The sequence below is a fragment of the Pseudomonas sp. GW460-12-10-14-TSB1 genome, from assembly GCF_017349775.1.
Classification (GTDB): Bacteria; Pseudomonadota; Gammaproteobacteria; order Pseudomonadales; family Pseudomonadaceae; genus Aquipseudomonas; species Aquipseudomonas piscium.
The window spans coordinates 1-56,731 of sequence record NZ_JACNAC010000017.1; the positions used below are offsets into that span (position 1 = coordinate 1).

The 56,731-nt window shown below is 62.4% G+C and carries 49 protein-coding genes and 5 tRNA genes (1 of these 54 cut by a window edge); 23 read left to right on the forward strand and 31 right to left on the reverse strand.

Going from position 1 to position 56,731, the window contains the following annotated elements; genetic code table 11:
• Window positions 1-1,602: molecular chaperone HscC (locus tag J4D52_RS12750; RefSeq protein WP_207272129.1), on the forward strand; the 1,602-nt coding region annotated here is incomplete at its 5' end.
• Here J4D52_RS12750 and J4D52_RS12755 read toward each other — a convergent pair.
• The 13 genes from J4D52_RS12755 to uvrB form a co-directional block, all read right to left on the reverse strand.
• Window positions 1,599-4,283: a DUF805 domain-containing protein gene (locus J4D52_RS12755; RefSeq protein WP_102676856.1), complete on the reverse strand. Its 2,685-nt coding sequence runs from the start codon at window positions 4,281-4,283 to the stop codon at window positions 1,599-1,601. The genes J4D52_RS12750 and J4D52_RS12755 overlap by 4 nt on opposite strands.
• Window positions 4,280-4,978, reverse strand: a complete 699-nt coding sequence (locus tag J4D52_RS12760) for a DUF1266 domain-containing protein (RefSeq protein WP_102676857.1) — start codon at window positions 4,976-4,978, stop codon at window positions 4,280-4,282. The genes J4D52_RS12755 and J4D52_RS12760 overlap by 4 nt, the downstream gene beginning before the upstream one ends.
• Window positions 4,979-5,164: 186 nt before the next feature.
• Window positions 5,165-5,611, reverse strand: a complete 447-nt coding sequence (locus J4D52_RS12765; RefSeq protein WP_025804182.1) for an Hsp20 family protein — start codon at window positions 5,609-5,611, stop codon at window positions 5,165-5,167.
• 119 nt (window positions 5,612-5,730) lie between these two features.
• Window positions 5,731-6,690, reverse strand: a complete 960-nt coding sequence (locus J4D52_RS12770; RefSeq protein WP_025804183.1) for a tRNA-dihydrouridine synthase — start codon at window positions 6,688-6,690, stop codon at window positions 5,731-5,733.
• A 120-nt stretch (window positions 6,691-6,810) separates the two neighbouring features.
• Window positions 6,811-7,248, reverse strand: a complete 438-nt coding sequence (locus tag J4D52_RS12775; protein WP_007922008.1) for a thioesterase family protein — start codon at window positions 7,246-7,248, stop codon at window positions 6,811-6,813.
• Between the two features lie 48 nt (window positions 7,249-7,296).
• On the reverse strand, window positions 7,297-8,130 hold the full coding sequence (locus J4D52_RS12780) for an alpha/beta fold hydrolase (protein ID WP_025804184.1): 834 nt from the start codon (window positions 8,128-8,130) through the stop codon (window positions 7,297-7,299).
• A gap of 29 nt (window positions 8,131-8,159) precedes the next feature.
• Complete coding sequence (locus tag J4D52_RS12785; RefSeq protein WP_025804185.1) at window positions 8,160-8,699, reverse strand: TetR/AcrR family transcriptional regulator; 540 nt, start codon at window positions 8,697-8,699, stop codon at window positions 8,160-8,162.
• A 182-nt stretch (window positions 8,700-8,881) separates the two neighbouring features.
• Window positions 8,882-8,957, reverse strand: a tRNA-Glu gene (locus J4D52_RS12790).
• Between the two features lie 80 nt (window positions 8,958-9,037).
• A tRNA-Ala gene (locus J4D52_RS12795) sits at window positions 9,038-9,113 on the reverse strand.
• 53 nt (window positions 9,114-9,166) lie between these two features.
• A tRNA-Glu gene (locus J4D52_RS12800) sits at window positions 9,167-9,242 on the reverse strand.
• 79 nt (window positions 9,243-9,321) lie between these two features.
• Window positions 9,322-9,397, reverse strand: a tRNA-Ala gene (locus J4D52_RS12805).
• 237 nt (window positions 9,398-9,634) lie between these two features.
• Window positions 9,635-11,116: a glutamate--tRNA ligase gene (gene gltX / locus J4D52_RS12810; RefSeq protein WP_025804186.1), complete on the reverse strand. Its 1,482-nt coding sequence runs from the start codon at window positions 11,114-11,116 to the stop codon at window positions 9,635-9,637.
• Window positions 11,117-11,417: 301 nt separating this feature from the next.
• Entirely contained in the window at window positions 11,418-13,433 is a 2,016-nt protein-coding gene (gene uvrB / locus J4D52_RS12815) for an excinuclease ABC subunit UvrB (RefSeq protein WP_102676858.1), read from the reverse strand.
• Window positions 13,434-13,769: 336 nt separating this feature from the next.
• Here uvrB and J4D52_RS12820 point away from each other — a divergent pair, with 336 nt between their 5' ends.
• The 4 genes from J4D52_RS12820 to J4D52_RS12835 all read left to right on the forward strand — a co-directional run bounded on the left by J4D52_RS12820 (window position 13,770) and on the right by J4D52_RS12835 (window position 17,326).
• Window positions 13,770-14,966: an amino acid aminotransferase gene (locus J4D52_RS12820; RefSeq protein ID WP_053278183.1), complete on the forward strand. Its 1,197-nt coding sequence runs from the start codon at window positions 13,770-13,772 to the stop codon at window positions 14,964-14,966.
• A 150-nt stretch (window positions 14,967-15,116) separates the two neighbouring features.
• Entirely contained in the window at window positions 15,117-15,311 is a 195-nt protein-coding gene (locus tag J4D52_RS12825; protein ID WP_023968605.1) for a hypothetical protein, read from the forward strand.
• Between the two features lie 219 nt (window positions 15,312-15,530).
• Window positions 15,531-15,606, forward strand: a tRNA-Asn gene (locus J4D52_RS12830).
• 562 nt (window positions 15,607-16,168) lie between these two features.
• The gene (locus tag J4D52_RS12835) at window positions 16,169-17,326 is read left to right on the forward strand and encodes an MFS transporter (RefSeq protein ID WP_102676860.1); all 1,158 of its coding nucleotides are present in this window, start codon (window positions 16,169-16,171) and stop codon (window positions 17,324-17,326) included.
• A gap of 44 nt (window positions 17,327-17,370) precedes the next feature.
• Here J4D52_RS12835 and J4D52_RS12840 read toward each other — a convergent pair whose 3' ends face one another.
• On the reverse strand, window positions 17,371-18,909 hold the full coding sequence (locus J4D52_RS12840; RefSeq protein ID WP_102676861.1) for a nucleobase:cation symporter-2 family protein: 1,539 nt from the start codon (window positions 18,907-18,909) through the stop codon (window positions 17,371-17,373).
• A gap of 237 nt (window positions 18,910-19,146) precedes the next feature.
• On the opposite strand from J4D52_RS12840, the gene J4D52_RS12845 reads away from it, so the two are divergent.
• Both J4D52_RS12845 and J4D52_RS12850 read left to right on the forward strand, forming a co-directional pair.
• Entirely contained in the window at window positions 19,147-19,566 is a 420-nt protein-coding gene (locus J4D52_RS12845) for a hypothetical protein (protein WP_102676862.1), read from the forward strand.
• Window positions 19,567-19,681: 115 nt separating this feature from the next.
• The gene (locus J4D52_RS12850; RefSeq protein ID WP_102676863.1) at window positions 19,682-20,104 is read left to right on the forward strand and encodes a DUF4952 domain-containing protein; all 423 of its coding nucleotides are present in this window, start codon (window positions 19,682-19,684) and stop codon (window positions 20,102-20,104) included.
• Window positions 20,105-20,116: 12 nt separating this feature from the next.
• Here J4D52_RS12850 and J4D52_RS12855 read toward each other — a convergent pair whose 3' ends face one another.
• A complete protein-coding gene (locus tag J4D52_RS12855) occupies window positions 20,117-20,953 on the reverse strand; it encodes an arylamine N-acetyltransferase (protein ID WP_102676864.1) in 837 nt (278 codons plus the stop codon).
• Window positions 20,954-21,258: 305 nt separating this feature from the next.
• Complete coding sequence (locus J4D52_RS12860) at window positions 21,259-22,821, reverse strand: sensor domain-containing diguanylate cyclase (RefSeq protein WP_102676865.1); 1,563 nt, start codon at window positions 22,819-22,821, stop codon at window positions 21,259-21,261.
• A gap of 266 nt (window positions 22,822-23,087) precedes the next feature.
• On the opposite strand from J4D52_RS12860, the gene J4D52_RS12865 reads away from it, so the two are divergent.
• Window positions 23,088-23,576 carry a hypothetical protein gene (locus J4D52_RS12865; protein WP_025804195.1) on the forward strand — a complete coding sequence of 163 codons (489 nt, stop codon included), beginning with the start codon at window positions 23,088-23,090 and terminating at the stop codon, window positions 23,574-23,576.
• 51 nt (window positions 23,577-23,627) lie between these two features.
• On the opposite strand, the gene J4D52_RS12870 is transcribed toward J4D52_RS12865, so the two are convergent.
• The gene (locus J4D52_RS12870; RefSeq protein WP_102676866.1) at window positions 23,628-24,482 is read right to left on the reverse strand and encodes a LysR substrate-binding domain-containing protein; all 855 of its coding nucleotides are present in this window, start codon (window positions 24,480-24,482) and stop codon (window positions 23,628-23,630) included.
• 94 nt (window positions 24,483-24,576) lie between these two features.
• Between J4D52_RS12870 and J4D52_RS12875 the strand changes: the two genes are divergently transcribed.
• From J4D52_RS12875 to tal, 3 genes are all read left to right on the forward strand, one after another.
• Window positions 24,577-25,215 carry an FMN-dependent NADH-azoreductase gene (locus J4D52_RS12875; RefSeq protein WP_102676867.1) on the forward strand — a complete coding sequence of 213 codons (639 nt, stop codon included), beginning with the start codon at window positions 24,577-24,579 and terminating at the stop codon, window positions 25,213-25,215.
• Between the two features lie 225 nt (window positions 25,216-25,440).
• On the forward strand, window positions 25,441-26,442 hold the full coding sequence (dusA, locus tag J4D52_RS12880; RefSeq protein WP_025804198.1) for a tRNA dihydrouridine(20/20a) synthase DusA: 1,002 nt from the start codon (window positions 25,441-25,443) through the stop codon (window positions 26,440-26,442).
• A 189-nt stretch (window positions 26,443-26,631) separates the two neighbouring features.
• Window positions 26,632-27,558: a transaldolase gene (gene tal / locus J4D52_RS12885; protein ID WP_025804199.1), complete on the forward strand. Its 927-nt coding sequence runs from the start codon at window positions 26,632-26,634 to the stop codon at window positions 27,556-27,558.
• Window positions 27,559-27,633: 75 nt separating this feature from the next.
• Here tal and rssC read toward each other — a convergent pair whose 3' ends face one another.
• Window positions 27,634-28,116, reverse strand: coding sequence for an anti-sigma factor antagonist RssC (rssC, locus tag J4D52_RS12890; RefSeq protein ID WP_025804200.1), 483 nt, complete (start codon window positions 28,114-28,116; stop codon window positions 27,634-27,636).
• On the reverse strand, window positions 28,116-29,297 hold the full coding sequence (rssB, locus tag J4D52_RS12895; protein WP_025804201.1) for a two-component system response regulator RssB: 1,182 nt from the start codon (window positions 29,295-29,297) through the stop codon (window positions 28,116-28,118). The genes rssC and rssB overlap by 1 nt, the downstream gene beginning before the upstream one ends.
• 278 nt (window positions 29,298-29,575) lie before the next feature.
• On the opposite strand from rssB, the gene J4D52_RS12900 reads away from it, so the two are divergent.
• The gene (locus J4D52_RS12900) at window positions 29,576-29,875 is read left to right on the forward strand and encodes a PilZ domain-containing protein (RefSeq protein WP_102676868.1); all 300 of its coding nucleotides are present in this window, start codon (window positions 29,576-29,578) and stop codon (window positions 29,873-29,875) included.
• Between the two features lie 59 nt (window positions 29,876-29,934).
• Here the strand turns inward: J4D52_RS12900 and J4D52_RS12905 are convergent, their stop codons facing one another.
• Window positions 29,935-30,618: a VacJ family lipoprotein gene (locus J4D52_RS12905; RefSeq protein ID WP_025804203.1), complete on the reverse strand. Its 684-nt coding sequence runs from the start codon at window positions 30,616-30,618 to the stop codon at window positions 29,935-29,937.
• 202 nt (window positions 30,619-30,820) lie between these two features.
• On the opposite strand from J4D52_RS12905, the gene J4D52_RS12910 reads away from it, so the two are divergent.
• Both J4D52_RS12910 and J4D52_RS12915 read left to right on the forward strand, forming a co-directional pair.
• Window positions 30,821-31,441, forward strand: coding sequence for a phosphatase (locus J4D52_RS12910; RefSeq protein ID WP_102676869.1), 621 nt, complete (start codon window positions 30,821-30,823; stop codon window positions 31,439-31,441).
• A gap of 113 nt (window positions 31,442-31,554) precedes the next feature.
• Window positions 31,555-31,818, forward strand: a complete 264-nt coding sequence (locus tag J4D52_RS12915; protein ID WP_007926964.1) for a DUF4404 family protein — start codon at window positions 31,555-31,557, stop codon at window positions 31,816-31,818.
• Window positions 31,819-31,865: 47 nt separating this feature from the next.
• Here J4D52_RS12915 and queF read toward each other — a convergent pair whose 3' ends face one another.
• Both queF and J4D52_RS12925 read right to left on the reverse strand, forming a co-directional pair.
• On the reverse strand, window positions 31,866-32,696 hold the full coding sequence (gene queF / locus J4D52_RS12920) for an NADPH-dependent 7-cyano-7-deazaguanine reductase QueF (protein WP_102676870.1): 831 nt from the start codon (window positions 32,694-32,696) through the stop codon (window positions 31,866-31,868).
• 68 nt (window positions 32,697-32,764) lie between these two features.
• Window positions 32,765-33,319: a plastocyanin/azurin family copper-binding protein gene (locus J4D52_RS12925; protein WP_025804206.1), complete on the reverse strand. Its 555-nt coding sequence runs from the start codon at window positions 33,317-33,319 to the stop codon at window positions 32,765-32,767.
• A gap of 155 nt (window positions 33,320-33,474) precedes the next feature.
• Here J4D52_RS12925 and J4D52_RS12930 point away from each other — a divergent pair, with 155 nt between their 5' ends.
• Complete coding sequence (locus J4D52_RS12930; RefSeq protein WP_025804207.1) at window positions 33,475-34,155, forward strand: heavy metal response regulator transcription factor; 681 nt, start codon at window positions 33,475-33,477, stop codon at window positions 34,153-34,155.
• Entirely contained in the window at window positions 34,155-35,516 is a 1,362-nt protein-coding gene (locus tag J4D52_RS12935) for a heavy metal sensor histidine kinase (protein WP_102676871.1), read from the forward strand. Before J4D52_RS12930 ends, J4D52_RS12935 begins: the two co-directional genes overlap by 1 nt.
• Before the next feature lie 62 nt (window positions 35,517-35,578).
• On the opposite strand, the gene J4D52_RS12940 is transcribed toward J4D52_RS12935, so the two are convergent.
• The 3 genes from J4D52_RS12940 to J4D52_RS12950 form a co-directional block, all read right to left on the reverse strand.
• The gene (locus J4D52_RS12940; RefSeq protein WP_025804209.1) at window positions 35,579-36,823 is read right to left on the reverse strand and encodes a lipoprotein-releasing ABC transporter permease subunit; all 1,245 of its coding nucleotides are present in this window, start codon (window positions 36,821-36,823) and stop codon (window positions 35,579-35,581) included.
• A gap of 64 nt (window positions 36,824-36,887) precedes the next feature.
• On the reverse strand, window positions 36,888-37,571 hold the full coding sequence (lolD, locus tag J4D52_RS12945; protein WP_164485326.1) for a lipoprotein-releasing ABC transporter ATP-binding protein LolD: 684 nt from the start codon (window positions 37,569-37,571) through the stop codon (window positions 36,888-36,890).
• A 7-nt stretch (window positions 37,572-37,578) separates the two neighbouring features.
• Window positions 37,579-38,829 carry a lipoprotein-releasing ABC transporter permease subunit gene (locus tag J4D52_RS12950; RefSeq protein ID WP_025804210.1) on the reverse strand — a complete coding sequence of 417 codons (1,251 nt, stop codon included), beginning with the start codon at window positions 38,827-38,829 and terminating at the stop codon, window positions 37,579-37,581.
• 94 nt (window positions 38,830-38,923) lie between these two features.
• Here J4D52_RS12950 and J4D52_RS12955 point away from each other — a divergent pair, with 94 nt between their 5' ends.
• Both J4D52_RS12955 and J4D52_RS12960 read left to right on the forward strand, forming a co-directional pair.
• Window positions 38,924-39,511, forward strand: a complete 588-nt coding sequence (locus J4D52_RS12955) for a PilZ domain-containing protein (RefSeq protein ID WP_053278162.1) — start codon at window positions 38,924-38,926, stop codon at window positions 39,509-39,511.
• Window positions 39,512-39,572: 61 nt separating this feature from the next.
• On the forward strand, window positions 39,573-40,295 hold the full coding sequence (locus J4D52_RS12960; RefSeq protein ID WP_025804212.1) for a glycerophosphodiester phosphodiesterase family protein: 723 nt from the start codon (window positions 39,573-39,575) through the stop codon (window positions 40,293-40,295).
• Window positions 40,296-40,337: 42 nt separating this feature from the next.
• Here J4D52_RS12960 and sthA read toward each other — a convergent pair whose 3' ends face one another.
• The gene (gene sthA / locus J4D52_RS12965; RefSeq protein ID WP_025804213.1) at window positions 40,338-41,732 is read right to left on the reverse strand and encodes a Si-specific NAD(P)(+) transhydrogenase; all 1,395 of its coding nucleotides are present in this window, start codon (window positions 41,730-41,732) and stop codon (window positions 40,338-40,340) included.
• A gap of 201 nt (window positions 41,733-41,933) precedes the next feature.
• On the reverse strand, window positions 41,934-42,911 hold the full coding sequence (locus J4D52_RS12970; RefSeq protein ID WP_102676886.1) for an FAD:protein FMN transferase: 978 nt from the start codon (window positions 42,909-42,911) through the stop codon (window positions 41,934-41,936).
• Between the two features lie 373 nt (window positions 42,912-43,284).
• Here J4D52_RS12970 and J4D52_RS12975 point away from each other — a divergent pair, with 373 nt between their 5' ends.
• The gene (locus J4D52_RS12975) at window positions 43,285-44,583 is read left to right on the forward strand and encodes an MFS transporter (protein ID WP_063429281.1); all 1,299 of its coding nucleotides are present in this window, start codon (window positions 43,285-43,287) and stop codon (window positions 44,581-44,583) included.
• Between the two features lie 145 nt (window positions 44,584-44,728).
• Here J4D52_RS12975 and J4D52_RS12980 read toward each other — a convergent pair whose 3' ends face one another.
• Window positions 44,729-46,192 (reverse strand): glyceraldehyde-3-phosphate dehydrogenase, encoded by a 1,464-nt coding sequence (locus J4D52_RS12980; protein WP_007921292.1) that lies wholly within the window; start codon window positions 46,190-46,192, stop codon window positions 44,729-44,731.
• 350 nt (window positions 46,193-46,542) lie between these two features.
• On the opposite strand from J4D52_RS12980, the gene mfd reads away from it, so the two are divergent.
• Genes mfd through J4D52_RS12995 form a run of 3 tightly spaced genes read left to right on the forward strand, consistent with a single transcriptional unit; the run spans window position 46,543 to window position 53,271 of the window.
• The gene (mfd, locus tag J4D52_RS12985) at window positions 46,543-49,992 is read left to right on the forward strand and encodes a transcription-repair coupling factor (RefSeq protein ID WP_025804216.1); all 3,450 of its coding nucleotides are present in this window, start codon (window positions 46,543-46,545) and stop codon (window positions 49,990-49,992) included.
• Between the two features lie 10 nt (window positions 49,993-50,002).
• Window positions 50,003-50,566 (forward strand): CsiV family protein, encoded by a 564-nt coding sequence (locus tag J4D52_RS12990; protein ID WP_081362213.1) that lies wholly within the window; start codon window positions 50,003-50,005, stop codon window positions 50,564-50,566.
• An 11-nt stretch (window positions 50,567-50,577) separates the two neighbouring features.
• Window positions 50,578-53,271 (forward strand): DEAD/DEAH box helicase, encoded by a 2,694-nt coding sequence (locus tag J4D52_RS12995; protein ID WP_102676872.1) that lies wholly within the window; start codon window positions 50,578-50,580, stop codon window positions 53,269-53,271.
• A gap of 105 nt (window positions 53,272-53,376) precedes the next feature.
• On the opposite strand, the gene J4D52_RS13000 is transcribed toward J4D52_RS12995, so the two are convergent.
• The 3 genes from J4D52_RS13000 to J4D52_RS13010 form a co-directional block, all read right to left on the reverse strand.
• Window positions 53,377-54,120 carry an S-methyl-5'-thioinosine phosphorylase gene (locus tag J4D52_RS13000; protein ID WP_102676873.1) on the reverse strand — a complete coding sequence of 248 codons (744 nt, stop codon included), beginning with the start codon at window positions 54,118-54,120 and terminating at the stop codon, window positions 53,377-53,379.
• 11 nt (window positions 54,121-54,131) lie between these two features.
• Entirely contained in the window at window positions 54,132-55,130 is a 999-nt protein-coding gene (gene nagZ, locus J4D52_RS13005) for a beta-N-acetylhexosaminidase (RefSeq protein WP_173678541.1), read from the reverse strand.
• A 204-nt stretch (window positions 55,131-55,334) separates the two neighbouring features.
• Window positions 55,335-56,042: a TetR/AcrR family transcriptional regulator gene (locus J4D52_RS13010; protein ID WP_007921300.1), complete on the reverse strand. Its 708-nt coding sequence runs from the start codon at window positions 56,040-56,042 to the stop codon at window positions 55,335-55,337.
• 252 nt (window positions 56,043-56,294) lie between these two features.
• Between J4D52_RS13010 and lexA the strand changes: the two genes are divergently transcribed.
• Window positions 56,295-56,731 carry the 5' portion of a transcriptional repressor LexA gene (lexA, locus tag J4D52_RS13015; protein ID WP_102676875.1) on the forward strand. The gene runs 172 nt beyond the window's last position, so the window shows 437 of its 609 coding nt (coding positions 1-437); its start codon is at window positions 56,295-56,297; its stop codon lies beyond the right edge, outside the window.

The following is a 56,731-nucleotide window of genomic DNA, read 5'->3' on the forward strand; positions in this document are numbered from 1 at the left end:
GCCCAGTTGATCCCCAACGCCCTCGGCGATGTCCTCACCCCGTCGGTGGTCAGCCTCGATGAAGACGACAGCATCCTGGTGGGCAAAGCCGCGCGGGCCCGCCTGACAACCCACCCGGAACGCACGGTCGCCGCCTTCAAGCGCTTCATGGGCAGCGACAAGCGCCTCGAACTGGGCGGCCGGTCGTTCAGCCCAGAAGAACTCTCGGCGCTGGTGATCGGCTCGCTCAAACAGGATGCCGAAGCCTTTCTCGGCCATCCGGTGCAGGAAGCGGTGATTTCGGTGCCCGCCTACTTCAGCGACGAACAACGCAAGCGCACGCTATTCGCCGCCGAACTGGCAGGCCTGACAGTGTCGCGGCTGATCAACGAGCCCACCGCGGCCGCCATGGCCTACGGGCTGCATGAACAGAAGTTCGAACGCACGCTGATCTTCGACCTGGGCGGCGGCACCTTCGACGTCACGGTGCTGGAATACGCGCTGCCGCTGATTGAAGTGCACGCCTCCACCGGCGACAACTTCCTGGGCGGCGAGGACTTTACCGAGGCCTTGCTGCAGGCCTGCCTCAAGGACTGGCAACTCACCCCGGCGCAGATCGACGCCCAGGGCATGGCCAGCCTGGGTGACGCCCTGGAACAGCTCAAGTGCAAACTCGCCGACGGCACTCAGTCACTGAGCTGGCGTCATGAAGACCGGTCATATGCATGGACGCTGGACGAAGCGCTGGCGCTGAAGATCTGGGAGCCGCTGCTGGCCCGCTTGCGGGCGCCCATCGAACAGGCCCTGCGCGATGCCCGCCTCAAGCCCCGCGACCTCGACAGCCTGGTGCTGGTGGGCGGCGCCACCCGGATGCCGGCGGTGCAGCAAATGGTCGCCACACTCTTCGGACGCCTGCCTTACCGCCACCTCGATCCGGATACCATTGTCGCGCTGGGTGCGGCCACCCAGGCCGCCTGCAAGGCCCGGGACGGGGCCATCGAAGAATTGATCCTGACTGACGTCTGCCCCTACACCCTGGGGATTTCGACCAGTCGCGGCGAACAGGTCAGCGGGGCCTTTTCGCCGATCATCGAGCGCAACACGGTGATTCCGACGTCACGGGTGCAGCAGTTCTACACCACGCATCCGCACCAGGCGTTTATCCGCATTGCGGTATACCAGGGCGAGCGGCCCTGGGTGCGGGACAATATTTTCATCGATTCCTTCGACGTGCCCCTGACGCCCAGCGAACAGATCCAATCCCTGGACGTACGCTTCAGCTATGACATCAACGGCCTGCTCGAAGTCGACGTCACACTGCTGGCCAGCGGCGAACGCCATAGCCACAGCATCGACCGCAGCCCCACCGGGCTCGATGCGCAATCCCGGCAGGCCAGCCATGAGCGGCTGACCGCGCTGAAAATCCACCCCCGCGACGCCCTGCCCAACCGCACCCTGCTGGCCCGTCTGGAACGGGCGTGGATGCAAAGCCTGGGCGACGAGCGCGAGCGCATCGCCGACTGGCTGGACACCTTCACCGCCGTGCTCGGCGGCCAGCAACCGGCGGAGATTGCCAGCCATCGAACCCAGCTGAACAAGGCGCTGGATCAACTGCGTCTCTAGCCGTTGAGCCGCCGTAAGCTGGCCTGCAAACCACCGGGCAGCGCGTCCTCACCGGCGCTGTCCGGCGGTACACCATAGCGGTTTGGCAGCTGGTCGCCGGGAAAGGCGAACAGCACCAGCGGCAGAAACGGAAAGAACGCCGACAGACAGCCCAGCACCAGCAAGGTCGGGATGCCGCGGCCGATGTCATGCAGCCGGCGCAGAGTGGCGCCGAGCAAAAGCACAATGCCCAGCAACAGCACGGCGATCCCGGATGTCGACTCACCACTGAGTAACGCAACCACCGGGGCGGCCAGCACAGTGCCCAGCACCTGCCAGATGAACGCCCCGCGCCCCAGCCGCGTGCCCAGCCGCCAGAAAGCCGTAGCCGGCGTCGGACGGCTATCGCCCTTGGCCAGCAGCAGACGTTCGCTCCAGGACAGCAGCGCACTGAAGGCAAAGCGCAGGCCACGTCCGTGTTCCGGGTTGTCCTTGGCCCGCTGCATGCGCAGCAGCACTTTCTGCCGAGGCACACCGGCACTGCCGTAACGCACCAGCCCCTTGAGCACATCGAGGGCCAGGTAAAACGCCTCGCTGTCGATCCCTTCGTCTTCGGCCAGCGTCTGCTGCGGCGGCCGTGGCGGCTCGCCCTTGATCAAGCCGTGGCGGAAGCCGTCGAACCAGTCCTGGGGATTGGTGATCTCGGTAATCCGGTCGAGCAGATATCGACGCTGCTGCGCATCGATCACCGGGTCGTGATAGAGCACGCCACTCAAGAGCATGCGCCCGAGCAAATCGTCGGCGAACGCATGCAGGTCACTGCGCAGGCATGCGAACAGGCGCTCATTGCTCAACAACCGCGCACTGTCGAGCGCTTCCTGGACACCAAGCAACTGCCGGTCGAGCAAGGCATGCAGCGGGTCGTCCAAGTGCAGCCAGCCGAGCAAAGCGCTCAGGTCGCCCCGCTGGCGCTGTAACTGGGCAAGCTGCGGCTGCAGTCGGCTGAGCGGATGGGACGAATTGAGCACCAGACGCTCCAGGCACTGCGGGTCGATCAATTGCCACCAGCGTTCCGGCTGCCCCAGCAATGCCATCAGGAACAGCGTATGGGCGTACCAGTGCCAGACCGCCTCTCCCGTCCCTGGTGGCGGCAGCACTACGCCGCGCTGGCTCAGTTCAAGCAGCAGGTTCAGTTCCGACACATCGCTAGCGGAATCTGTATCGCCCAATTCGAAAGACTCGGCGATACGCTCCAGGGCGACGTGAGCGTAGGGGCGCAATCGGCGCAGCCACAAACGGCAGATCTGGTGCGGCTCACCGGTCGTCAGCGCATCGGCCAGTTGCGCTGAAGCCGCCCCCTCATCGATGAAGGCTTTCATCGCCAACGGAATCGGCGCCTGGCTCAACCAGCGCAGGTGCTGCCCGGCCTGGTCCTTGAACCCGCTCAGCACCAGAGCTTCGAGGGCATCCAGCGGCTGCGGCTCGTCCAGCACCTGTTGCAACAGGTCTGCTGCGCCACGGTGCAAGGCCCAGGCATGCCGGTACAGGCGCAACAACCGGGTGTCGGTGTTCTGGCCAAGCAACTGCGCCAGCAAGGGCAACTCGTCGCCGGTCATCCGCCAATCGATAAAGGCCCGCGCCAACCCCTGCAGCTCGAGCCGGCCAACGCCGAGCCAGCGGATCAGCGTCTCGGGACGTTGTGAAGGGCTGCCATATTCCTGGGTGACGTGGGCGAGATCGGTGGACCAGTCGCTGAAGTTCTCCAGACGATCAAAGGCCTGAATCAGCAACGGTAAAAAGTCCGGCTGACGTTTGGCGCACAACGCCAGCAATTGGCTCTCGGCCTTGGGATGACGATGCTCCTGCCAAAGCCGGACCCAGCAAGGCAAAGCCTGATCGTCCAGCCCCAGCAGGCTGTTCTGGCACGCCAACAGGTACAGCCAGTCCACATCATCCGGCGCTTCGCGCTGCTGCTCGACGCACAACTGCAGCAGCCCCGGACCACCGATACCGGCCTGGGTGAATTGCACCAGCAGGCGCTTGATGAAGACTGCATCGTTCGGTAACGGCAGGCAGGTGTGTTGGCTGGCGAAGCCTTCGTACTCATGGAGCGGTCGCCGGTCGAAGATGAAATCGAGACTGCGCGCATACCACAGGCTTTCGGTCTGCGCCGGTTCCGACCAGCTCCCCATCAGCGCGGTATCGAATGGGTCCGGGGTCTTGATCCGGTCCAGGTAGTCCTCGACATGACGGGCCTGATCGAAACCCAGCTCCAGCAACTGATGCTCCCAGCCCATGCGCTGGGCCAGCAGGCCAGCGCAACGGTAGGAAAGCGGCCCGGCGTTGGCCGTCCGCTGGAACAACTCCCAGCGCAGGTCATCGAGCATGCCGAGCGGCAGTTGATCCAGTGTCTTGATAAAGGCCTGCCAGGCATCCGGATTGAAGCGGCGTGCCGGATCACTCAGCAGCGCATCAAAGTCGAGGACGGCTTGCGCGGGCTCCGGCTCGCTCTCCTGAGCCCCTTCAAGCTCCTGCTCGTTGTCGCGCATCTGCCGCAGAGCACTTTCGTAGGCCTGGCGCAGTGCCTGGAACCCTTCGGGATCGGTCTCCGGGTGATGCTCCGGCAGACGGGCACGATAGGCATTGCGAATCAGCGTTTCATCGGTGGTAGGGTCGATGCCCAGCTTTATCCAGCAACTCATGACCAGTCGAACTCCTCTAACGACGCCGGACGCTGCGGCAAGTCGAGATCCAGGTGCCAAGGCAAGTCAGCCAGACAATCCGGCATGTTTTGAGCGAGCCCCCGGGCGATCATCTGGCTGTTGGGGTTCTCCCCTTGTCGATCCAGCTCGTAAGCCAGCTCATCATCGCTATTGCCCAGGCAGCCCCAGAACGAGCGGCCAATCAGGAATCCATTGAAATAGGCGAACCAGCTGCCGTAGTGGTATTGCGCCCTGACCGCCAGCCGGCTGTGCAGCCACAGGCTCTCGGCCAGATCGATCCACTGGTTGCGCACACCGCAACGCAAGAGAAACCCCATGCGCCCGTAATCCCAGGCCAGAATCCCGCCTGGGCCACAGGCACCAAAGGTACGGCTGGCAAACTCATGCAGGATGCGTTCACGGGGTTCGAGCGTCTCGAGCAGGGCCTGCCATTCGCTCGGCAGATAACGCTGCCAGGCGCGATACGCGTCGTCGAGGTGGGTGGCATGACCGTTGTCAGTCATCTTTTCCAGCATGCCCAGCAACTGCCGTCGGTCACTGATGCCCCAACTGCCTTGCAGGTCGATGGATTCCGGGCTGGGGTAGAACGCGGGGTTGTCGTATCCGGCGCGAGGGTTGAGCGCAACCATCGGCGCAGAGAGGCTCCACAGCCAGCGCTGTTGTATCTCGTCCATGAAAAAGGCTCCAGGCCGACCAGTGAGGAATGGGAGGTCGGCAAAACTGCGGCGGATTGTAGAGAAAGCGCCACAACGCGGCAAAGGCGAACGATGATTTTTCCGGGCATAAAAAAGGCCCCGACTTGTCGGGGCCTTTTTCAGCGACTCAGTGCTCGATCAAACGCCTGTGTGGCGGCGCATGGATCAATGCTGCAGCGCTGGCTTCTGCGTCCCATTGATAGGGATGCGTTTGGCTTTCGCCTCTTCCGGGATCACTCGCAACAGGTCGATGCTCAACAGACCGTTGCTCAGGCCGGCGGCCTTGATCTCGATGTGATCGGCCAGGCGGAAGGACAGCTTGAAGGCACGCTGGGCGATGCCCTGGTGCAGGAAGGTGACGCCTTCGTTCGGGTCACGCTTGCCGCCACTGATGGTCAGCACGCCCTTCTCGACTTGCAGCTCCAGGTCTTCTTCCTGGAAACCGGCGGCGGCCACGACGATGCGGTATTGGTCGTCACCGTGCTTTTCGACGTTGTAGGGCGGATAGGTGCTGCCTGGCTCATTGCGCAGGGCGGTTTCGAACAGGTCGTTGAAACGGTCGAAACCCACCGAGGAACGGAACAGTGGCGCGAGGGAAAATGCAGTACTCATGATTCAAATCTCCTGAAAACAATCAGCAAGTTTTTTGTCTCCGCGACCCGAATTCGGCATCGCGTAACCCTTAGATAGGGACCGCCGATTGCATTTCAAGAGACTTTTCGCAGATTTTTTCAGGCCGCCTCTGCCACCGGCAAACCCAGCAAACGCGAGACTTGATCCGGCTCGGTTTCGCGGCGCAGGACGGTGAACAGCTCCACCGCCTCGGGATAATTGCGGGTCAGCATCGCCAGCCACTGCTTCAGGCGGCCCGGCGATTGGCGAGCGGTCATCTGCGCCTTGGCTTGCAGCCAGAAGTCCTGGATCAGCGGCATCAGCTCGGCCCAGGTCATCTCGACCACCTCTTCCCCGGCCCGCGCGGCGGCGATTTGCCGGGCCAGGTCCGGACGCGACACCAGGCCACGACCGAGCATGATGTCTTCCACGCCGCTGATTTCGCGACAGCGGCGCCAGTCGTCGACGCTCCAGATATCGCCGTTGGCGAACACCGGCACCTTGACCACGTCCTGCACCCGCGGAATCCACTCCCAGTGCGCCGGCGGCTTGTAGCCGTCGACCTTGGTCCGCGCATGCACCACGATATGTTCCGCGCCACCTTCGGCCAACGCCGTGGCGCACACCAGCGAGCCATCCGGACTGTCGAAGCCGAGGCGCATCTTGGCGGTCACCGGAATGTGCGCAGGCACGGCACGCCGCACATGCTCGACGATCTGGTTGAGCAGCTCCGGCTCCTTGAGCAGTACCGCGCCGCCACGGGACTTGTTGACGGTCTTGGCCGGGCAGCCGAAGTTCAGGTCGATGACTTCGGAACCGAGCTCACAGGCCAGCGCAGCGTTTTCCGCCAGGCATACCGGATCGGAACCCAGCAGTTGCACCCGCAGCGGCACGCCGGAGGCAGTCCGGGCGCCATTCAACAACTCGGGGCCGAACTTGTGGAAATAGGCCGGCGTGAGCAACTGGTCGTTGACCCGGATGAACTCGGTCACGCACCAGTCGATACCACCGACCCGGGTCAGCACATCCCGCAGGATGTCATCGACCAACCCTTCCATGGGCGCCAAAGCAATTTGCATGAATCACACTCAACGTAAAACACGGTAAAAAAACGTGCAGCAGTTTACTGGGTTTCGCTGGGGAGCAGGTATTTCAACGGGTGGATGGTCACCGGCGGCGATGAAACCATCGCCGAAGGTTCAGCTCGCGCCTTGCAACGCCGGTCCATAACCTTCGAGAAACTCCGCCGGCATGCGCTTGGGCTTGCCGCTGGACAGCTCGATGCAGACAAAGGTGGTCTGGGCCCGCAGCAAGGTCGCGCCATCGCTCGGACGCACCAGCTGGAAACGCCGCGACATCTTCAGGCGCTGGTCCCAATCGACGATCCAGGTCGCCAGTTGCAGTTCGTCGCCTTCATAGGCCGCCGCCAGGTAGTCGATTTCATGGCGCACCACCGCCATGGCCCGATCCAGGCGGCGGTACTCGCTCAGGTCCAGGCCCAGGCGCTGGGAATGACGCCAGGCGCAACGTTCGAGCCAGGTGACATACACCGCGTTGTTGGCATGCCCCAAGCCGTCGATGTCTTCAGCACCCACCTGCAGATCGATGATAAATGGCGTTGCCAGATCCCAGCCCATGCCCCACTCCCGGTCAGATTATTCGACCGGGGCAGTGTAACGGATTGCTCAGGCGGATTGGCGCGCTTGCAGGCTGCGGCCGGCCAACAGCGTCAGCACGCCCTCGATCACACGTGGGTCGGCCAATACGCGCTGATGACCGCCCTCCTTCAGGCGCAACAAGCGGCTGTCGAACCAGGCGTCGTGGATCAGCTCGGACTCCTTGACCGGGACAAAGTTGTCGTCTTCGGCATGCACGATCAACCCGGGCATATCCAGTTGGTAGTGCGCGACATCCATAGCGGCGGCGCGCATGCCAACATCCTGCTCCACCTGGCGGATAAAGACCGAGCGCGCCTTGGGCGGCAGGCGCACATAACGGGCGAAGCCGCGCAATACGCCAAGTATCCGCGCCGGGGCGGCGATACTGACCAGGGTCTCGGTACGCAAGCCCAGTTGCACCGCCAGCATGGCGCTGGCGCCGCCCATGGAATGGCCGATGACCGCGCGCAGCGGCGGCAACTCCGCGGCGGCTTCGAGCATGGCCCGGGCAAACAGCATCACATTGGCCTCGTGGCCGGGAGAACGTCCGTGAGCGGGACCATCCAGCGCCACAACGCTGTAACCGGCTCCCACCAGCGCATCGATCAGGCTGGCGAACTGCGTGGGACGCCCTTCCCAGCCGTGCATCAGCAGCACCGCCGGCCCCTGGCCCCAACGCAATGCCGAGAGCCCGAAACGCAAAGTGATGCGCTCCGAACGCGCCAGCAGCGGCAGCTCCCAGTCACGCGGCAGATGCTCGCGCGGCGTCATGAATGCCAGTCGCATCTTGCTGGCGACCAGCTTAGGTGCGACCCAGCCCAAGGTGCCGTTAACGCCACGAACCCAACTTAACGTGCTCATCGCCTCTCTCCTCAGGCCAGGGCCTCAGGTCATAGCACCGCCGACTTGGCAGCGCGCAGTAAACGGTCCGACAGCTCACCGGCTCCCAGGGCCCGGGCCAGGGACAAGCCACCCACCATCAGGGCCAGGTCGGCCAGGGCCTTGTCGATGTCTTCAGGGGTGGTCGCCAACTGAGCCAGCATCAGCTCGATGTGTTCATTCAGGACTTTGCGGAAATCGTCCGGCAGGCGCCCCATCTCACCCACCGATGCGGGAATCGGGCAGGCCTGCTCGGTGGAATCGCGGTGCTTGCGCGACAGGTAGAACGCCGCCACCAGCGCTCGCCGCTCTTCGCCGGTCAGCGACGCATCCATATCGGCAATCAGGCCCCGGCGATGGGCCAGCAATTGACTGAACGCCTCCAGCATCAGAGCGTCCTTGCTTTCGAAATGCGCGTAGAAGCCACCGACCGTCAGGCCCGCGGCACCCATCACTTCACCCACGCTCGGCTCGGCCGGGCCACGCTGCACCAGCGCGGAGCTGGCGGCCTGGAGAATGCGTTCGCGGGTTTGAGCTTTTTTATCGTTCATCGTTGCCTCCGAATATTACGATCAAAATATTATTCTCATAATAATTTTTCGCAAGTCGTTAGTGTGACCGTCGGTCAGAAGAACAGTTTGGGGAAAAAGGAAGACTTGGCCAAACGCCAGACAAACAAAAGGGCCATTCAATAATTGAATGACCCTTATAAATCCCGCAGAGCGGGTAATCGTGGCGTCCCCTAGGGGACTCGAACCCCTGTTACCGCCGTGAAAGGGCGGTGTCCTAGGCCACTAGACGAAGGGGACACAAACCCTTCTATACAACTGATCAGTGCTGAGAGCTGATCGATTCAAGGCCGGTGTGGCCAGACCTTGAACTGTAAAATTGGTGGAGCTAGACGGGATCGAACCGTCGACCTCTTGCATGCCATGCAAGCGCTCTCCCAGCTGAGCTATAGCCCCAGATTTTTCGCCTCGCGGCGGAGCGACATCTTGTAACATCGCTTCTGTAAAACTGGCGTCCCCTAGGGGACTCGAACCCCTGTTACCGCCGTGAAAGGGCGGTGTCCTAGGCCACTAGACGAAGGGGACGCAAACCCTTCTATACAACTGATCAGCGCTGAGAACTGATCGATTCAAGGCCGCTGTGGCCAGACCTTGAACTGTAAATTGGTGGAGCTAGACGGGATCGAACCGTCGACCTCTTGCATGCCATGCAAGCGCTCTCCCAGCTGAGCTATAGCCCCTCATCGTTGATGTCATCGCTGAGGACGGGGCGAATCTTAAGGGCGTATCGGAAGGCTGTCAAATTTTTTTTCAGCTTTTTTTAAAAAAATTTGCCGGCATAACAATCACTTACCGCCCTCCCCCGTAAATCCGGGGCTTTTGCAGACCGTTGTGCCCTCCGCCAACGACCGCAATTTCACTTCTTGCGCAGGTCCGCGGGAGCCAGCATGCCGGCTCCCGCGAATCAGAGTGCTGAATCAGGCGATGGCGCCCAGCAGCTTTTCCCACTCTTTGTTTTCTTTCTTCGACACGCCACCCAGCAGGTCGATGGCCTGGCGCAGACGGAAACGGGTCAGGTCCGGCCCCAGGATTTCCATGGCATCGAGCACCGAGACCGAGCTGGCCTGACCGGTGATCGCGGCGAACATCAGCGGCATGGCATCACGCAGCTTCAGCTCCAAGGACTCGACCACGGCCTGGATGGTCGCGGTGATGCTGTCCTTTTCCCACTGACGCAGGCTTTCCAGCTTCCACAGGATCAGTTGCATCAATTGCCGTACCTGGTCGCCCGAAAGCTTCTTCGACTCGAACAGCTTGGCATCCGGGGTCACGCCACCGGCGAAGAAGAACCCAGCCAGCGGTGCGATCTGGCTGAAGGTTTCCACCCGGCCCTGCACGTGCGGCGCGATCTTCATCATGTACTCGGGGTTCAGCGCCCAAGTCTGCACGCGGCTGGCGAACTCTTCCACCGGCAGGTCGCGCAGCCACTGGCCATTGAGCCACGACAGCTTCTCGATATCGAAGATCGGCCCGCCCAGGGAAACACGCGACAGGTCGAAGTTGTCGACCATTTCCTGTAGCGAGAACTTCTCGCGCTCGTCCGGCATCGACCAGCCCATGCGGCCCAGGTAGTTGAGCATGGCTTCCGGCATGAAGCCCATGCGCTCGTAGAAGGTCACCGAGGTCGGGTTCTTGCGCTTGGACAGCTTGCTCTTGTCCGGGTTACGCAGCAGCGGCATGTAGCACAGCTGCGGCTGTTCCCAGCCGAAATACTCGTAGAGCAGAATCAGCTTCGGCGCCGAAGGCAGCCATTCTTCGCCACGCAACACGTGGGTGATGCCCATCAGGTGGTCGTCGACCACGTTGGCCAGGAAGTAGGTTGGCAGGCCATCGGTCTTCATCAGCACCTGCATGTCCATGCGATCCCACGGGATCTCGACATCGCCACGCAGCATGTCCGGCACCACGCAGACACCTTCGCTCGGCACCTTCATGCGGATCACGTGGGGTTCGCCAGCGGCCAGGCGACGGGCGACCTCTTCCTTGGACAGCAGCAGCGCGCGGCCGTCGTAGCGCGGCGTCTCGCCACGGGCCATCTGCTCGGCGCGCATCTGGTCCAGCTCTTCGGCGGTGCAGAAGCACGGGAAGGCATGGCCCATGTCGACCAGTTGCTGGGTGTACTTCTGGTAGATCTCGCTACGCTCGCTCTGCCGGTAAGGGCCGTGCGGGCCGCCCACGTCCGGGCCTTCGCTCCAGTTGATGCCCAACCAGCGCAAGGCGTCGAAAATCTGCTGTTCGGACTCGCGGGTCGAACGCAGTTGATCGGTGTCTTCGATGCGCAGGATGAACTCACCGCCATGCTGCTTGGCGAAGCAGTAGTTGAACAAGGCGATGTAAGCGGTACCTACGTGGGGATCCCCGGTAGGCGATGGCGCGATGCGCGTGCGGACGGTGGTCATGGCATGTCTCGGAAAGAATATGAAAAGCAAGGATCAAACAAGAGGCGAATGGTAACAGGCGATGCCGGCCCCGCTCCAGTGAGCGGGGCATTTAAGCCAGGGTCGAGGCTACTCGAGTCACTCGGGCCGCTGAACCACCGATTATCCGCCCGTGGCATTTACCACTGGGCGCCAGCATGCTGGCAATTCTGCTGACCAAGGCGCTACCGACGGGGATCAAGGCCGGAGAAGCGTCTTAATGGCTTGCGACGCTCGCTGGATTGCGTCGCGGAGCATGAAACGAATCTGTAGCGGTTGCAGATCAGACCGTCAGCAAACGCTCGCGCAGCTTGCCGATTTCGTCGCGCATCTGTGCCGCGGCTTCGAACTCCAGGTCGCGGGCCAGCTGGTACATCTTCTCTTCGAGCTGGCGAATGCGCTTGGTGATCTCGCTGGGCGAACGCAGTTCGTTTTCGTAACGGGCATTTTCCTCGGCGGCCTTGGCCATGCCCTTGCGCTTCTTGCTGCGCGAACCGGGCACGGTGGCGCCTTCCATGATGTCGGCGACGTCCTTGAACACGCCTTTGGGGATGATGCCATTGGCCAGGTTGAAGGCGATCTGCTTGTCGCGACGGCGCTCGGTCTCGCCGATCGCCCGCTCCATGGAGCCGGTGATGCGGTCGGCGTAGAGAATCGCCCGGCCGTTGAGGTTACGCGCGGCACGACCGATGGTCTGGATCAGCGAGCGCTCGGAACGCAGGAAACCTTCCTTGTCCGCATCGAGAATCGCCACCAGCGACACTTCCGGCATGTCCAGGCCTTCGCGCAGCAGGTTGATCCCCACCAGCACATCGAAGGTACCCAGGCGCAGGTCGCGGATGATCTCGACCCGCTCCACGGTGTCGATGTCCGAGTGCAGATAACGCACCCGCACACCGTGATCGGCGAGGTAATCGGTCAGGTCCTCGGCCATGCGCTTGGTCAGGGTGGTCACCAGCACCCGCTCCTCCACGGCCACGCGCTTGGTGATTTCCGACAGCAGGTCATCGACCTGGGTCAGCGCCGGACGCACTTCCACCTGCGGGTCCACCAGACCGGTCGGGCGTACCACCTGCTCGACCACGCGGCCGGCATGTTCGGCCTCATAGTTGCCCGGCGTGGCGGAGACGAAAATGGTCTGCGGGCTGACCCCTTCCCATTCGTCGAAGCGCATCGGCCGGTTGTCCAGCGCCGAAGGCAGGCGGAAGCCGTACTCCACCAGAGTCTCCTTGCGCGAACGGTCGCCTTTGTACATGGCGCCGACCTGCGGCACGCTGACGTGGGATTCGTCGATCACCAGCAAGGCGTCCGCCGGCAGGTAGTCGTACAGGGTTGGAGGCGCCGCCCCGGCAGGACGCCCGGACAGGTAGCGCGAGTAGTTTTCGATGCCATTGCAGTAGCCCAGTTCGAGGATCATCTCCAGGTCGAAACGGGTGCGCTGCTCCAGGCGCTGGGCTTCCACCAGCTTGTTGTTGCTGCGCAGGTATTCCAGACGCTCCTGCAACTCGACCTTGATCCCCTCGATGGCGTCCAACAGGGTTTCCCGCGGCGTCACGTAGTGGCTCTTGGGATAGAAGGTGAAACGCGGCAGCTTGCGGATCACCTCGCCGGTCAGCGGGTCGAAGGCGGAGATGCTTTCCACCTCGTCATCGAACAGCTCGATGCGGATGGCTTCCAGGTCGGATTCCGCCGGATAGATATCGATCACATCGCCGCGCACCCGGAAGGTGGCGCGGGCGAAATCCATGTCGTTGCGGGTGTATTGCAAGTCGGCCAGGCGACGCAACAAGGCGCGCTGGTCGAGCTTGTCGCCGCGATCGACGTGCAACACCATCTTCAGATAGGTTTCCGGGCTGCCCAAGCCATAGATGCAGGACACCGTGGTGACAATGATCGCGTCCTTGCGCTCCAGCAGCGCCTTGGTCGCCGACAGGCGCATCTGCTCGATATGGTCGTTGATCGAGGCGTCCTTCTCGATAAAGGTGTCGGAGGACGGTACATAGGCTTCCGGCTGGTAGTAGTCGTAGTAGGAAACGAAGTACTCCACCGCGTTGTTCGGGAAGAATGCCTTGAACTCGCCGTACAGCTGCGCGGCCAGGGTCTTGTTCGGCGCCAGCACCAGGGTCGGGCGTTGTACCTGGGCGATCACGTTGGCGATGCTGAAGGTCTTGCCCGAGCCGGTCACACCGAGCAGTGTCTGGTGCGCCAACCCGGCCTCGATACCCTCGACCATCAGGCGGATGGCTTCCGGCTGGTCGCCGGCGGGCTGGAAGCGGGTAACTAGCTGGAATTCAGACATAACGTACCTCTGGGTTCACTCCAGCGCGACGCCGCCGCACAGGAACGAGAAAGACCGCAAACGACGAGTGTCGCAGGGAAAATACTGGATTGTGCTGGATGTGGAGGCAAATTCCACAGCTTTCAAGGTAAAGGTCCCAAGCCCCTCTACGACTTTGCTGTTGCAATAAGACTAACGGTCGAAAAATAAACCGAAAAACTTGCCGGAAAAGCCCTTTCAGCTGTCGCCGCGCACAGTGATGTGCCTCTATACTAGCTCCCCGTTTGTGCACCGCTCTAGTGCATTCGGCTGGAGCGCGACACGTCCCTCCACACTCCATTCAGAGCCGCCGTAATAATGAGCCTGTTCTCCGCTGTCGAAATGGCACCACGCGATCCTATCCTGGGCCTCAACGAAGCATTCAACGCCGATACCCGTACCAATAAGGTCAACCTGGGGGTCGGTGTTTACTGCAACGAGGAGGGGCGAATTCCACTCCTGCGCGCCGTTGTCGAAGCCGAGACGATCCGCGCCGCTCAACATGCCTCCCGTGGCTACCTGCCGATCGACGGTATCGCCGCCTACGACCAGGCCGTGCAGAAGCTGCTGTTCGGCAACGACTCGCCGCTGCTGGCCGCCGGTCGCGTGGTCACCACCCAGGCCGTCGGCGGTACCGGCGCGCTGAAGATCGGCGCCGACTTCCTCAAGCAGCTGCTGCCTGACGCGGTCGTGGCCATCAGCGATCCAAGCTGGGAAAACCACCGCGCGCTGTTCGAAACCGCTGGCTTCCCGGTGCAGAACTACCGCTACTACGACGCCGCCACCCACGACGTGAACCGCGTCGGCCTGCTGGAAGACCTGAATGCGCTGCCAGCCCAGTCGATCGTGGTCCTGCACGCCTGCTGCCACAACCCGACCGGCGTCGACCTGAGCCCGGAAGACTGGAAAAACGTGCTGCAGGTGATCAAGGCGAAAAACCTGGTGCCGTTCCTCGACATGGCCTACCAGGGCTTTGGTGACGGCATCGCCGAAGACGCCGCCGCCGTGCGCCTGTTCGCCGAATCGGGCCTGACCTTCTTCGTCTCCAGCTCGTTCTCCAAGTCGTTCTCGCTGTACGGTGAGCGCGTTGGCGCCCTATCGATCGTCAGCGAATCGAAAGAAGAAAGCGCGCGCGTGCTGTCGCAAGTCAAACGCGTGATCCGCACCAACTACTCCAACCCGCCGACCCACGGCGCAAGCATCGTCGCCGCCGTGCTCAACAGCCCCGAACTGCGCGCCCAGTGGGAAGCCGAACTGGCCGAAATGCGCCTGCGGATCCGCGGCATGCGCCTGCAAATGGTCGACCTGCTGGCCAAGGGCGCGCCACAGCGCGACTTCAGCTTCGTCGCCCGTCAGCGCGGCATGTTCTCCTACTCCGGCCTGACCGTCGAACAAGTGACGCGCCTGCGCAACGAGTTCGGCATCTACGCCCTGGACACCGGCCGCATCTGCGTGGCCGCGCTGAACCAGAGCAACATCGACGTCGTGACCAAGGCCATCATCCAGGTGATCTGAGCCACGCACGGTGAATGAAAGGGGGAAGCCTGCGGCTTCCCCCTTTTTTTGTGCGCCGCCTTTGAAAGCGCAGTGCCTGGACGGCTTTATCGCAAGCAAGCTCGCCCCTACACTGAATTGCGCGCCCCTCCTCCCTATCGAGAACTCCCCATGAGACACGACGACCTGCGAGCCGACCGCGACGAACTGGACCACTTCCCCCGCCCGCAGAAACGCGAAAAGAACCTGGTCCTGCAAATTGCCCTGGGAGTGTTTTTCGGCGGCCTGGCGCTGTGGCTGGTACAACTGGCCGCCACCTCGCTGGCCGCGAAATTCATGCTGGGCACCTTTACCTTCGGCGGTTAAGAGCGCTCAACCGGCCAGTTCAGTGAGCGCTGGCTGGCGGCAGAGCGCGAGAAACCACTGCCGGGGCGCCATGGTAGACCTGTGCCGCGGTTCCGGTAACCGCCAATGGCCAAATAGCCGCGGATTGGCGTCATGACATGGGCCAACCGAGTTCACTCAAGCGAAAAACTGTTTTGGGATGCTTGACTTCTCCTTTTTAATCAGTAAGATACGCCGCATTCCGCGATAGCTCAGTTGGTAGAGCAAGTGACTGTTAATCACTGGGTCCCTGGTTCGAGTCCAGGTCGTGGAGCCATCTTCCTACACTGATTGGCCAGCAACACTTCCAGGAGCGCCCTGCTCCTACGGCGAATCTGCTCAGCGTCACCCTCCCTAAGATCGATTCACCGCATGCCAGATCGGCATGCGGATACGCGTTTGTGCTGCGCCCGACCCTAGCCTGCCTACGATTGCCTGATGCCAGCACCTCAAGTAGGCTGTGCCTCTTCTCACGCCAGCCGTCACGACTCATGTTTTTCCCCGCACAGCCCCATCACAGCTTTCTCTCGATGAGCCCATCGCAGACCTTCGCGATGTCGCAATCCGACTGCGCGATCAATCGACGCCGCCGCAGCGTGCTGTTCGCCTTCACCTTCTCTCCCCACGCCTGCCCCCCAGCGTTGCGCCCGAACCCGGCGCGGACCTGATGCCGCAGCGGCCCTTGCCTGCCGCGCACTGATCCATCCGCCGCTTTGCGCCGCAGAATCCTGACCCGACCTACGCCTGCGTAGGCCGAACCGGAACCCTGCCCGAGTAAAAGCGCCGCGCCACAGCAAACCCTCTTTGAGCGCCCGATCCATCGGGTACAGGTGTCTTCCATGAACAAAACCCTGTTGGCCGCGCTGATCCTCGGCATCTCGATTGTCGGCCTGAGCATCGGCTCCACCGTGCCGGTCATTGCCTTGCGTCTGTATCAGGCCGGCGCCTCGAACACCCAGATCGGCATCATGTCGGCCCTCCCCGCCGCCGGCATGATGCTCTCGGCTTTCCTGGTGAACGGCCTGTGCCAGAGACTCAGCCGCCGGCAGATCTACCTGCTGTGTTTCAGCTTGTGCGCCCTGAGCATTGGCGCCCTGGAAATCCCCGGGATCAGCCTGACCGGCCTGGGGCTGGCGCGGATCGCCATGGGCTTCGGCGCCGGGCTGATCATCATCCTGGGAGAAACCTGGGTCAACGAGATGGCCGCGGACACCGTGCGCGGGCGAGTGATTGCGGTCTACACCACCTGCTTCACGGTGTTCCAAATGATTGGCCCCGGCCTGGTGGCCCTGCTCGGCACCGAGGGTCCGGCAGTGATCGCCAGCGTCAGCGCAGGTTACCTGCTGGCCATCGCGGTGATCTGGCTGACCCTGCCACACCAGCGCCCTGTCGCCGGACATGCCGAGAACCAGAGCTTCTCGGTACTGGGCTTTATCCGGGTGGCGCCGGCGCTGTGCGTGGGCATCCTGTTCTTCGCCTTCTTCGATACGGTGATTCTCTCGCTGTTTCCGGTCTACGCCGCGACCCACGGCTACGCCATCAAACTCGCGGCGCTGATGGTCAGCATCATTCTGCTGGGGGATGCAGCGTTCCAGTTTCCCCTGGGCTGGCTGTCGGACAAGGCCGGACGCGCCGCCATCTACCTGGGCTGCGGCGTGGTGTCGTTGGTGATCGGCCTGGGGTTGCCATTGCTGATGAACTACCCGGCGCTGCTCTGGCCGAGCCTGGTGATACTCGGCGCGGCGGCCGGCGGGGTGTATACCCTGGCGATCATCCTGATCGGCCAGGCGTTCAGCGGCCCCGACCTGGTCACGGCCAACGCCAGCGCGGGGTTGTTGTGGGGAATCGGCAGCCTGCTGGGGCCACTGGTCAGCGGCGCGGCCATGAACGGTGGCACCCACGGCCTGCCCTTGACGCTGTCGGCGGCGGCCGCCGTGGTGGTGCTGTTCGCCTTGTCGCTGGTCCGGCAAGGGCTGCCGGACCGGGTCACGGAGTAGCCAACCAGGCCTGGACCGATTGCGTCCAGCCTGGCGACTCAGCCCTAGACCTTGCTGATTTCGACCGCGCCCGAGGCATGGGCCGAGGGCTGATGGGCAGCCGGAGAATGCTCGCCATGGGAGGTATCCACCACCGGGATCTCATTACCCTCGGCATCGTGCAGCTTGCCGCCGCTGAAATAATCACCCTCGCGCAACACCGCCAGGTCCTGGTAGCGCAGGGTCCGCTCGGACGCCACGGCGAACACCGATTGCTGGTCCGAGTTGCCCAGGGTGAAGTGGTTGAAGGTCAGGTTCAGCGCGATGGCCATGATCGCCGACGAGCTGATGCCGGAATGGAAAATGGTGGCGAACCAGCTTGGGAAATGGTCGTAGAAGTTCGGCGCGGCGATGGGAATCATGCCGAAGCCGATCGAGGTGGCGACGATGATCAGGTTGACGTTGTTGCGGTAGTCGACCTTGGACAGGGTCCGGATACCGCTGGCTGCCACGGTGCCGAACAGCACGATACCGGCACCGCCGAGCACCGAGGTCGGCACGGCGGCGATCACCCGCCCCATGAACGGCAGCAGGCCGAGGATCACCAGGAACACCCCGCCGGTGGCCACCACGTAGCGGCTCTTGATCCCGGTCACCGCCACCAGCCCGACGTTCTGGGCAAAGGCGCTCTGGGTGAAGGAACCGAATATCGGCGCGATCATGCTCGACAGCATGTCGGCGCGCAGACCGTTGCCCAGGCGCTTGGAGTCGACCTTGGTGTCGATGATCTCACCCACCGCGAGGATGTCGGCCGAGGTTTCCACCAGGGTCACCATGACCACAATGCACATCGACAGGATGGCGGCGAAATGGAAGGTCGGCATGCCGAAATGAAACGGTGCCGGGAAGCCGAACATCGGCCCCTGGGTGACCATGGAAAAATCGGCCATGCCCAGGAACACTGCGATGATCGTCCCCACCACCATGGCCAGCAGGATCGACAGCCGCGAGATGGTCGCGCTGCCAATCTTGCTCAGCAGCAACACCAAGACCAGGGTGATCGCCGCCAGGCCGATATTGGCCATGCTGCCGAAGTTATCCGCATGGCTGTTGCCACCCATGGCCCAGCGCGCGGCCACTGGCATCAGGGTCAGGCCGATGGTGGTGATCACGATGCCCGTGACCAGCGGCGGAAAGAACTTGGTGATGCGTGAAAACACCGGAGTGATCAGCAGACCGATCAACGAGGCGGCGATCACCGCCCCGAGAATCGACTGGAAGCCCCCTTCGCCACCGCTGCTGACAATCGCCACCATGGTCGCCACACCCGAGAAAGACACGCCCTGGACCAGCGGCAGCTGACAGCCGAAAAACGGCAAGCCAAGGGTTTGCAGGAGAGTCGCCAGGCCACCGGCGAACAACGACGCCGCGATCAGCAAACCGATGTCCGCCGGGGCCAGGCCGGCGGCCTGGCCGACGATCAAAGGCACCGCAACGATACCGCCATACATGGTCAGAACATGCTGCAGGCCGTAGGCCATATTCGCGCCAAGACCCAGGTTTTCATCTTCAGGCCGTTGCGGTGAAACGGAGGGCGTTTTCATGGTTGGGGGGTTCCCTGGTTTTTGTTATGGGGCACACTGTATTCAACAGTAGAGACAAATGTCTATAGAGTTGTATACACTTTATTCGGTGCCACCCAACCTCATAAACTCGCGACATCCGATAGCCATCCCCTGCCTTTCACCTCCCGAACACCGCGTCAGACACCCTGATAGAATCCCCGCCTCCAAGGGCGCCCACCCAGGCAACGCCCTTCGTCTACGCATGGAAGCGCTTGAATGAATCATCTATGGCAAACCTTTATCCTCGCCTATGGCAGCTTCCGCACAGTCATAGTGCTACAGGGCTTCGCGGTTGCAGTATTCGGAGCCTGTTTCGCCGATAGCCTGTGGCAAGGGTTCTGGTTTGCCCTTGGGGCATTCGCCTTGTTCGTCAGCGGCGGCCTGCTGTTTGGCTTTCTGCCCATGGCGCTGGTGTTTACCCCGCTGTACGCCCTGCTCTGCGCCAAGGGCCTGGCCAATTGGCTCAGTAGCCTGCTGCTGGGATTGACGATTGCTGGAGTACTCTGCCTCCACCCAGCCTTGCGCTTGCTGATGCCGCTCTGGCTGCTGGACAGTGCGTTGATTGCGCTGCTGACTCACTGGACGTATCGCCGCCAGCTGAAAGATGGTTATGAGCAGACGCCTTTATGGCATTGACCCTGAGCTGCCTCGTTATTCGGTATTCGCCTGTCAGGGATTGTGGTGGTGTCGCTCAACAGACAGCCGCCCGGAGACGCCTGAGGGCTTTGCTCAGCCAGGAAGGAATCGCCACGTGAACAGATGCCTCTCGATCTTGATCGGCCCTACGTTGTTGACGCTGGCGTCCAGCGCCCAGGCCGCGCTGGTCTGCGGCGATTTCCTGGCACAAATCGGCAACAAACCCGCCTATATCGAGTTCCTCGAATGTCACGCCGAACCCGAGTTGCAGACCAAGCCGCTGCGCGCCACCTATCGCCTGGCGGGGCGTGATGCCCAGGCCGCCGAACGCTACCTGGACGAGCAGTTCCAGATGCCGCCCCTGCAGCGCTCCTGTTGCGTCTGGGATGCGCCACCAGGCTTCTACCGCGACCCGCGCAGCCAGCTGGGCTACAGCCTGTTCATGGGGTCGGCGGAAACCTTTGTCGATCGCCGCGAAGCCTGGGGAGATATCGACTATTTCTATCTGACTATCGACCTCGACACCGAGGAACCCTGAAGCCCGGGGCAATCAGGCCGGTTGCGGCAGCGCGAGCAATTCGCCGAAGACTTCGCGCAGCCGCGGATGCCGCGGAACCCGAATGGCGAACTCGTTCTGCAACAGGGCAATCAGTTCGTCGGGGTCGGTGATCTGCCGCCGCTCGCTGTCCTGGCCCTGGCAATGCACGGCGTAGCTGCCGTTGTGAAGGGTCCGGCGCAGGCCTGCCCCCGTCAGCGCGACCTTTAGTTGACCGAGAAACGGCGAGTTCTTGTGGGTCGACACGAACCAGTTACCCATTTCGTAATCCACGGCTTCCTGCCGCTGCAGGTCGAATACATACATCGCCCGCCATTCGCCGGCGACCTTGGCGCGCAGGGTGTAACTGCCGTCACGCTCGGTGATGCGATAGGGCTCATGGGGCGTGGCCTGCTCGTCCTCGGTATCGAGCAGCAGCGGCGCGGTGGGCACCATGCCGCCAAAGCCGACATCCGAGACATAACGCACGCCATCCAGGGTCAGCAGCACCAGGCGGTGAGCACGCGCGGACCAAGCATCTTCCGGCCCGCCCATCACCACCCGCCCGGTAATGCCGCGCGCCTCGTAGCCTAGGTGCTGCAACAGCACCTGGTACATCTGGTTGAGTTCGTAGCAATAGCCGCCACGGCCCTCATGCAGGACCTTGTGTTCCACCGAGGCCAGGTCGATCGGCACCGGCACGCGCAACAGGGTCGACAGGCTTTCGAAGGCGAAGGTGCTGGTATGGCGCAACTGCAGCTCGCGCAGGGTCGCCAGGGTCGGCGGCGGCGCGCTGTCGTAGCCGAGCCGTTGCAGGTAAAGCGCGAAGTTCATCAGGTGGGGCTGACTCATGGGGTTGTCCTTATGCATGAGGTGTCGCGTATCGGCGCTATGTATAAGCCATAAAAGCCCCGAACCGACAATTGATTTGGCCAATATCCCTGCTCGAAACAGCCCATTAATGGACCTTGCCGAGGCCCCTCCTTCACCGCCGGAAAAACCTGCCATATCAATCAGAAGTCGAGCAACGCACTCCTGCATCCGGAGGCGCAACAGACAGGAATCGCGCGTCATGAACCAGACTGAGGCAACGCCTCGAACACCAGCAGGGTTACCCGGATTAGAACCGAGTGCCCGGAGGCATAGACAACAGGCTGTCAGCGATCCGAGCGGGCCAACGGTTGGCTGACGCTCTCGACTGCCACCTGATTGCGCCCGGATTTCTTGGCCTGGTACAGCGCGGCATCGGCGTGCTTGAGAAAGGCTTCGATGCTGTCGCGCCCGTTCGGCACGAAGCAGTAGCAACCCAGGCTGAGGGTGACCCGGCCGAAGGGCGAGCCGGTATGCGGGATGTTTTTCTCCATGAGGCTGCGACGGATCTGCTCGGCCATGGCGAGAGCGCCCGGTATCTCGGTGTCGGGCAACAGGACCACGAATTCCTCCCCGCCATAACGCACCGCCAGGTCGGCCTTGCGCTGGCAGCAATCCCTCAGCACCTGCGCCACCTCGGCCAGGCACTGGTCCCCGGCGACATGGCCGTAGGTGTCGTTGTAGCGCTTGAAGAAATCGATATCGAGCATGATCAGGCTCAGCGGGCTCGCCTGCCGCCCTCCGCGCCCGAACTCGGTTTCCAGCGCCCGCTCGAACAGCCGGCGATTGGCCAGGCCGGTCAGGCTGTCATGGGTCGCGATCACTTCCAGCGCCGCCTGCGCGGTCCGCAGGTCAGCCTCGATGCGCTCGCCGTTGCGCACCTGATGCACGAAGACCCAGCCGAACAGGCCGATTCCCATAACCACCAGGGCGACAATGGCGCTGGACTGGTAGGCGCTGGCATACCAGTCCTTGAGGACCGCATCCTTCGAGCTGGCTGCGCCGACCACCAGCGGGTAAGCCTCCAGTTGGCGATAGCCGTAGAGGCGCATCTTGTTGTCGACCAGCGAACTAATCATCGCAGTGCCCGAAGGAGACCCGGGCAAGTACTTGCTGAAAATCTCCCCGCGCGCCAGGGACGCGCCGATCTGCCGCTCCTCCAGCGGGCGCCGCGCCAGCAAGGTGCCGTCGGACAGGGCGAGGAACATGCTGCCGTTGTCATCGATGTCGAAGCTTTTGAAGAACTGGTCGAAATAGGCCAGCCTGATGCCGGCCATCAATACGCCTTCGAAATTGCCCTGCCTGTCATTTAGGCGCCGCGACAGCGGAATGATCCACTCGCCGCTTTCCCGACTGCGGATGGCCGGGCCGACATGAGCCAGCAAGGAGGTGTTCTGCTGATGGAAGCGGAAGTAGTCCCGGTCGACCACCCCCTCGCCAAGCGGTAGCTGATTGGACGAGGTGACGACCCACTGCCCCGCCTGATCAAACAAGTACAGGCTATGCAGTTGCTTGAGCGCCAGAGCCCTCTGCGCAAAGATCTTCTGCAGGAAAGGCTTTTGCGCCGGGCCATAACCATCCTTCTGAATCCAGTCGGCCAGGCTGGCCAGCACCAGATCGGCCTCGACGAAAGTATCTTCGGCCTGCTGCGCCATGGCCCGGGCCAGGTTCGACGAGGCGACCTGCGCCCGCGCCATATCGTAGTGGTAGGACTGCGCCAGCTGCAGATAAAGCAGGCCGCACAGGCACAGGCAAACCATCGAAATGAATACCACCGCGGCCTTGAGCAGCGGGAGTCGCTTCAAGGTTCGGTCGGAAGAGTCGTGAGGATCGTGAATCGGGATAGGCAAAGCATCATCCTGGCAAGGTAAGGCATGCGATGCAGCCGGGCGCCGTTAAGTGGCCAATCCTAAGAGGTAATACCGGACAATTCAGGGTGGCACCTTCTGAAAATGTAGAGCATTTTTCTGATGCCCATCAGGGATATATAAGAAACACCTGGTCACAATACAAGCACCGTTATCCAGCAGATGGTCGTGAATCGCTGGTCACCGTCCGCCAAGGTAAAGTACCTTCCGAGACTACACTTACCCTCACATCACGATAGGAAGTCGGAATGAGTAAGGTCGATGAACTCGCCGCAAGGCTGAAACAAAAACAGGACAGCTGGGCCAAGGAAGACATCTCGGCAGACAAGGCTATCGAGCTGTGGCCTGCACAGGTCTATGAGATGTACCACCAGGTCGAGACCTGGCTGACCCCCTTGTCAGAGGTCGGCCTGAATATCCGGCGCGTCCCCACTCGCGTATTCGAGAGCCACCCCTCTGGCGCCACCTTCAATTACGCCATCGATCAACTGCTGATCGAGGGCAACCATAAAAGCATCCTCCTCGACCCCATCGCCCGCTTCACTACGGGTGGCGCCGGGCATGTCGAAATCCACGGCAAAGGCCCGGAACGCTACATGCTGCGCAACGGCAGCGAGCATGGAGAGGGACACTGGCTGATCCAGACGGTTCCCGGCTCGGGCAAAACCAGGCCGGACCCGCTCGAACTCAATGAAGACACCCTGCTGTCGGTGATCCAGGAAGGCCTGGATCTCTGACCTCCGCTCAAGCGACTGCCCTCCGGGCAGTCGCCCCGCTGAAGCCGGCGGCTAGACCCGCCGCGCCGCACAATAGGCCACTATCACCTGGGACAACGCAGCCACTATGCCCTGATCCGCGTCCTTGGCCGTGAACAGTCGGAACTCCGCATCAGGCAACGCCGGCAAACCATGCTCAGCCCCTAACACCGCAAGCCCCTGCCCCAACTGACTGGTAGCTATCGGCGCCACCGCGAACCCGGACAGGGCCGCTGTGCGCAACGCCGCGTTGCTCGGGCAAAGCATTGCCGTGCGCTGGGCGATTCCCGCTTGCGCCAAGCGCTGCAGGGCCACCGCCCGATAAGGGCATGGCTCGGGAAACAACGCCAGCGGTAGCGGCGTCGGCAAGCGGCCGACCAGGTACGCGGAGCTGGCCCATACCAGCGGCTCCTGCCACAACAGCAGGCCCGGCTCACGGGTTTCGCACAGCGAACCGATGACCAAATCAAGAGCGCCCTGCTGCATGCGCTCCAGCAGCGTGCCGGGAATATTCACCTGGATATCGATTTCCATGCCTGGGTACTGCGCCGCGAACTCCTGCAAAAGGCGCAGCAGGCGGGGCTCGACAAAGTCCTCGGACATGCCGATCCGCACCCGGCCGTGAAACGGCGAACGCGTCAGCTCGGCCCAGGCATCGCGGTTCAAGGCGAGGATGGCGCGGGCATAGGCCATCAGGCGCTCGCCATCGGCGGTCAGATGCTGGGAACGCGTGGTACGGGTCAGCAACGGCTTGCCGACCTGCTCTTCCAGGCGCCGTAAATGGCCGCTGACCGTCGACTGCGTCAGGTGCAGCCGTTCGGCGGCACGGCTGAAGCCTTCCTCGTCCACCACCGTCACAAAGGTTTTGAGCAACAGAACATCGAACATATAGAGATACGTGATTAATAAGCCATTTATTTACAATTTATATTCCGTTAAGCGCTATGTTGCAATGCCGGCATTCCTCCTCCGAGACGCCCTCATGACCCGCCTGCTGCATATCCAATGCTCCCCCCGCAAAGAGCGCTCCGCCTCGCAACAAATCGCCCGAGGCTTTATCGACCGCTACCAGACCCACCATCCCCACGCTGAAGTCAGCACACTGGACCTATGGAGCCTGGAGCTGCCGGAGTTCGACCAACACGCCATGGACGCCAAATATGCCGGCCTGCAAGGCATAGCCCTGTCCCCCGACCAGCAAGACGCCTGGAACACCCTCGAAACCCTCGCCGCCCACCTGCACAACGCCGACCTGCTGGTACTCTCCGTGCCCCTGTGGAACTACAGCATCCCCTACAAGCTCAAGCACTTCATCGACCTGGTCACGCAGAAAGACATCCTCTTCAGCTTCAGCGCCGAACACGGCCTGCGCGGCCTGCTGCACAACAAAACCGCGGTCGTCGCCTACGCCCGCGGCCTAGACTTCTCGCCGCAATCCGACACACCGGCGGAACGCTTTGACTTCCAGAAACCCTACGTCGAGGCCTGGCTGAAGTTCGTCGGAGTCACCCAGGTGCACGCACTGATCGTGGAAAAGACCATCCTGGGGTATGAGGTGGATCAGGCGGCGCGGCAAGAGGCTGGGAATCGGGCCAGGGAGTTGGCGGACAGCTTCAAGTAATTCAAATGCAGCAAAAAATCGCCTAGCCGCGCAGCTATCGAACCAAACAAAAAAGCGGGGACCTTAAGGTCGCCCGCTTTTTTATTACCCGACCGTTGCTCATACAACCGACTGGGATATAGAGAGCGAAGACCATTCATCCTCCTGATACGCGCGCCCTCCCAACCCCGGAACTCCATTCCTGATAAACTTCCCCTCCTTCGCCTCACCCATCCAGATTGCCCAATGCTCTTATCTCCTGCTCCAACTGCCTCGCCCGTCCTTTCTCGCCGCTTCTCCGTGGCGCCCATGATGGATTGGACAGACCGCCACTGCCGCTTCTTCCTGCGCCTGCTGTCCAAGCACGCCCTGCTCTACACCGAGATGGTCACCACCGGGGCGCTGCTCAATGGCGACCACGAGCGTTTTCTGCGTCACGACGAGTCCGAGCATCCCTTGGCGTTGCAGTTGGGCGGCAGTACGCCGGTGGATCTGGCGGCTTGCGCGCGGATGGCCCAGGAGCATGGTTATGACGAGGTGAACCTCAACGTCGGCTGTCCGAGCGATCGGGTGCAGAACAATATGATCGGCGCCTGCCTGATGGGGCATCCGGGGTTGGTGGCCGATTGCGTGAAGGCGATGCGCGATGCGGTGAGCATTCCGGTGACGGTCAAGCATCGGATCGGCATCAATGGCCGCGACAGTTATGCAGAACTGTGCGATTTCGTCGGCCAGGTGCGCGAGGCTGGCTGCACCAGTTTTACCGTGCATGCGCGGATCGCGATTCTTGAGGGGCTGTCGCCGAAGGAAAACCGTGACATTCCTCCGCTGCGTTATGACGTGGCGGCACAACTGAAGGCGGATTTCCCCGAGCTGGAGATCATCCTCAACGGCGGCATCAAGACCCTGGAAGCCTGCCATGAGCACTTGCAGACTTTCGACGGGGTAATGCTGGGCCGCGAGGCCTATCACAACCCGTATCTGCTGGCGGAGGTGGATCAACAGTTGTTCGGCAGCACGGCACCGGTGATTTCCCGGGCCGAGGCGCTGGCACAGTTGCGGCCTTATATCGCCAGGCACCTGGCCACGGGCGGCGCCATGCACCACATCACTCGCCATGTACTGGGGCTGGGCACCGGTTTTCCGGGGGCACGCAAGTTCCGCCAGCTGCTCTCGGTGGACATCCACAAGGCCAAGGATCCGCTGGCGCTGCTGGATCAGGCAGGGCAGCTGCTCGAAGGCCGTTAACGGTCGCGCGGGTTGAACCTGACGGGTGTTTTGGCATCGTAGTAAACGGATAACGCCCCAGCATTCAAACACCTGTTTTTCAGGTTGTTGCCCTTGGGGCTTGTTTAGGCATCCGCTTATCTCTTCATGCCCTTGAGCGGCTGTCAGCGCTCGGGTAATGTCAACAGACCCACAGGACAGAGCACTCTCATGACTTCCAAGCTGGAACAACTCAAGCAGTTCACCACCGTGGTTGCCGATACCGGCGACTTCGACGCTATCGCCCGGGTCAAACCGGTAGACGCCACCACCAACCCTTCCCTGTTGCTCAAGGCCGCGGCCATTCCGGGTTACGCCGAGCTGCTGAACGCCAGCGTCAGCGACGTCAAGGGCGATATCGGCCTGGCCAGCGACCGTTTTGGCGTCGCGGTGGGCAAAGAAATTCTGAAGGTGATCCCTGGCCGCATTTCCACCGAAGTGGATGCACGCCTGTCGTTCGACACCGACGCCATGCTCAAGCGCGCCCATCGCCTGATCGAGCTGTATGACAAGGCAGGCATCGGCCGTGACCGTGTACTGATCAAGATCGCCTCCACCTGGGAAGGCATCCGCGCTGCCGAGCAACTGGAACGCGAAGGCATCCAGACCAACCTGACCCTGCTGTTCTCCTTCGCCCAGGCGATCGCCTGCGCCGAGGCCGGCGTGTTCCTGATCTCGCCATTCGTGGGCCGTATCTACGACTGGTACAAGAAGGCCAGCGGCAACGACTACACCGGTGCCGACGATCCGGGCGTGCAGTCGGTGACCCGCATCTACAACTACTACAAGGCCAATGACTACAAGACCGTGGTCATGGGTGCCAGCTTCCGTAACCTGAACCAGATCGAGCAACTGGCCGGCTGCGACCGCCTGACCATCAGCCCCGACCTGATCGAGAAACTGGCCGCCGACACCGGCAAGCTGGAGCGCAAACTGGCACCGGGCCACGCTGGCGAAGCCCGCCAGAGCCTGAACGAAGCGCAGTTCCGCTGGGCCTCCAACGAAGACGCCATGGCCACAGAGAAACTGGCCGAAGGCATCCGTCAGTTTGCCCGCGACCAGGAAAAACTCGAGGCGCTGCTGGCCGCCAAGCTCTGATCGAGCGAGCGCCAACGCAAAAAGGGCGGACCCTCGCGGGTCCGCCCTTTTTTATGCGCTGATACTTTTATCGGATCAGTGACGCTCCAGGGCGTTCACCAGATCATGGAACGCCTCGCGGTTGGAGTCGTTCAAGCCCATGAGGATCTTGTGCGCTTCCAGCACCTTGAGCCGCACCACCTCTTCCGACTGGTCCTGGGATGGCAGGTCGGTCAGGCATTCCGGGCATGGGATCGGACGATCAACGATGTTGAACACCTGATCGAAGCCCATGGACTGCAGCAGCCGGGTGATGTCTTCGTGGGTGGTGACGACGGTCGGCAACAGGCCGACCTTCTGCCGCGACAGGATCGACAGCTTGGCCAGCAGGCCCAGGGTGGTGCTGTCGATGCTGCGGGTTTCGGTCAGGTCGATCACGATCGCCGAGAAGTTCAGCGCCGTGAAGATCCGCTCAATAGTCGCATCCAGCGCCGAACACAGGGTCAGGCGCACTTCACCGACAAACTTCAGGACGAAGGTGCCGTCCTGCTCGGCGAATTGGATTCTACCGGTACTCATTAAAGATTCCTGCTCAACACCAACAGGGCGATATCATCCGGCATCTCCCCTAGCGTGGCCAATCCAAAAACCTGCCGCAGACCATCCAGGCTGCCGCCTGCCGTTCTCACCCGTTCAGGTAAGGTGGCTTCTTTTTCTTTGAGTGTGGGTTCCGGCAAAAGGTCCAGAATGCCATCAGACATCAGCGTCAAACTGAAAGTTGGAGGCAGTTCCAGAATATGGTCTTCATAGGTGGCTTCATTGAACAAGCCCACCGGCAGACCGCGCCCTTCCAGGTAACGCACACTGTCTGGCGTGTACAACACAGGCAATGGCAGGTGTCCGCCAATGCTATAGGTCAACAAGCCCGTCTCCTCGTCGATGACGCCACCGACCATTGTCACGTGTTTGCCCAGCTTACAGCTGATCAGGCCACGGTTGATATGGCCAAGGACTTCCGAGGGTTTGAATTCCGGCAAAGTGCCATTGCGCTTGGACTCGAACAGCAAGCGCGTGGTCATGAACTTGAGCAGCACCGTGACAAAGGCCGATGACGCGCCATGCCCGGAAACATCCGCCAAGTAAAAGGCTACGCGGCGCTCGTCGACGCGAAAGTAGTCGACGAAATCGCCGGACAGGTACAGCGACGGAATGATCTGATGCGCGAACTTGAACTGGTCGATGGTCCAGGGGCTCACCGGCAGCATGTTCATCTGCACCTGGCGCCCGGCGTTCTGATCTTCCTGCAACAGGCTCAGGCTGGCTTCGAGCTCGCGGTTGGCGGCTTCCAGCTTCTCCCGGTATCGCTGGTTTTCCAGCAACAGCCGCGCACGATCCAGGGCCCGGCGCACCGAGTGTTCCAGCACCGCGAGGTCTTCCAGTGGTTTGATCAGGTAGTCCGCCGCGCCCAGGCGCAGGGCCTCGACAGCGTCGTTCATCACACCGGCACCGGAGACCACGATGACCGGGGTTTGCGGTTCGATGTCGGTTACCTGACGGATAAGTTCGAGGCCGCCCATCTGCGGCATGCGCAGATCGCAGATCACCAAGTCGGGCTTTTCCTGCTCGAACACCTGAAGTCCCTGCTGGCCGTTACTGGCCTGCAGGACGCTGAAGCCACTGTCTTCCAAATAGGCCGCGAGGCTCGCGCGCACTACTTCGTCGTCATCGATTATCAGCAGCGTGGCACTGGTTTTTGGCATGTGGGCAAACGGCGCCAGAATTAGGTTGGCGTAGGTGGCTGGGCACAATGCCTTGGCACACACTACTGGATTCGCTTTCTAGCCACTCTGGAAACGGAGCCAGGGCCCGTAGCCCTGCACGCTCGACCATTCAGAGGTGCCCTTCTAAGGCGCAGACGGTACTCCCATCCGCGGGGCGTTTCAAGCTCATGCCGATGGTCGCTGGACGTCTTTACACCTCAAATCACCGGGAGTTATAAGAACGGACAAATCCGCAACTTAAACGCAGGATGGAGCCTATGAGCCCAAACGATCGTGACTACAGTGAAAAGCGCGATTACATCCGCATGCGGGTGGATGCCGAGGTCACTCTGATCCACCAGGGCCAGGTGATTCCAGCCGTCTGCATCGACCTTTCCAGCACTGGCATGCAGGTTCGGGCCACACGTTCATTCAAGGTCGGTGACCAGCTCAGCGTGCGTATCGATTCCGAGCACGCCGCCCTCAGGGGACTGGAAGCGGACACCGAAGTGGTGTGGGTCACCGAGCTGGAAGGCAATGGCCAGAAACTTGGCCTTACAATCCTGAAGATGAACTGATTCTGAAACCCATGAAAAAGGCGGCCTCGAGGCCGCCTTTTTCATGACTGGGTCAAGGCTTAAAAATCGTCTTCGACCTTGCCGTCCTTGACCTTGAATTCTCGGTTCTGCAGGTAGGCATTGCGAATGAAGGTGTACTTGTCACCACTGATCAGCTTCTCGCTCGACAGCAGGCTGGCGCGGGTGTCGACGACCTCCAGGGCAAACACGCTGTTGCGTACTGGCACGTCGTTCACATAACGGTAACCGTCGGTGAAGCTGTCCACATACTTGGCCGGCGCGTCGCGCAGGGTGCTTGGGCCGAAGAACGGCAGCATCACGTAAGGACCGCTGCCGACGCCCCAGTAACCCAGGGTCTGGCCGAAGTCTTCATCGTTACGTTGCAAGCCCATCTTGGTGCTCACATCGAAGAAGCCCGCCACACCGATGGTGGTGTTCATCAGCAGCCGCGCAGTGTCGACGGCAGCGGCATGGGGCTTGGCTTGCAAGATATCGTTGGCCAGGTTGCCGACATCGCCGATGTTACGGAAGAAGTTGTGAATGCCGTCTTCGAGAAATTGCGGCGTTACGGCCTGATAACCTTGTGCCAGAGGCTTCAACGCATAGGTGTCGATGGTGTCGTTGAAGGTGAAGATCGGGCGGTTGATGCTTTCCCACGGATCCTCTTCCGCAGCCTGGGCCAAAACAGGCACCAGCAGCATGCCGGCACACATAAGCTGAGCGAAACGATTGCTCCAGCGCATAGCAAAAACTCCTTGGATTGTACTGTCGCGGGCGCTATGCCCTGGCGGTAAGCGGGCTAGTATAAGTCGGATATATCCATTTATGCAGCACTGGCACAGTGCTTAGCCCTCTCGCCCCTCGTTTGCATGGCCTGTTCACGGGGCTGTCACCCAACGGTCATCTGCCATCGATACTCTTGCAAGGTATTTCAGGGACGTCACGATGCCTCACGCCGAAGCCTTGCCTGTATCCGCCCCCACCTTGACCGCCGTACTCTTTGGCCTCAGCGGTTGCCTGGTGGATTTCGGCGCGCGGATGCGCCTGCACAGCGCCGATCACCCGGTCCTGGAACAGGCGCACGCCACCCATGGCGCTCTGGACATCCTGCACAGCCTGCAACAACAAGGCGTACCTTGCGCCTGGCTCGACGAGTTGCCCGCCACGCTCAGCCAGAGCCTGGCGAGCTCGCTACCGGACTGGGTCACCCCCTCCCCCAACACCGGCTCCCGCTGGCCCGCTCCCGATGCCTGCTGGCAGGCGCTGATGACCCTGAATGTCAGCCGCCTGGACGGCTGCGTGCTGGTCAGCGGCGAACCACGCCTGCTGCAATCGGGCCTCAACGCCGGCCTGTGGACCATCGGCCTGGCGTCCTGCGGCTCGCTCTGCGGCATGAGCCCGGCGCAATGGCAGGCATTGAGCGTGCAGGAGCGCGAGCTCAAGCGCGGCAAGGCCACCCTGCATCTGTTCAGCCTTGGCGTGCACTCGGTGATCGACCACCTGGGCGAGCTGCCGACCTGCCTGGCCGACATCGGCCAGCGCCGCCTTAAGGGTGAAAAACCCTGACTTGATCAAGATCATGCACATTGCCCGTGAGTGGATTACGCTAAGGTTCAGACATGGACTTTTAGCGAATCGGCGCGGTCCATGGCTGTGCCTATCAATGAAGGGAGAACGCCATGCCTGCCCGCGAACTGCAAGAACAGCTCAATACCCTGCGCGAGCAATTGGAGCAGAACCCACCGCTTTCGGAAGCAGAACGCGCCAATCTGCAGGAATTGATGCAACAGATCGAGCTCGAGCTCAAACTGGAAAACGCCACCCAGGACACCAGCCTGGCCGACGGGGTCAACCTCGCCGTCGAACGCTTCGAGCTTGAACACCCCGCCATTGCCGGAACCTTGCGCAACATCGTGCAAACCCTCGGCAACATGGGGATTTAACCCCTTACAGACAAAAAAAAGCCCCGCTACCAGAGCGGGGCTTTTCATTACTGGCGAACCAGCCGGAAGTTGGCGAAGCTCGCGGTTTCGGTGCTGCGATACGGGTTGATGTCCAAACCACCACGACGCACATAACGTGCGTACACCGTCAGCTTCTCCGGCTGTAGCAAGCGCTGCAGGTCGAGGAAAATCCGCTCCACGCATTGCTCATGGAAGTCCGAGTGCTGACGGAAGCTCACCAGGTAGGCCAGCAGGCTGGCGTGATCCAGCGCCGGGCCACGGTACTCCACCACCACACTGCCCCAGTCCGGCTGGCTGGTGACCGGGCAATTGGATTTGAGCAGATGGCTGTGCACGCTCTCCTCGACAATCCGCGACCTGTCGCACTGCAGCAGCTCCGGACGTGGATGCTCATAGCTGCTGACGCTGATATCCAACTCATCGATGCAGGTCCCCGGCAAGGCCACCACGCCTTCCGCCTCCATTTCGCCCAGGCTGCGGATCCGCACGCCCACTGGCTTGCCGGCCGCCGCCGAGAGGTCGGCACGCAAGGTTTCTTCCAGGCTCTGGCGATCCGCGAAAGGGGTCTGGTTCAGCGAGTTGAGGTACAGCTTGAACGACTTCGATTCGATGATATTCGGTGAATCCGCCGGAATGCTGAACTCGGCGATGGCCACCACCGGCTTGCCGGAGGGCAACAGCCAGGACAGTTCGAAGCAGTTCCAGAAGTCCACGCCTTTATAAGGCAGGGTGTCGGCGCTCAGGCCCAGCTCGGCCCATTTTGCCGCCCTCGGGATAGGGAACAGCAAGGACGGCGTGTAGGTGGAGACGTATTCACTGGACTTGCCCAGCGGCGAATGTTCGGCTGCGGGATGCATGGCGGAAACCTGACTGAAGAATCAGGCGATTCTATCAGTCTTTGCCTCCGCCTTTGAGCCCCAGGCGCTTACTGGCTGACGGTCAGCTTGCCGACCATGCCCGCCTGATAGTGCCCCGGGATATTGCAGGCGAACTCCAGGCTGCCGGCCTTGCTGAAGGTCCAGGTCAGTTCAGCGGTCTTGCCCGGTTCCACCAGCACGCTGTTCGGATCGTCGTGCTTCATGCCGGGCATCGCGCCATGCCCCATGGCGGCGTGATCCATGGCCCCGGCGGGCATGTCCTTGACGGCGGTGGGCGTGAGCATTCCGCTCTGCTGCATCTTCAGCATTTCCTGCTGGTGCTTGGCATGCATGGCCGCATCGCCGAGGTTGAACTCGTGCAGCAACTGGCCCTTGTTGACCAACACGAAACGCACGGTCTCGCCGGCCTTGATATCCAGGGTCTTGGGGCTGAACGACATGTCGCCCATGACCAGCTCCACCGTACGTGTCGCCTTGGCCGCCGAGGCCGCCTGACCGAAATCGTAGTTCTGCGCCGGCGATGCCCAGGCCGGCGCACCCAATGCCAGCAAACACGCGGCCAACGTCAATGAACGAGGTAAAACACCCTTGGGCAAAAACATAATCGCACTCCAACAAGATGAGATTCAGCTTGTGTGAAACTCTAAGGCCGCACCGCTGCCAGCCAGCTGACTGCTAGATTACAACTTTGTCAGCTTGTACCGTGCGGCCGCCACCCACGGTATAAAGCCCGCGTTCCATTTGCCATGAGCCGCCCATGAAACTGCTGATCGTCGAAGACCAACCGAAAACCGGCCAATACCTGCGCCAGGGCCTGAGCGAGGCCGGCTTCAATGCCGAGCTGGTGGCTGATGGCACCACCGGCCAACACCTGGCGCTGACCGGCGACTACTCCCTGTTGATTCTCGACGTGATGCTGCCGGGCCGCGATGGCTGGCAGATCCTGCAAGCCGTGCGCAGCGCCGGACTGGAGATACCGGTGCTGTTCCTGACCGCGCGCGATGCGGTGGAAGACCGGGTTCACGGCCTGGAGCTGGGCGCCGACGACTACCTGGTCAAGCCTTTCGCCTTCTCCGAACTGCTGGCCCGGGTCCGCAGCCTGCTGCGCCGCGGCAGCTCCACGCCCCAGGAAACCACCCTGCAACTGGCGGACCTGCGCCTGGACCTGATTCGCCGGCGAGTCGAGCGCAGCGGCCAGCGCATCGACCTCACCGCCAAGGAGTTCTCGCTGCTGGAAATGCTCCTGCGGCGCCAGGGCGAAGTGCTGCCCAAGACGCTGATCGCCTCTCAGGTCTGGGACATGAACTTCGACAGCGACACCAACGTCATCGAGGTGGCGATCCGCCGTTTGCGCCTGAAGATCGATGACGATTACCCGAACAAACTGATCCACACCGTGCGCGGCATGGGCTACGTGCTCGAAGAGCGCCAGGCCTGATGCGCCGCTTGACCCTGAGCGGCCGCCTGGCCCTGTTGTTCGCCGGCTGCACCGCGGTGGTTTCGCTACTCGCCGGGGTGCTGTTCAGCCGGGCCAGCGAGGCGCACTTCATCGAACTCGACCAGCAACTGCTGGAAGGCAAGCTGATCGCCATGCGCAGTGCGCTGCAGGGCGCCGACGACCCGCAACGCTTTGCCGAACGCAAGGCACAGCTGCAGGATGAACTCAGCCATCAACCGGACCTGACGCTGCGGGTCACAGGCGCGGACGGCGCCGTCTGGTTCGACAGTGCCAAGGCGCTGGCGGCCGCCCCGGCCCAGCCGACCGGGTTGCACAGCCTGCAACACGAGGGTACCGCCTACCGCATCTACAGCGCGGCCCTGGAGCCCGGCCAGGCCGGCTCGCCAGAGCTGACCCTGATGCTCGACATCACTCATCACCAGCACTTCCTGCAACGCATGCAGCATTTGATCTGGCTGACCGTCGGCCTTTCGGCACTGGCCACTGCGCTGCTCGGGGCCTGGGCCGCGCGCAGTGGTCTGCGTCCGTTGCGGCGGATGAGCGAGGTGGCTGCGGGTGTTTCCGCCAGCTCCCTGACCCAGCGTCTGCCGGAGCAGCAGATGCCCGGCGAATTGGCCGAACTGGCCCACGCCTTCAATGCCATGCTCGGGCGCCTGGACGACTCCTTCCAGCGCCTCTCCGCGTTCTCGGCGGACATCGCCCATGAACTGCGCACCCCGCTGTCGAATCTGCTGACCCACACCCAGGTCACCCTCACCCGCCCACGGGCGCTGGAAGACTATCGCGAAGCCCTGCACAGCAACCTCGAAGAGCTGCAGTGGATGGCCCAACTGGTCAACGACATGCTCTACCTGGCCAAGGCCGACCACGGCCTGCTGACACCGAAACACGAAGCCCTGGAGCTGGGTGACGAAACCGACATGCTGCTGGAGTTCTATACGCCGCTGGCCGAAGACGCCGGCATCGCCCTGGGGCGCGAAGGCAGCGCGAACATCCAGGGCGACCGCAGCATGTTGCGCCGCGCCCTTTCCAACCTGCTGGACAATGCCCTGCGCTTCACCCCGGCCGGCGGCGAAGTGCGGGTGCGGCTTGGCGAGACCGCCAAGGCTTCATACCTGCGGGTGGAAAACACCGGCGAAGGCATTCCGCCTGAACGCTTGCCACGGTTGTTCGACCGCTTCTACCGCGCCGACCCGGCACGCCATGAAGGCAGCAGTGAACATGCAGGCTTGGGGCTGGCCATCACCCAATCGATCATCCGCGCCCATGGCGGGCAGATTCGTTGCGAATCGGTGCAGGGCCGGACGAGCTTTGTGATTGAGTTGCCGAGGCAGAACTAGCAGAGGGTTGGCGAGCAAGCCCCCCGGAGGAGCGAGCTTGCTCGCGATGGCGGTCCTGGATCTTACGAGTAACGCAACGCCGTCGCCGGCTCGACCTTGGCCGCGCGCCAGGCCGGATACAGGGTCGCCAGGAAGCTCAGGACAAAACCCGCGGTACAGATCAGAGCCACGTCGCCGCCCTGCAACTCGGAAGGCAGGTTGCTGACGAAGTACACGTCGGAACTGAAGATGTGCTGGCCGCTGACCCGCTCCAGCCAACCCACCAGCGCACTGACGTTCAACGCCGCGATCACCCCCAGCACGCCGCCGATCAAGGTACCGACGATACCGATCACCGTGCCCTGGACCATGAAGATCGCCATGATCTGCCGTGGCGTGGCGCCGATGGTGCGCAGGATCGCGATGTCCGCGCCCTTGTCGTTCACCACCATGATCAGCGTGGCGATGATGTTGAACGCCGCCACGGCGACGATCATCAGCAGCAACAGGCCGATCATGGTCTTTTCCATCTTCATCGCGCTGAACAGGCTGCCCTGGGTGTGGGTCCAGTCATCGGCCTTGAAGTCAGCCCCCAGGCTGGCCGCGATGTCGCTGGAAACCTTGGGCGCGGCGTACAGATCCTTGACCGCCAGGCGCACGCTCTGCACCTGGTTCGGCTGCCAGTGCTGCATCTCGGCGGCGTCGGCCACATGGATCAGGCCCATGGAGCCGTCGAGCTCGGCACCGACCTTGAACACCCCGACCACGTTCAAACGCTGCATGCGCGGAGTGATGCCACCCGGTGCGGAGCTGATTTCCGGCACGATCAGGGTCAGCTTGTCGCCGACATTCAGGCGAAAGCGCCGTGCCGTGATCTCACCGATCACCACCCCGAACTCGCCCGGTTTCAAGGCATCCAGACGGCCCTGCACGATGTGCTGGGCAACGATGGAGACCTTGCCTTCCTGGGCCGGGTCGATGCCGCTGATCTGGATCGGCTGCATCGAGCCCTTGTAGGAGAGCATGCCTTCCATCTCGGTGAACGGCACCGCGGCCGTCACCTCGGGATTTTTCATCGCGGCGGCGGCCACCGGCTGCCAGTCGTCGATCGGCTTGACGCCGACGATGGTGGCGTGGGGCACCATGCCGAGGATGCGCGAGCTCATTTCGCGCTGGAAACCGTTCATCACCGACAACACCACGATCATCGCCAGCACGCCCAGGGCGAGGCCGATCATCGAGGTCATGGAGATAAAGGAAACAAAGCGATTGCGGCGCTTGGCGCGGGTATAGCGCGTGCCGATAAAGATCGATAACGGTCTGAACATTCGCTGGAGCACCCTATGAAAATTAAAGACCCGGCGCCTGCTTCAGGCACCGGGTTGCAGCCAGTCAGATGGGCGTCAGGAAACCTTCCTGCAGGTGCAGGACGCGATCCATCTGGCGAGCCAGGTTCATGTCGTGGGTCACCACCAGGAACGCGGTACGCATCGAGGTGCTGAGCTCCAGCATCAAGTCCTGGATGCCTTGGGCGGTGTGGGAGTCGAGGTTGCCGGTCGGCTCGTCGAGCATCACCAGCCCCGGCTTGTTGACCAGGGCACGAGCAATGGCCACACGCTGGCGTTCGCCACCGGACAGCTCGGCCGGCTTGTGCTCCAGGCGATGGGCCAGCCCTACCCGCTCCAGCAAGGCCGTGGCCCGCTGACGGGCCTCCGGGATCGCGGTCTTGCCGATCAGCAGCGGCATGCAGACGTTTTCCAACGCGGTGAATTCCGGCAGCAAGTGGTGGAACTGGTAAACGAAACCGAGGGAGCGGTTGCGCAACAGGCCGCGGCCCTTCTCGCTCAGTGCCGAAAGCTCTTCACCGTCGAGCCAAACGCTGCCCTTGGTTGGCGTGTCGAGGCCGCCCAGCAGGTTGAGCAAGGTACTTTTGCCCGAACCGGAGGTGCCGACGATCGCCACGCGCTCGCCCGGGTGCAACTCCAGTTGCAGGCCGGACAACACCACCACTGACTCCGGACCTTCCTCATAGGACTTGCCCAGGTCGCGGCAGCTCAGAATTGCTTTTTCACTCATGCCCAACTCACTCATAACGTAGCGCCTCCGCAGGCTGGGTGCGCGCGGCACGCCAGGCTGGATACAGGGTGGCGAGGAAACTCAGTACCAGTGCCGCGCCGCAGACCATCAACACGTCTTCGGCCATCAGTTGCGATGGCAGGTAGTCGATGAAGTACACGTCGGCATTGAGGAATTTGTGCCCGATCAGGCCTTCGAGGGCGGAGATCGCCGCGCTGACGTTCAACGCCGCGAACATCCCAACCACGGCGCCGATCAAGGTACCGATCACGCCGATCACCGTGCCCTGGACCATGAAGGTCGCCATGATGGTAGCCGGCGTCGCGCCCAGGGTGCGCAGGATTGCGATATCGCCCTTCTTGTCGTTCACCACCATCACCAGGGTGGAGATGATGTTGAAGGCGGCCACGGCGACGATCAGCAGCAACAGCAGGCCGATCATGGCTTTTTCCATGCGGATGGCCTGGTACAGGTTGCCGTGGGTACGGGTCCAGTCACGGGCGTAGTACTGGTTCTCGCCCAACTGCTCGGCAATTTCCCAGGCGGTGCGTGGCGCCTGGAACAGGTCGTCGAACTTCAGGCGCAGGCCCTGGACCTGATCCGGCTTCCAGCGATGCAGGCGGCCCAGGTCGTCGAGGTTGGTCAGGCCCAGATAGCCGTCCAGCTCGCCGGCGCCGACATGGAAGATGCCGACCACGGTAAAACGCTTCATGCGCGGGAACATCCCGGCCGGGGTCACCGTGACCTCGGGTGCGACGAAGGTCAGCTTGTCGCCCAGGCCAACCCCCAGCTTGGTCGCCGCCTTATCGCCGATCACGATGCCGAAGCTGCCGGGCGCCAGGTCGTCCAGCTTGCCCTGCTTCATGAAGTTATCGATGATCGAAACCTGGCGTTCCTTGGCCGGATCGATGGCGTTGAGCAGGACTTTCTGCACCTGGCCGTTATTGGTCAGCAACCCCTGCATCTGGGTGAACGGCGCAACCGCCAGCACCTTGGGGTTCTGCTTGACCTTGTCGGCCAAGCCTTGCCAGTCGCTGATCGGCTCACCGGACTCGATGGTCGCGTGGGGCACCATGCCCAGCACACGGGTGCGCATCTCATGGTCGAAGCCATTCATCACCGACAACACGACGATCATCACGACCACGCCAAGGGCGAGGCCGATCATCGAGGTCAGGGAAATGAATGACACGAAATGATTGCGGCGCTTTGCACGGGTATAACGCGTGCCAATGAATACGAAGAGAGGTCTGAACATGTCGGGGCTTGTTCGGAGGAAAAGAAGACGTCCTTGTGGCGGGTCCTGGTAAGCAGCTTTACACTCAGACCACCGCCGCTACCATGGGTTCGCCATGTCGACATTAGATGAAGAAGATCGCCGCGAATACTACCGTATCGAGGACACGATCGCACTGGAAATTAGCCCCTTGTCCGCCCACGAAGCGGCGAGCAAGGAAGTGTTGCAGGATGCGTCGCCGCTGTTCAACCTGCTCAGCGAGCTGCATCTGAGCGAATTCGAATCGCAGCACCTGCTGCGCCAGGTCAGCGAGCGCGACCGGACCCTGGCCAACTACCTCAAGACCATGAACAAGCGCATCGACCTGCTCAGCCAGGTGGTGGCGCAGACCGTGCTCGGCAAATTCGGCGAGCCGCAGCGGGTGATTCTCTCCGAAGGCGGCATCGAGTTCGAGCATCACCTGTCCTACCCTGCCGGCACCCACCTGGCCGTCAAGCTGCTGCTGATGCCCCAGGCTTTGGGCCTGTTGCTGCGGGCCAAGGTCACCCACTGTGAAACCCGCAGTTTCGGCACGTTCGAAATCGGTACCGAGTTCGAAGCATTGACCGACGCCCAACGCCAGCTGCTGGCTCGCTATATCCTGCAGAAGCAGGCCCAGGAGCGTCGCCAGGCCCGAGAGCAGAACGACCCGGCAGCTGACTGACCTGTGGCACCATCGCGCAGCACTGACCATCTAATGGAACAATTTCCATGAAGGAGCAATCGTGACCCTGATTTATGGCCACCGCGGCGCTAAAGGCGAAGCACCGGAAAACACCCTGACCAGCTTCCAGCAGTGCCTCAAGCATGGCGTGCGCCGTTGCGAACTGGACCTGCACCTGTCCATGGACGGCGAGCTGATGGTGATCCACGACCCGACCCTCAAGCGCACCACCGACCGCCGCGGCAAGGTGGTCGAACACAGCGCCGAGGAACTGGTGACCTACGATGCCCGCAAGGGTGGCCCGGGCTGGGTCAAGCCCTGTCCGATCCCGCGCCTGGAAGAACTGTTCGAGAAGTGCGATTTCGAGCACTGGCAGCTGGAGGTCAAGAGCGCCTCGCGCACCCGTGCCGCCACCACGGTGTTGGCGATTCGCGAAATGGCGCAGCGCTTCGGCCTGCTGGACAAGGTCACCGTCACCTCCAGCTCACGGGAAGTGCTCAAGGCGGCTGTCGAGCTGACCCCGGACCTGTCGCGCGGGCTGGTCGCCGAATACGCCTGGCTCGACCCGTTGAAGGTCGCGCAAAGCTACGGCTGCGAGATGCTGGCGTTGAACTGGACACTCTGCACCCCGGAGCGGCTGCAGCGGGCGCAGCGTCAGGGCTTGCATGTGTCGGTGTGGACAGTCAACGAGCCTGCGCTGATGCGCAGGCTCGCCGACTTCGGCGTAGACAGCCTGATTACAGACTTTCCCGGTTTGGCCAGCGCCACGCTCGAGAGTTACTGAAATCGGTCTCCCCGGCCGGCTCAGGCCACCGGCCGGAGTCGCTCAAAAAAGCCGGTTGAGGCCGTCGTAAGCGGCTACCCGATAGGCTTCGGCCATGGTCGGGTAGTTGAACGTGGTGTTGACGAAGTACTTCAGGGTATTGAGTTCACCCGGCTGGTTCATGATCGCCTGGCCGATGTGCACGATCTCCGAAGCCTGGTAGCCGAAGCAGTGCACGCCCAGGACTTCCAGGGTTTCGCGGTGGAACAGGATCTTCAGCATGCCTTGCGGCTCACCGGCGATCTGCGCGCGGGCCATGCTCTTGAAGAAGGCCTTGCCCACTTCGTACGGCACCTTGGCCTGGGTCAGCTCCTGCTCGTTCTTGCCGATCGAGCTGATCTCCGGAATGGTGTAGATCCCGGTCGGTACATCGTTGACGAAGCGCCAGCTGCCGTTGTCGACGATGCTGCCGGCGGCCGAACGCCCCTGGTCATGGGCGGCACTGGCCAGGCTCGGCCAGCCGATCACGTCGCCGGCACCGTAGATGTTCTGCACGCAGGTGCGGTAGTTCTCGTCCACCTCGATCTGGCCGCGGCTGTTGACCTTGACCCCGATGTTTTCCATGCCCAGTCGGTCGGTATTGCCGGTCCGGCCATTGCACCAGAGCAAGGCGTCGGCCTTGATCTTCTTGCCCGACTTGAGGTGCAGGATCACGCCATTGTCGAGGCCTTCGACGCGGTCGTATTCCTCGTTGTGGCGCACGGTGATGTTGTTGTTGCTGAAGTGGTAGCTCAGCGCCTGGGAAATCTCGGAATCCAGGAAGCTCAGCAACTGGCCGCGGTTGTCCACCAGTTCGACCAGTACCCCCAGGCCACTGAAGATCGAGGCGTATTCACAGCCGATCACGCCAGCGCCGTAAACGATGAGTTTGCGCGGGGTGTGGCCGAGGCTGAGGATGGTGTCGCTATCGTAGATGCGCGGGTGGTGGAAATCGATATCGGCCGGGCGATACGGACGCGAGCCGGTGGCGATGATGATGTGCTTGGCCACCAGTTTCTCGACCACACCGTTGGCGCAGACCACTTCGATGGTCTGCTCGTCGGCGAAGCTGCCGGTGCCGAAGAACACGTCGACCCGGTTACGCGCGTAGTAACCGGTGCGCGAGGCCACCTGCTTGGAGATGACCTTCTCGGCGCTTTTCAGTACGTCGGGGAACGAGAACCAGCGCGGCTCGCCGATGGCCCGGAACATCGGGTTGGTGTTGAACTGCATGATCTGCCGGACCGAGTGACGCAAGGCCTTGGACGGGATGGTGCCCAGGTGGGTGCAGTTGCCGCCGACCTGGCGACGGCTATCGACCATCGCTACCTTGCGTCCTGCTTTCGCGGCGTTCATTGCCGCACCTTCTCCAGCGGGGCCTGAACCCAGCACCACTACGTCGTAGTTGTAGACAGCCATGCGTACTCCTCAGAACAGGCCGCGGCACCCGATGTGGCGCCTGCGGCTAAATCATGTCGCGGCCAGCGGCATGAAGGATCAATTTGGCTCGGTTACGAACCCGGGCACAGTCTATAGAAGCGTCAACGCCGCGCACATTAACCCTTGGTCGCGTCGCCGGCTACTTTTGCCTGCGACATCGCGCCGCGGCACCGCGCAAGATTACTGCTTTTGTCCGGCAAACAGGCGATCAAACGCGCGGTTGCTGCGTGTGACGAAGCCTGTATCGGCGCGAATCACAAAAAATGCGGCGATATCGTGTTTTTCTGCGTAATCCCAACCGCGCTCGGGGCCGAGAATCAGCAGCAGGGTCGACAGACCATCGGCCATCACGGCCGCGGGATGAATCACCGTGACCGAGGCCAGCCCATGTTCGACAGGTCTGCCGGTGCGGGCATCGAAGGTGTGGGAATAACGCTGCCCGTCGCGCTGGAAATAATTGCGGTAGTCGCCGGAAGTCGAAACCCCATAACCGTCGACAGCTATGACCCGCTCGGCCACCTGTCGATCGTCCCGCGGCTCCTCCAGGGCTATGCGCCATGCCGAACCGTCGGGTTTCCTGCCGACGGCCTTGAGCTCGCCCGTGGCTTCGGCCAGGTAACTGTCGATGCCCATTTCCGCGAGCCTGGCGGCAATCCGGTCCACCGCGTAACCGGCGGCGATGCTGTTGAAATCCACCTCGACCGCTGCGTCCTTGCACAGCTGGTCGCCCTCGATGCGCAGATGGGTATAGCCGACTCGTTGCCGCGCCTGCGCCAGTGCCTCATCGCTCGGCACCGCCTCCCCGCGCCCCTGCGGACCGAAGCCCCAGAGGTTGAGCAAGGGCTCGACCGTCAGATCGAAGGAGCCCTGGCTGTCCCGCGACAACTGCTGACCAACCTCGATCAAGCGCAGGACCGCCACCGGCATCGCCTGGCAGCTATTGGCCGGTAGGTCGTTGAAGCGTTCGATGTCCGAGTCGCTGCGATAGGTCGACATCTGCCGGTCGATCTGCGCGAGGATCTGCTCGACCTGGGCCTGCACCTCACTCGGCGCAGCCTGCCCTGCCCGCCTTACGTACTTGATCGAGTAGGTGCTGCCCATGGTCGGGCCGCCGAAGCTTTCCAGCGAATCGCCCTGATCACATGCAGCCAGGGCCATGACCAAAACGACAGGGACCCACCCTCGCACCCAAGATCCACCCAGCAAAGCTTCGCCTCCCGACAATCGATTTCCCCCTCGGCTTCGTCCGACCAGGGCGGGCCATTATGCGGCAGCCGCCGCGGATTTGATGCAGGCCGAACCCTGCCCATCGCGAGCTCGCTCCTGCGGGTTTATTCGGCGAGCTGACTGGCAATAAATCCCAAGGCTTCCATCTACTTAGCAAGCAAGCTAAGAGTTTTTGTTGCCTCGGCAGACCCATACACATATTGTTACAAACTGTCTGGCCTGCGGCTTAGCCGCCCCAGACCGTGCAACCAGGACGGGTAACGACCAGGGATCGCTAACAAAATAGCCAAAGTGAGTGAATAAAATGTCCACGACCACGGGCAAAGGCAAGGCGATCTTTCGCGTTGTCAGCGGCAACTTTCTGGAGATGTTCGACTTCATGGTCTATGGCTTCTACGCCACGGCCATCGCCAAGACCTTCTTCCCTGCCGACAGTGCTTTCGCGTCATTGATGCTGTCGCTGGCGACCTTCGGCGCCGGCTTCCTGATGCGCCCGCTGGGTGCGATCTTTCTCGGCGCCTATATCGACCGCCATGGCCGGCGCCGGGGCCTGATCATCACCCTGCTGCTCATGGCCGCGGGCACCGTGCTGATCGCCTGCGTCCCGGGTTATGCCACCCTCGGCGTCGCCGCGCCGTTGCTGGTGCTGCTCGGCCGCTTGCTACAAGGGTTCTCTGCCGGGGTGGAGCTGGGAGGCGTCTCGGTTTACCTGGCGGAAATCTCCACCCCGGGCCGCAAGGGCTTCTTCGTCAGCTGGCAATCGGCGAGCCAACAGGCCGCCGTGGTCTTCGCCGGCCTGCTGGGCGTGGGCCTGAACCACTGGCTGAGTCCGGAGCAAATGGGCGACTGGGGCTGGCGCGTGCCGTTCCTGGTGGGCTGCATGATAGTGCCGGCGATCTTCATGATCCGTCGCTCGCTGGAAGAAACCCCAGAGTTCCAGGCACGCAAGCACCGCCCTACCCTGCAGGAAATCATCCGCTCCATCGGCCAGAACTTCGGCATCGTCCTGGCCGGCATGGCGCTGGTGGTGATGACCACCGTGTCCTTCTACCTGATCACCGCCTACACCCCGACCTTCGGCAAGGCCGAACTGCAGCTGTCGGACCTCGACGCTCTGCTGGTCACCGTGTGCATCGGCCTGTCGAACTTCTTCTGGCTGCCGGTGATGGGCGCCGTCTCGGACAAGGTCGGGCGCAAGCCGCTGCTGCTGGCGGCAACCGTCCTGGCGATCCTGACGGCTTACCCGGCACTGTCCTGGCTGGTGGCCAATCCGAGTTTCAGCCACCTGCTGATCGTCGAGCTGTGGCTGTCCTTCCTCTATGGCTCCTACAACGGCGCCATGGTGGTGGCCCTTACCGAAATCATGCCGGTTGAAGTGCGTACCACCGGCTTCTCCCTGGCCTACAGCCTGGCCACTGCCACCTTTGGCGGCTTCACGCCAGCAGCCTGCACCTACCTGATCCATGTACTGGACAACAAGGCCGCGCCGGGCATCTGGCTCAGCGGCGCGGCGGTGCTGGGCCTGATTGCGACCCTGGTGCTGTTCCGCGGCAATCGCCACGAACTGCGCAGCGCACAGGCAGCGGTAGCCGACGGCGCCTGACAGGACGCTATCGCGGGCGACCTCATGCTTCTGTAGGAGCGAGGCTTGCCCGCAATAACACCCGAGCAGATACAAGCGCACCCAAGCAAACGCCACAAACAAAAACGCCCCGACAAGTCGGGGCGTTTTCATGTGCGGCTAAGGCTTAGCGCGGGAACGCAGGCGGGTTCACACCAGCCATGTCTTCCATCACGCGAACCACCTGGCAGCTGTAACCGAATTCGTTGTCGTACCAGACGTACAGAACAACGCGGTTATCCTGGGTGATGGTCGCTTCAGCGTCCACCACACCGGCGTGGCGCGAGCCGACGAAGTCGGTGGAAACCACTTCCTGGGAATTGACGAAGTCGATCTGCTTGTGCAGATCGGAGTGCAGCGCCATGTAGCGCAGGTACTCGTTCATCTCTTCACGGGTAGCGGCTTTCTCAAGGTTCAGGTTGAGAATGGCCATCGACACGTTTGGCGTCGGAACGCGGATCGCGTTACCGGTCAGCTTGCCGGCCAGCTCAGGCAGGGCCTTGGCAGCAGCGGTAGCAGCACCGGTCTCGGTGATGACCATGTTCAGCGCGGCGCTACGGCCACGACGATCGCCCTTGTGGAAGTTGTCGATCAGGTTCTGGTCGTTGGTGTACGAGTGAACGGTTTCGACGTGACCGTTGACGATGCCGAACTTGTCGTTCACGGCCTTGAGCACCGGCACGATGGCGTTGGTGGTGCAGGAAGCGGCGGACACGATCTTGTCGTCAGCGGTGATTTCAGCGTGGTTGATACCGTGAACGATGTTCTTCAGCTTGCCTTTGCCAGGCGCGGTCAGAACGACGCGGTCGATACCCGGGCAGGCCAGGTGCTGACCCAGGCCATCGGCGTCGCGCCATACACCGGTGTTGTCCACCAGCAGCGCGTCTTTGATGCCGTACTGGGTGTAGTCCACCTCGGTCGGGTTCTTCGCGTAGATAACCTGGATCAGGTTGCCGTTGGCGGTGATGGTGTTGTTGGCTTCGTCGATGGTGATGGTGCCGTTGAACGAACCGTGTACCGAGTCGCGACGCAGCAGGCTGGCGCGCTTGGTCAGGTCGTTTTCGGCGCCTTTGCGCACCACGATGGCGCGCAGGCGCAGGCCGTCGCCGCCACCGGTTTTCTCGATCAGGATGCGCGCCAGCAGACGGCCGATACGACCGAAGCCGTACAGGACCACGTCGGTGCCTTTGCGGGGCGAAGCGTTTTGCTGGCCAACCACGTCAGCCAGCTCTTCGCGAACGAATTGCTCGGCGGTGCGGCCATTGCCTTCGTTGCGGAATTTGAACGCCAACTTGCCCAGGTCCACCGAGGCAGCGCCGAGCTTGAGCTCGCTCATGGCCTTGAGCAGTGGGAATGTTTCGTGGACGGAGAGTTCGCTATCGTCGGAAGAACGATGGCGAGCAAAGCGGTGAGCTTTGAGAATCGCGATGACAGACTGGTTGATCAGGCTGCGGCCATAGATCGAACTCACCACATTGTTATTGCGGTAGAGCTGACCGATAAGCGGAATCATCGCTTCTGCGAGCGCTTCACGGTCGATCCATTCACCAAGACACTGGTCGGGCTTCTGAGTCACGGGAACCTTCCACATGTAGGGGCTGAAAAAAGGGGCTACATTATGCCGCCGAGTCCCCTGCGTAGCAATGCGCGCCTGTCGCGCAGAACGTAACAAAACTCCATCCGGAAAAATCACGCCCCGCTCCAGCCCAGTAAATACGCGGGTTTCAGAAGGGCCTCATTTTGCGCGGCAATCCAGCGTTGTCTGTAACCCTCCGTAACACCGCCCCGATTCGGCACTACATTCCCCACCAAAAAACGCGTTTTTTTGTCATAACCACTACATTTTCCACAACCGCGTAATAGACACATCAGCAACTGACAGCCGGTACGCCGGACCGCTACAATTACCGACTTTGTCGCAACGCTGGAGCTCAACCTTCCGTGCCCGTTCTGCGTCTACCGCAACTCCCTGCCGCCGCCGGCAAACAACACTGGGGCAACCTGCCCGGTGCCGCCCTCAGCCTGGCCATTGCCGAGGCTGCCAGCGCCGCCAAGCGCTTCACCCTGCTGCTGACCGCCGACAGCCAAAGTGCCGAACGGCTGGAGCAGGAGCTGAGTTTCTTCGCCCCGGATTTGCCCGTGCTGCATTTCCCGGACTGGGAAACCCTGCCCTACGACCTGTTCTCGCCACACCAGGACATCATCTCTCAGCGGATCGCCAGCCTGTACCGGCTGCCGGAGCTGGAGCACGGTGTGCTGGTGGTGCCGATCACCACCGCCCTGCATCGCCTGGCGCCGACCAAGTTCCTGCTGGGCAGCAGCCTGGTACTGGACATCGGCCAGAAGCTGGATGTCGAACAGATGCGTACCCGCCTGGAAGCCAGCGGCTATCGCTGTGTCGACACGGTCTACGAGCACGGCGAGTTCGCGGTGCGCGGCGCCTTGATCGACCTGTTCCCGATGGGCAGCAAACTGCCTTATCGCATCGACCTGTTCGACGATGAAATCGAGACCCTGCGCACCTTCGATCCGGAAAACCAGCGCTCCATCGACAAGGTCGATTCGGTGCGCCTGCTGCCGGCGAAAGAGTTCCCGCTGCAGAAAGAGGCCGTCACCCGCTTCAAGGCCCGTTTCCGCGAGCGCTTCGACGTCGACTTCCGCCGCTGCCCGATCTTCCAGGACCTGAGCAGCGGGATCACCCCGGCCGGTATCGAGTATTACCTGCCGCTGTTCTTCGAAGACACTTCGACCCTGTTCGACTACCTGCCCCAGGACACCCAGGTGTTCTCCCTGCCGGGCATCGAACAGGCGGCCGAGAACTTCTGGAACGACGTGCGCAACCGTTACGAAGAACGCCGCGTCGACCCGTCCCGTCCTTTATTGCCGCCCGCCGAGTTGTTCCTGCCGGTGGAAGACTGCTTCGCCCGCCTGAAAAGCTGGCCACGGGTGGTCGCCAGCCAGCAGGACATCGAGGCCGGTGGCGGCCGCGAGCGCTTCCCGGCGCAGCCCCTGCCCAACCTCGCCATCGAAGCCAAGGCCAACCAGCCGCTGGCGGCCCTGGCGAACTTCCTCGACGAGTTCTCCGGACGCGTGCTGTTCACCGCCGAATCCGCCGGGCGCCGCGAGGTGCTGCTGGAGTTGCTGGAGCGCCTGAAGCTGCGGCCGAAGACCGTCGACAGCTGGCCGGACTTCGTGGCCGGCAAGGACCGCCTGGCGATCACCATCGCGCCGCTGGACGAAGGCTTGCTGCTGGACGATCCGGCCCTGGCGCTGGTGGCCGAAAGCCCGCTATTCGGCCAGCGCGTGATGCAGCGCCGGCGTCGGGAAAAACGTGCCGACGCCAACAACGATGCGGTGATCAAGAACCTCACCGAGCTGCGCGAAGGCGCGCCGGTGGTGCATATCGATCACGGCGTGGGCCGCTACCTGGGCCTGGCCACCCTGGAAATCGACAACCAGGCCGCCGAATTCCTCACCCTGGAATACGCCGAGGGCGCCAAGCTCTATGTGCCGGTGGCCAACCTGCACTTGATCGCCCGCTACACCGGTAGCGACGACGCCCTGGCGCCGCTGCACCGCCTGGGTTCGGAAACCTGGCAGAAAGCCAAGCGCAAGGCCGCCGAACAGGTACGCGATGTCGCTGCCGAGCTGCTGGACATCTACGCTCGCCGCGCGGCCCGCGAAGGTTATGCCTTCGCCGACCCGAAAGCCGACTACGCCACCTTCAGCGCCGGCTTCCCGTTCGAAGAAACCCCCGACCAGCAAACCACCATCGAAGCGGTGCGCGAGGACATGCTCGCGGCCAAGCCGATGGATCGCCTGGTCTGCGGCGACGTCGGCTTCGGCAAGACCGAAGTGGCGATGCGCGCCGCCTTCATCGCCGTGCACGGTGGCAGGCAAGTGGCGATCCTGGTACCCACCACCCTGCTCGCCCAGCAGCACTACAACAGCTTCCGCGACCGCTTCGCCGACTGGCCGGTGAGCGTGGAAGTGATGAGCCGCTTCAAGTCCGCCAAGGAAGTGAATGCCGCGGTGGCCGACCTGGCCGAAGGCAAGATCGACATCGTCATCGGCACCCACAAGCTGCTGCAGGACGATGTGAAGATCAAGAACCTCGGGCTGGTGATCATCGACGAAGAACACCGCTTCGGCGTGCGCCAGAAAGAGCAGCTCAAGGCCCTGCGCAGCGAGGTCGACATCCTGACCCTGACCGCCACGCCGATTCCGCGCACGCTGAACATGGCGGTGTCGGGCATGCGCGACCTGTCGATCATCGCCACGCCGCCGGCCCGACGCCTGTCGGTGCGCACCTTCGTCATGGAGCAGAACAAGAGCACGGTCAAAGAGGCCCTGCTCCGCGAGCTGCTGCGCGGCGGCCAGGTCTACTACCTGCACAACGATGTGAAGACCATCGAGAAATGCGCCGCCGACCTCGCCGAACTGGTGCCGGAAGCGCGCATCGGCATCGGCCACGGGCAGATGCGCGAACGCGAACTCGAACAGGTGATGAGCGACTTCTACCACAAGCGCTTCAACGTGCTGATCGCCTCGACCATCATCGAGACCGGCATCGACGTGCCGAGCGCCAACACCATCATCATCGAGCGCGCCGACAAGTTCGGCCTGGCCCAGCTGCACCAGTTACGCGGCCGGGTCGGTCGCAGTCACCACCAGGCCTACGCCTACCTGCTGACGCCACCGCGCCAGCAGATCACCCCGGACGCGGAAAAGCGCCTGGAGGCGATCGCCAATACCCAGGACCTCGGCGCCGGCTTCGTGCTCGCCACCAACGACCTGGAGATCCGCGGCGCCGGCGAACTGCTGGGCGATGGCCAAAGCGGGCAGATCCAGGCAGTGGGCTTCACCCTTTATATGGAGATGCTCGAGCGCGCGGTGAAAGCCATCCGCAAGGGCGAGCAGCCGAACCTCGACCAGCCTCTGGGCGGCGGTCCGGAAATCAACCTGCGCCTGCCGGCGCTGATTCCCGAAGACTACCTGCCGGATGTGCATGCGCGGCTGATCCTCTACAAGCGCATCGCCTCGGCCACCGACGAAGACGGCCTGAAAGACCTGCAAGTGGAGATGATCGACCGCTTCGGCCTGTTGCCGGAACCGACCAAGAACCTGGTGCGCCTGACCCTGCTGAAACTGCAGGCCGAGCAACTGGGTATCAAGAAGGTCGACGGTGGCCCGCAAGGCGGTCGTCTGGAGTTCGCCGCCGATACCCCGGTGGACCCGCTGGCGCTGATCAAACTCATCCAGGGCCAACCCAATCGCTACAAATTTGAAGGCGCCACGCTGTTCAAATTCATGGTGCCGATGGAACGTCCGGAAGAACGCTTCAACACATTGGAGGCGCTGTTCGAGCGCCTCACCCCGAAAACTGCTTGAAGGACGCCCCATGCGCCTGTTTCGCTCACTGACCTTGCTCCTGACCCTGGTCGCTCCCTCGGCGTTTGCCGACATGTATCAGGTCGAAATGATTCTGGTGCGGCAGAACGCGGTTCCCGCCATCGTCAGCCGCGCTGCCCCCGAAGACTGGGCCGCCGGCGCCCAACGCCTGGGTGCCGACAGCCAGCGCACTCCGGCGCTGGGCAGCGTGGTCGAGAAACTCACCGCCAGCGGCGACTACAGCGTGCTGATGCACAAGGCCTGGCAGCAGGCGCTGGACGAAAACCCGGTGAAAATCGCGGTCAGCGAGGGCCGGGAACAGTTCGGCCAGTTCCCGATCGAGGGCACCCTGACCCTCAAGCTCGGGCGCTTCACCGATGTGGATGCGCAGTTCTGGGTCAACCAGATCGACGGTAACGGCCTGGTGACCGCCAGCGAACGCCTGAAGCAGGAAAGCCATACCAAGAACGGCCAGCTCAACTACCTCGACAACGGTCACCTGGCCCTGCTGATCAAGATCACCTCGCTGTCGGCCCCCGCGCCACGCGAGGCGCCTCCTGAAATCGTGGACTGACAGAAGTCCCTATGTCCCCGACCCTGACCAAACCCCTGGCACCGTCCTGGGTCAGCCGATTCAAGGAACAGGCCCTGGAGCGTGGCCGTCGCTACGCTCTGGAGAACCGCGTCAGGATCGTCCAGGCCGGCGACAGCACCATCACCGCCAGTTGCGAAGGTTCGGGGGGCAATGTCTACCGGCAGACCATCAGCCTGCGCGAGTCGGCCAAGAACACCTTGCTGATGGTCGAAGCCTCCTGCACCTGCCCGGTGCGCAGCAATTGCAAACACATTGCCGCGGTGCTGCTGAAAATCGAGGAAACCCTGGCCTACCCGGCGGCGGCGAAAGACGCCGAGCTGCTGGAAAAACTCCAGGCCGTGCTGGAAAACCGCAGCCCCGCCCCGCTGCCGCAACAGATCGTGGACAACGTGCAGCCAGTGCCCCGACTGTGGCTGGCCAGCATTGAGTTCAGCGCCTTCGAACCGCGCAATGGCAAGATGCAGCGCTACATCCAGCACCGTGCCGCGCTGTCGTTCAGCTACCTGGAGGAATACGTCAGCGGGCAGAAAAACGCCGACGTACTGATTCGCCAGGAACACCAGACCCTGCGCATCAAGCGCCAGCCGGAAGTCGAACAACGCTATCGCGAACAGCTGCGGGCGCTGGGTTTCAAGATCGCCACCCGGCAGAGCAAGGCCCTGCCGGAAAGCGCCGGCGAGCTGTATGAAATGGTCAACGACAGCGCCTGGCTGACCTTCACCCTCAACGAATTGCCCAAGCTGCGCAGCCAGGGTTGGGAGCTGCAGATCGACGACGACTTCGGCTTCGACCTGACCGCCGTGGACGACTGGTACGCCACGGTGGACGAAGCCCCGGGGCGCGACTGGTTCGACCTGGAACTGGGCATCATCGTCAATGGCGAACGCCTGAGCCTGCTGCCGATCCTGCTCAATCTGATGCGCTCCCACACCGAGATTCTCAATCCGGAACGCCTGGCCAGACGCCGGGACGACGAGTTGATCCTGGTGAACATTCCCGGGCGCCCCAACTCGCCCAACGGCCCCCTGCAGGTGGCACTGCCCTACGGCCGACTGAAACCGGTGCTGGCCACCCTCGGTGAGTTCTATCTGCAGGAGCCCGGCGAAACCACGCTGCGCCTGAGCAGCGCCGACGCGACCCGCCTCAATCCACTGGAAGACCTGCCCCTGCTCTGGGAAGGCGGCGAACACATCCGCTCCTTCGCCCAGCGACTGCGGGATATCAAGGACTACTCGGCCCCCGCGCCGGAAGGCCTGAACGCCACCCTGCGCCCCTATCAGCTCGAAGGCCTGAGCTGGATGCAGTCCCTGCGCCAGCTGGAAGTCGGCGGCATCCTGGCCGACGACATGGGCCTGGGCAAAACCCTGCAGACCCTGGCCCACGTGCTCAGCGAAAAGAACGCCGGGCGCCTGGATCGGCCGTGCATGGTGGTGATGCCCACCAGCCTGATCCCCAACTGGCTCGACGAGGCGGCGCACTTCACGCCGCAGCTCAAGGTCCTGGCCCTGTATGGCGCCGGCCGCAAGAAGCACTTCGCCCGGCTGGCCGACTACGACCTGATCCTGACCACCTACGCACTGCTGCCCAAGGATGTCGAACAGCTCGCCGCCCTGCCCCTGCATGTCCTGGTGCTGGATGAGGCGCAATACATCAAGAACCCGTCGAGCAAGGCAGCCCAGGCCGCGCGCGAGCTCAATGCCCGGCAGCGCCTGTGCCTGAGCGGCACGCCGCTGGAGAATCACCTGGGCGAGCTGTGGTCGCTGTTCCACTTCCTGCTGCCCGGCTGGCTGGGGGACGTGAAAAGCTTCAATCGCGACTACCGCGTACCGATCGAAAAGCACGCCAGCGAAGTGCGCCTGCAGCACCTCAACGGGCGGATCAAGCCCTTCCTGTTGCGTCGCACCAAGGAACAGGTGGCCACCGAGCTGCCGCCCAAGACCGAGATCATCCACTGGGTGGAGCTCAATGAAGCCCAGCGCGATGTGTACGAAACCATGCGCCTGGCCATGGACAAGAAAGTCCGCGACGAGATCACCCGCAAAGGCGTGGCCCGCAGCCAGATCATCATTCTTGAAGCGCTGCTGAAACTGCGCCAGGTGTGTTGCGACCTGCGCCTGGTCAACGAAGATGCGGTGCCGACACGGGGCAGCTCCTCCGGCAAACTCGACAGCCTGATGGAGATGCTCGAGGAGCTGTTCGACGAGGGCCGGCGCATCCTGCTGTTCTCGCAATTCACCTCGATGCTGAGTCTGATCGAAGCCGAGCTGAAACGCCGCAACGTCGCCTATGCCCTGCTGACCGGGCAGACCCGCGACCGTCGCACGCCGGTCAGGGACTTCCAGAGCGGCAAGCTGCAGATCTTCCTGATCAGCCTGAAAGCCGGCGGCGTCGGCCTCAATTTGACCGAGGCCGACACCGTGATCCACTACGACCCCTGGTGGAACCCAGCCACGGAAAACCAGGCCACCGACCGCGCCTATCGGATCGGCCAGGAGAAGCCAGTGTTCGTCTACAAGCTGATTGCCCGCGGCACGGTGGAAGAAAAAATCCAGCACCTGCAGCAGGAGAAATCCGATCTGGCCGCGGGTGTGCTGGATGGGCGTAAGGCCGGGGACTGGAAGCTGCAGAGCGAAGACATCGAAGCCCTCTTCGCCCCGCTGCCCGACAAGAAAGGCGGACGTTGATCCTGTACCCCTGGCGCAGCCTGCAATCAGCTGCGCAGCAGGTGTGAATAGCGCGGATTCAGGTTTTACGAGCGCTACGCGCTCGATCGCAGCCTTCGGCAGCGGTTACCGATTGGCCGCGAGGACTCGCGCCAGCGTCGACTTCACCTTGCCCATGCCGTCCTGCAACGCCTGCTCGATCTCAGCCATGCTAATCACAGTCACGGACTTGCCCGCCGCCGGGTTCACCACCAGCGCCAGACAGGCGTAGTCCAGTTCCAGCTCACGGGCCAGCGCCGCTTCCGGCATGCCGGTCATACCGACGATGTCGCAACCGTCACGCTCCAGGCGGGCGATCTCCGCCACGGTTTCCAGGCGTGGGCCCTGGGTGCAGGCGTACACACCCTGGCTGCTGAATTCGCAGCCTTCGGCCTCCAAGGCGGCGATCAACTGCTGGCGCAGCGACTCGCTGTAGGGATAGCTGAAGTCGATGTGGGTGACCTGCTCCAGGTCGTCGGCAAAATAGGTATGCTCGCGACCGCTGGTGTAGTCGATCAGTTGATGCGGCACGCAGAAATGCCCGGAACCCATCGCCGGATGAATGCCACCCACCGCATTGACCGCCAGAATCGCCTCGGCGCCAGCCTGCTTCAGCGCCCAGAGATTGGCCCGATAGTTCACCTGATGCGGCGGGAAGCGATGCGGATGACCGTGGCGCGCCAGAAACAACACCTCGCGCCCGGCGTATTCACCCTTCTGGATATCCGCCGACGGAGCGCCATAAGGCGTGTCCAGGGGCAAGGATTGGTGAATGCTCAAGCCTTCGAGCCGGGTCAGGCCGGTACCGCCGATAATCGCGTAAACCGTCATCGCAAAAGTCCTTAATCGATCAGCTGGGCATCCTTGAGTGCGCCGAGCGCCGCCAGCCAGCGCGGATCCTGGCGATAGTCGGTGCAAGCGAACGCCTGGCCGCGCATCCGCGCAATACGCGCCGACGGTGTCACTTTCAGACACTGGGCCGCGCTCAAGGCCAGCTCGGCCGCCGCCCGGTCGTTACACACCAGGCCCATGTCGCAACCGGCCGACAGCGCCGCTTCGATCCGGCTCGCGGCATCGCCCACCACGTGCGCACCAGCCATCGACAGGTCGTCACTGAAGATGACGCCGTCGAATTGCAATTCACCGCGCAGGATCTCTTGCAGCCAACGGCGGGAGAACCCGGCCGGCTGGGCATCGACCTGAGGGTAGATGACGTGGGCCGGCATCACTGCCGCCAATTGCTTGCTCAGGCGCGCGAAAGGCACCAGGTCCTTGGCGCGAATCTCGTCGAGGCTACGCTCGTCGTTGGGGATCGCTACGTGGGAGTCCGCCTCGGCCCAGCCGTGCCCGGGAAAATGCTTACCCGTGGCCGCCATGCCGGCGCTGTTCATGCCACGGATAAAGGCGCCCGCCAGCAACGCGGCGCGCTCGGGGTCGCCCTCGAAGGAACGGGTGCCCACCACGGCGCTGCGCTGATGATCGAGGTCCAGCACCGGCGCGAAGCTCAGGTCCAAACCGACTGCCAACACTTCGGTGGCCATGATCCAACCGCACTGCTCGGCCAGGTACTCGGCATTCGGGTTGTCGGCGATGGCGCGCATGGCCGGCAGCCGCACGAAACCCTGACGCAGGCGCTGCACGCGGCCGCCCTCCTGGTCCACCGCCAGCAGCAGGTCCGGGCGAATCGCACGAATGGACGCACTCAGCTCACGCACCTGTCGCGGGTGCTCGATATTCCGGGCAAAGATGATCAGCCCACCCACTTCGGGTTGGCGCAGGAGTTGGCGATCTTCGGCCGTCAGCCAGGTACCGGCGACATCCACCATCAAGGAGCCTTGCAGGCCTGTGGTCATAGCAATTCCTTAGTAACGAAGTGCGCGCACGGCATCGCAAAGGGTGCTGGCGTGGCGCGGACGCACGAGTCCATTGCCGGCGGCAAAGCCCGGCAAGCGACAATCGGCGAAAGATGTGAAAGGAGGTAGGAAACGATAGTCGACATGGGCGGCTAGCTTAGCGGATGTAAGCTGCCGCGCCCACCCGGACGGTCAGGCCTTGGCGACCGCCGGAGTCGATTTACTGCGCGGCTTGAGCTGCGCCGTGGCCATGGCATCGTCGGTGACGCCGGTTTCGGCGCGCATGCCGGCCGCGAGGAACGGCACCATCAGGCGCATCACCTGCTCGATCGAGGTATTGACCCCGAAGTCGGTCTCGGCAATCGCACGCAACGCCTTGATCCCCGACATGCTGAACGCAGCCGCTCCCAGCATGAAGTGCACACGCCAGAACAGTTCGATCGGTGGAATGCGTGGCGCGGCTTCGTTGACCAGCAGCATGTAGCGGCGGAATACCTTGCCGTACATGTCTTCCAGATAACGCCGCAGGTGCCCCTGGCTCTGGCTGAAGGCCAGGCCCAGAAGGCGCATGAAGATGGACAGGTCGTTGCCGCTGCGAGGCTGGACCACCAGGGCCTGCTCGACGAGGATTTCCAGCAGTTCTTCGAGGCTTGGCTTGCTGTCCGGCTTGGCCGAACGCCGCTCCAGCTCCCGATCGAGGCTGACGCAGAACGGCCCGAGGAAGCGCGAGAACACCGCCTGGATCAGGGCCTTCTTGGAACCGAAATGATAATTCACCGCCGCCAGGTTGACCCCGGCCTTGCTGGTGATCAGCCGCAATGAGGTTTCGGCAAAACCTTTTTCCGCGAACAATTGCTCGGCAGCATCGAGAATGCGTTCAACGGTTTCCGACTGGGCCATGGCTACTCCGCCTGACAAACACTTGTTTGAAACATACGTTTCAGCCCCAGCCTTGTCAAGCCTGCCTGTCCGTTTTGCGGCCGGCCAGTCAGTTATTTAACCATACCTGCCGCTTCCTGTAGCCAGCCACGCGACACCAGGCATATGCAGCGACGACCCGACCGTCCAGCGGCGATTGGAAAAAGGAGGATTGCCAAGCGCTATTCACTGTATATAATTCCAGTCACTGTATAAAAAGACAGAGCGATCGACATGCTAAAACTGACGCCACGCCAAGCTGAGATTCTGGCTTTTATCAAACGCTGCCTCGAAGACAACGGCTACCCACCGACCCGTGCGGAAATCGCCCAGGAACTGGGTTTCAAGTCGCCCAACGCCGCCGAAGAACACCTCAAGGCGCTGGCCCGCAAGGGCGCGATCGAAATGACTCCAGGCGCCTCCCGCGGCATTCGCATCCCGGGGTTCGAAGCCAAGCCCGACGACTCCAGCCTGCCCATCATCGGCCGGGTTGCCGCCGGCGCGCCGATTCTCGCCGAGCAGCACATCGAAGAGTCCTGCAACATCAATCCGGCCTTCTTCCATCCGCGTGCGGACTACCTGCTGCGGGTTCACGGCATGAGCATGAAGGACATCGGCATCTTCGATGGCGACCTGCTGGCCGTGCACACCACTCGCGAGGCCCGCAATGG

Bases quoted from the DNA above. Each gene is read 5' to 3' on its own strand.
- uvrB (WP_102676858.1), bottom strand. From the start codon at position 13,433: ATGTCTGAATTCCAGCTAGTTACCCGCTTCCAGCCCGCCGGCGACCAG.
- J4D52_RS12825 (WP_023968605.1), top strand. From the start codon at position 15,117: ATGAGACACGACGACCTGCGAGCCGACCGCGACGAACTGGACCACTTC.
- J4D52_RS12930 (WP_025804207.1), top strand. From the start codon at position 33,475: ATGAAACTGCTGATCGTCGAAGACCAACCGAAAACCGGCCAATACCTG.
- dusA (WP_025804198.1), top strand. From the start codon at position 25,441: ATGCTCTTATCTCCTGCTCCAACTGCCTCGCCCGTCCTTTCTCGCCGC.
- J4D52_RS12925 (WP_025804206.1), bottom strand. From the start codon at position 33,319: ATGTTTTTGCCCAAGGGTGTTTTACCTCGTTCATTGACGTTGGCCGCG.
- J4D52_RS12840 (WP_102676861.1), bottom strand. From the start codon at position 18,909: ATGAAAACGCCCTCCGTTTCACCGCAACGGCCTGAAGATGAAAACCTG.
- J4D52_RS12870 (WP_102676866.1), bottom strand. From the start codon at position 24,482: ATGTTCGATGTTCTGTTGCTCAAAACCTTTGTGACGGTGGTGGACGAG.
- J4D52_RS13000 (WP_102676873.1), bottom strand. From the start codon at position 54,120: ATGACGGTTTACGCGATTATCGGCGGTACCGGCCTGACCCGGCTCGAA.
- J4D52_RS12995 (WP_102676872.1), top strand. From the start codon at position 50,578: ATGTCCCCGACCCTGACCAAACCCCTGGCACCGTCCTGGGTCAGCCGA.
- J4D52_RS12950 (WP_025804210.1), bottom strand. From the start codon at position 38,829: ATGTTCAGACCTCTCTTCGTATTCATTGGCACGCGTTATACCCGTGCA.
- sthA (WP_025804213.1), bottom strand. From the start codon at position 41,732: ATGGCTGTCTACAACTACGACGTAGTGGTGCTGGGTTCAGGCCCCGCT.
- queF (WP_102676870.1), bottom strand. From the start codon at position 32,696: ATGCATCCCGCAGCCGAACATTCGCCGCTGGGCAAGTCCAGTGAATAC.
- tal (WP_025804199.1), top strand. From the start codon at position 26,632: ATGACTTCCAAGCTGGAACAACTCAAGCAGTTCACCACCGTGGTTGCC.
- J4D52_RS12900 (WP_102676868.1), top strand. From the start codon at position 29,576: ATGAGCCCAAACGATCGTGACTACAGTGAAAAGCGCGATTACATCCGC.
- J4D52_RS12820 (WP_053278183.1), top strand. From the start codon at position 13,770: ATGAGCCTGTTCTCCGCTGTCGAAATGGCACCACGCGATCCTATCCTG.
- J4D52_RS12760 (WP_102676857.1), bottom strand. From the start codon at position 4,978: ATGGACGAGATACAACAGCGCTGGCTGTGGAGCCTCTCTGCGCCGATG.
- J4D52_RS12780 (WP_025804184.1), bottom strand. From the start codon at position 8,130: ATGAGCACGTTAAGTTGGGTTCGTGGCGTTAACGGCACCTTGGGCTGG.
- J4D52_RS12905 (WP_025804203.1), bottom strand. From the start codon at position 30,618: ATGCGCTGGAGCAATCGTTTCGCTCAGCTTATGTGTGCCGGCATGCTG.
- J4D52_RS12955 (WP_053278162.1), top strand. From the start codon at position 38,924: ATGTCGACATTAGATGAAGAAGATCGCCGCGAATACTACCGTATCGAG.
- J4D52_RS12855 (WP_102676864.1), bottom strand. From the start codon at position 20,953: ATGAGTCAGCCCCACCTGATGAACTTCGCGCTTTACCTGCAACGGCTC.
- J4D52_RS12915 (WP_007926964.1), top strand. From the start codon at position 31,555: ATGCCTGCCCGCGAACTGCAAGAACAGCTCAATACCCTGCGCGAGCAA.
- J4D52_RS12980 (WP_007921292.1), bottom strand. From the start codon at position 46,192: ATGTGGAAGGTTCCCGTGACTCAGAAGCCCGACCAGTGTCTTGGTGAA.
- rssC (WP_025804200.1), bottom strand. From the start codon at position 28,116: ATGAGTACCGGTAGAATCCAATTCGCCGAGCAGGACGGCACCTTCGTC.
- J4D52_RS12775 (WP_007922008.1), bottom strand. From the start codon at position 7,248: ATGGGCTGGGATCTGGCAACGCCATTTATCATCGATCTGCAGGTGGGT.
- J4D52_RS12845 (WP_102676862.1), top strand. From the start codon at position 19,147: ATGAATCATCTATGGCAAACCTTTATCCTCGCCTATGGCAGCTTCCGC.
- J4D52_RS13010 (WP_007921300.1), bottom strand. From the start codon at position 56,042: ATGGCCCAGTCGGAAACCGTTGAACGCATTCTCGATGCTGCCGAGCAA.
- J4D52_RS12765 (WP_025804182.1), bottom strand. From the start codon at position 5,611: ATGAGTACTGCATTTTCCCTCGCGCCACTGTTCCGTTCCTCGGTGGGT.
- J4D52_RS12935 (WP_102676871.1), top strand. From the start codon at position 34,155: ATGCGCCGCTTGACCCTGAGCGGCCGCCTGGCCCTGTTGTTCGCCGGC.
- J4D52_RS12785 (WP_025804185.1), bottom strand. From the start codon at position 8,699: ATGAACGATAAAAAAGCTCAAACCCGCGAACGCATTCTCCAGGCCGCC.
- J4D52_RS12975 (WP_063429281.1), top strand. From the start codon at position 43,285: ATGTCCACGACCACGGGCAAAGGCAAGGCGATCTTTCGCGTTGTCAGC.
- J4D52_RS12835 (WP_102676860.1), top strand. From the start codon at position 16,169: ATGAACAAAACCCTGTTGGCCGCGCTGATCCTCGGCATCTCGATTGTC.
- J4D52_RS12910 (WP_102676869.1), top strand. From the start codon at position 30,821: ATGCCTCACGCCGAAGCCTTGCCTGTATCCGCCCCCACCTTGACCGCC.
- J4D52_RS12990 (WP_081362213.1), top strand. From the start codon at position 50,003: ATGCGCCTGTTTCGCTCACTGACCTTGCTCCTGACCCTGGTCGCTCCC.
- J4D52_RS12770 (WP_025804183.1), bottom strand. From the start codon at position 6,690: ATGCAAATTGCTTTGGCGCCCATGGAAGGGTTGGTCGATGACATCCTG.
- J4D52_RS12875 (WP_102676867.1), top strand. From the start codon at position 24,577: ATGACCCGCCTGCTGCATATCCAATGCTCCCCCCGCAAAGAGCGCTCC.
- J4D52_RS12755 (WP_102676856.1), bottom strand. From the start codon at position 4,283: ATGAGTTGCTGGATAAAGCTGGGCATCGACCCTACCACCGATGAAACG.
- lolD (WP_164485326.1), bottom strand. From the start codon at position 37,571: ATGAGTGAAAAAGCAATTCTGAGCTGCCGCGACCTGGGCAAGTCCTAT.
- gltX (WP_025804186.1), bottom strand. From the start codon at position 11,116: ATGACCACCGTCCGCACGCGCATCGCGCCATCGCCTACCGGGGATCCC.
- J4D52_RS12970 (WP_102676886.1), bottom strand. From the start codon at position 42,911: ATGGCCCTGGCTGCATGTGATCAGGGCGATTCGCTGGAAAGCTTCGGC.
- rssB (WP_025804201.1), bottom strand. From the start codon at position 29,297: ATGCCAAAAACCAGTGCCACGCTGCTGATAATCGATGACGACGAAGTA.
- J4D52_RS12940 (WP_025804209.1), bottom strand. From the start codon at position 36,823: ATGTTCAGACCGTTATCGATCTTTATCGGCACGCGCTATACCCGCGCC.
- J4D52_RS12865 (WP_025804195.1), top strand. From the start codon at position 23,088: ATGAGTAAGGTCGATGAACTCGCCGCAAGGCTGAAACAAAAACAGGAC.